Annotated in this window: 58 protein-coding genes and 1 tRNA gene (1 of these 59 cut by a window edge); 38 read left to right on the top strand and 21 right to left on the bottom strand. The window is 72.1% G+C overall.

The features are described from left to right. On the top strand, positions 1-686 hold the 3' portion of the coding sequence (rocD, locus tag BKA18_RS19770) for an ornithine--oxo-acid transaminase (RefSeq protein WP_366044045.1). 550 nt of this gene lie to the left of the window's left edge; 686 of the gene's 1,236 nt are visible here — the last part of the coding sequence; the start codon falls outside the window, past its left edge; it ends in the stop codon at positions 684-686. A gap of 367 nt (positions 687-1,053) precedes the next feature. After that, positions 1,054-1,791: a class I SAM-dependent methyltransferase gene (locus tag BKA18_RS19765; protein WP_366044044.1), complete on the top strand. Its 738-nt coding sequence runs from the start codon at positions 1,054-1,056 to the stop codon at positions 1,789-1,791. A 30-nt stretch (positions 1,792-1,821) separates the two neighbouring features. Here the strand turns inward: BKA18_RS19765 and BKA18_RS19760 are convergent, their stop codons facing one another. After that, entirely contained in the window at positions 1,822-2,421 is a 600-nt protein-coding gene (locus BKA18_RS19760; protein WP_366044043.1) for a TetR/AcrR family transcriptional regulator, read from the bottom strand. A 99-nt stretch (positions 2,422-2,520) separates the two neighbouring features. Between BKA18_RS19760 and BKA18_RS19755 the strand changes: the two genes are divergently transcribed. Further along, positions 2,521-2,979: a nuclear transport factor 2 family protein gene (locus BKA18_RS19755; protein WP_366044042.1), complete on the top strand. Its 459-nt coding sequence runs from the start codon at positions 2,521-2,523 to the stop codon at positions 2,977-2,979. A 16-nt stretch (positions 2,980-2,995) separates the two neighbouring features. Here BKA18_RS19755 and BKA18_RS19750 read toward each other — a convergent pair whose 3' ends face one another. Both BKA18_RS19750 and BKA18_RS19745 read right to left on the bottom strand, forming a co-directional pair. After that, the gene (locus BKA18_RS19750) at positions 2,996-3,226 is read right to left on the bottom strand and encodes a DUF397 domain-containing protein (protein ID WP_366044041.1); all 231 of its coding nucleotides are present in this window, start codon (positions 3,224-3,226) and stop codon (positions 2,996-2,998) included. Beyond that, positions 3,219-4,013, bottom strand: a complete 795-nt coding sequence (locus BKA18_RS19745) for a helix-turn-helix domain-containing protein (RefSeq protein ID WP_366044040.1) — start codon at positions 4,011-4,013, stop codon at positions 3,219-3,221. Before BKA18_RS19745 ends, BKA18_RS19750 begins: the two co-directional genes overlap by 8 nt. A 155-nt stretch (positions 4,014-4,168) precedes the next feature. On the opposite strand from BKA18_RS19745, the gene BKA18_RS19740 reads away from it, so the two are divergent. Further along, a complete protein-coding gene (locus tag BKA18_RS19740) occupies positions 4,169-4,561 on the top strand; it encodes a hypothetical protein (RefSeq protein WP_366044039.1) in 393 nt (130 codons plus the stop codon). Between the two features lie 163 nt (positions 4,562-4,724). Then, positions 4,725-5,804 (top strand): zinc-binding dehydrogenase, encoded by a 1,080-nt coding sequence (locus BKA18_RS19735; RefSeq protein WP_366044038.1) that lies wholly within the window; start codon positions 4,725-4,727, stop codon positions 5,802-5,804. Positions 5,805-5,890: 86 nt separating this feature from the next. Here the strand turns inward: BKA18_RS19735 and BKA18_RS19730 are convergent, their stop codons facing one another. Beyond that, positions 5,891-6,769 (bottom strand): helix-turn-helix transcriptional regulator, encoded by an 879-nt coding sequence (locus BKA18_RS19730; protein ID WP_366044037.1) that lies wholly within the window; start codon positions 6,767-6,769, stop codon positions 5,891-5,893. Between the two features lie 151 nt (positions 6,770-6,920). Between BKA18_RS19730 and BKA18_RS19725 the strand changes: the two genes are divergently transcribed. Next, entirely contained in the window at positions 6,921-8,474 is a 1,554-nt protein-coding gene (locus BKA18_RS19725; RefSeq protein ID WP_366044036.1) for an MFS transporter, read from the top strand. Positions 8,475-8,884: 410 nt separating this feature from the next. Then, the gene (locus tag BKA18_RS19720) at positions 8,885-10,114 is read left to right on the top strand and encodes a GDSL-type esterase/lipase family protein (protein WP_366044035.1); all 1,230 of its coding nucleotides are present in this window, start codon (positions 8,885-8,887) and stop codon (positions 10,112-10,114) included. A gap of 25 nt (positions 10,115-10,139) precedes the next feature. On the opposite strand, the gene BKA18_RS19715 is transcribed toward BKA18_RS19720, so the two are convergent. Continuing rightward, positions 10,140-10,484 carry a hypothetical protein gene (locus tag BKA18_RS19715; RefSeq protein WP_366044033.1) on the bottom strand — a complete coding sequence of 115 codons (345 nt, stop codon included), beginning with the start codon at positions 10,482-10,484 and terminating at the stop codon, positions 10,140-10,142. A gap of 653 nt (positions 10,485-11,137) precedes the next feature. Here BKA18_RS19715 and BKA18_RS19710 point away from each other — a divergent pair. Together BKA18_RS19710 and BKA18_RS19705 are read left to right on the top strand one after the other, a co-directional pair. Beyond that, positions 11,138-11,389, top strand: coding sequence for a hypothetical protein (locus BKA18_RS19710; protein WP_006604238.1), 252 nt, complete (start codon positions 11,138-11,140; stop codon positions 11,387-11,389). Between the two features lie 11 nt (positions 11,390-11,400). After that, the gene (locus BKA18_RS19705; protein ID WP_040898792.1) at positions 11,401-12,561 is read left to right on the top strand and encodes a flotillin family protein; all 1,161 of its coding nucleotides are present in this window, start codon (positions 11,401-11,403) and stop codon (positions 12,559-12,561) included. A gap of 64 nt (positions 12,562-12,625) precedes the next feature. On the opposite strand, the gene BKA18_RS19700 is transcribed toward BKA18_RS19705, so the two are convergent. Continuing rightward, a complete protein-coding gene (locus BKA18_RS19700) occupies positions 12,626-13,099 on the bottom strand; it encodes a MarR family winged helix-turn-helix transcriptional regulator (RefSeq protein ID WP_366044032.1) in 474 nt (157 codons plus the stop codon). 440 nt (positions 13,100-13,539) lie between these two features. Between BKA18_RS19700 and BKA18_RS19695 the strand changes: the two genes are divergently transcribed. Both BKA18_RS19695 and BKA18_RS19690 read left to right on the top strand, forming a co-directional pair. Next, positions 13,540-14,778 (top strand): cytochrome P450, encoded by a 1,239-nt coding sequence (locus BKA18_RS19695; protein WP_366044031.1) that lies wholly within the window; start codon positions 13,540-13,542, stop codon positions 14,776-14,778. Positions 14,779-14,878: 100 nt separating this feature from the next. Next, a complete protein-coding gene (locus BKA18_RS19690; protein WP_040898795.1) occupies positions 14,879-15,085 on the top strand; it encodes a ferredoxin in 207 nt (68 codons plus the stop codon). A gap of 217 nt (positions 15,086-15,302) precedes the next feature. Here BKA18_RS19690 and BKA18_RS19685 read toward each other — a convergent pair whose 3' ends face one another. Then, the gene (locus BKA18_RS19685) at positions 15,303-15,734 is read right to left on the bottom strand and encodes a nuclear transport factor 2 family protein (protein ID WP_366044029.1); all 432 of its coding nucleotides are present in this window, start codon (positions 15,732-15,734) and stop codon (positions 15,303-15,305) included. A 135-nt stretch (positions 15,735-15,869) separates the two neighbouring features. Here BKA18_RS19685 and BKA18_RS19680 point away from each other — a divergent pair, with 135 nt between their 5' ends. The 3 genes from BKA18_RS19680 (at position 15,870) to BKA18_RS19670 (ending at position 18,226) form a co-directional block, all read left to right on the top strand. After that, positions 15,870-16,439 carry a PadR family transcriptional regulator gene (locus BKA18_RS19680; RefSeq protein ID WP_366044028.1) on the top strand — a complete coding sequence of 190 codons (570 nt, stop codon included), beginning with the start codon at positions 15,870-15,872 and terminating at the stop codon, positions 16,437-16,439. Between the two features lie 181 nt (positions 16,440-16,620). Beyond that, positions 16,621-16,968: a hypothetical protein gene (locus BKA18_RS19675; RefSeq protein ID WP_366044027.1), complete on the top strand. Its 348-nt coding sequence runs from the start codon at positions 16,621-16,623 to the stop codon at positions 16,966-16,968. Positions 16,969-17,170: 202 nt separating this feature from the next. After that, positions 17,171-18,226 (top strand): NAD(P)-dependent alcohol dehydrogenase, encoded by a 1,056-nt coding sequence (locus BKA18_RS19670; RefSeq protein ID WP_093484308.1) that lies wholly within the window; start codon positions 17,171-17,173, stop codon positions 18,224-18,226. A 99-nt stretch (positions 18,227-18,325) separates the two neighbouring features. On the opposite strand, the gene BKA18_RS19665 is transcribed toward BKA18_RS19670, so the two are convergent. After that, positions 18,326-20,497, bottom strand: a complete 2,172-nt coding sequence (locus tag BKA18_RS19665) for an MMPL family transporter (RefSeq protein ID WP_366044026.1) — start codon at positions 20,495-20,497, stop codon at positions 18,326-18,328. A 258-nt stretch (positions 20,498-20,755) separates the two neighbouring features. Here BKA18_RS19665 and BKA18_RS19660 point away from each other — a divergent pair, with 258 nt between their 5' ends. The 8 genes from BKA18_RS19660 (at position 20,756) to BKA18_RS19625 (ending at position 25,535) form a co-directional block, all read left to right on the top strand. Beyond that, positions 20,756-21,142 carry an ArsR/SmtB family transcription factor gene (locus BKA18_RS19660; RefSeq protein WP_366044025.1) on the top strand — a complete coding sequence of 129 codons (387 nt, stop codon included), beginning with the start codon at positions 20,756-20,758 and terminating at the stop codon, positions 21,140-21,142. Continuing rightward, a complete protein-coding gene (locus BKA18_RS19655; protein WP_006604249.1) occupies positions 21,139-21,375 on the top strand; it encodes a hypothetical protein in 237 nt (78 codons plus the stop codon). The genes BKA18_RS19660 and BKA18_RS19655 overlap by 4 nt, the downstream gene beginning before the upstream one ends. 133 nt (positions 21,376-21,508) lie before the next feature. After that, positions 21,509-22,045, top strand: a complete 537-nt coding sequence (locus BKA18_RS19650; RefSeq protein ID WP_366044024.1) for an LPXTG cell wall anchor domain-containing protein — start codon at positions 21,509-21,511, stop codon at positions 22,043-22,045. Between the two features lie 34 nt (positions 22,046-22,079). Beyond that, on the top strand, positions 22,080-22,781 hold the full coding sequence (locus BKA18_RS19645) for an RNA polymerase sigma factor (RefSeq protein ID WP_366044022.1): 702 nt from the start codon (positions 22,080-22,082) through the stop codon (positions 22,779-22,781). After that, positions 22,778-23,494, top strand: a complete 717-nt coding sequence (locus BKA18_RS19640) for a hypothetical protein (RefSeq protein ID WP_366044021.1) — start codon at positions 22,778-22,780, stop codon at positions 23,492-23,494. The genes BKA18_RS19645 and BKA18_RS19640 overlap by 4 nt, the downstream gene beginning before the upstream one ends. Positions 23,495-23,650: 156 nt before the next feature. After that, positions 23,651-24,250: a DUF4232 domain-containing protein gene (locus tag BKA18_RS19635; protein WP_366044020.1), complete on the top strand. Its 600-nt coding sequence runs from the start codon at positions 23,651-23,653 to the stop codon at positions 24,248-24,250. 181 nt (positions 24,251-24,431) lie between these two features. After that, on the top strand, positions 24,432-24,728 hold the full coding sequence (locus BKA18_RS19630) for a type II toxin-antitoxin system VapB family antitoxin (protein WP_006604254.1): 297 nt from the start codon (positions 24,432-24,434) through the stop codon (positions 24,726-24,728). A gap of 180 nt (positions 24,729-24,908) precedes the next feature. Next, positions 24,909-25,535: a LytR C-terminal domain-containing protein gene (locus BKA18_RS19625; RefSeq protein WP_006604255.1), complete on the top strand. Its 627-nt coding sequence runs from the start codon at positions 24,909-24,911 to the stop codon at positions 25,533-25,535. Between the two features lie 78 nt (positions 25,536-25,613). On the opposite strand, the gene upp is transcribed toward BKA18_RS19625, so the two are convergent. Next, the gene (gene upp, locus BKA18_RS19620) at positions 25,614-26,249 is read right to left on the bottom strand and encodes a uracil phosphoribosyltransferase (protein WP_129283537.1); all 636 of its coding nucleotides are present in this window, start codon (positions 26,247-26,249) and stop codon (positions 25,614-25,616) included. A 175-nt stretch (positions 26,250-26,424) separates the two neighbouring features. Between upp and BKA18_RS19615 the strand changes: the two genes are divergently transcribed. The 4 genes from BKA18_RS19615 (at position 26,425) to BKA18_RS19600 (ending at position 28,192) form a co-directional block, all read left to right on the top strand. Further along, the gene (locus tag BKA18_RS19615; protein WP_366044234.1) at positions 26,425-26,643 is read left to right on the top strand and encodes a hypothetical protein; all 219 of its coding nucleotides are present in this window, start codon (positions 26,425-26,427) and stop codon (positions 26,641-26,643) included. A gap of 169 nt (positions 26,644-26,812) precedes the next feature. Continuing rightward, entirely contained in the window at positions 26,813-27,376 is a 564-nt protein-coding gene (locus BKA18_RS19610) for a tRNA adenosine deaminase-associated protein (RefSeq protein WP_366044019.1), read from the top strand. Positions 27,377-27,444: 68 nt separating this feature from the next. Next, positions 27,445-28,026: a nucleoside deaminase gene (locus BKA18_RS19605; RefSeq protein WP_366044018.1), complete on the top strand. Its 582-nt coding sequence runs from the start codon at positions 27,445-27,447 to the stop codon at positions 28,024-28,026. A 79-nt stretch (positions 28,027-28,105) separates the two neighbouring features. Beyond that, positions 28,106-28,192, top strand: a tRNA-Ser gene (locus BKA18_RS19600). A 117-nt stretch (positions 28,193-28,309) separates the two neighbouring features. Here the strand turns inward: BKA18_RS19600 and BKA18_RS19595 are convergent. Together BKA18_RS19595 and BKA18_RS19590 are read right to left on the bottom strand one after the other, a co-directional pair. Further along, positions 28,310-28,771: a hypothetical protein gene (locus tag BKA18_RS19595; protein ID WP_366044017.1), complete on the bottom strand. Its 462-nt coding sequence runs from the start codon at positions 28,769-28,771 to the stop codon at positions 28,310-28,312. 27 nt (positions 28,772-28,798) lie between these two features. Further along, positions 28,799-29,578 (bottom strand): DUF2127 domain-containing protein, encoded by a 780-nt coding sequence (locus BKA18_RS19590; protein WP_366044016.1) that lies wholly within the window; start codon positions 29,576-29,578, stop codon positions 28,799-28,801. A 709-nt stretch (positions 29,579-30,287) separates the two neighbouring features. On the opposite strand from BKA18_RS19590, the gene BKA18_RS19585 reads away from it, so the two are divergent. The 7 genes from BKA18_RS19585 (at position 30,288) to BKA18_RS19555 (ending at position 35,538) form a co-directional block, all read left to right on the top strand. Beyond that, complete coding sequence (locus tag BKA18_RS19585; RefSeq protein WP_006604262.1) at positions 30,288-30,452, top strand: hypothetical protein; 165 nt, start codon at positions 30,288-30,290, stop codon at positions 30,450-30,452. Positions 30,453-30,590: 138 nt separating this feature from the next. After that, on the top strand, positions 30,591-30,884 hold the full coding sequence (locus tag BKA18_RS19580) for a Dabb family protein (protein WP_006604263.1): 294 nt from the start codon (positions 30,591-30,593) through the stop codon (positions 30,882-30,884). A gap of 223 nt (positions 30,885-31,107) precedes the next feature. Then, the gene (locus tag BKA18_RS19575) at positions 31,108-31,917 is read left to right on the top strand and encodes an RNA polymerase sigma factor SigF (RefSeq protein WP_026169670.1); all 810 of its coding nucleotides are present in this window, start codon (positions 31,108-31,110) and stop codon (positions 31,915-31,917) included. 198 nt (positions 31,918-32,115) lie between these two features. Next, positions 32,116-32,952, top strand: a complete 837-nt coding sequence (locus BKA18_RS19570; protein WP_006604265.1) for an RNA polymerase sigma factor SigF — start codon at positions 32,116-32,118, stop codon at positions 32,950-32,952. 167 nt (positions 32,953-33,119) lie between these two features. After that, positions 33,120-33,920 (top strand): hypothetical protein, encoded by an 801-nt coding sequence (locus BKA18_RS19565; protein WP_366044015.1) that lies wholly within the window; start codon positions 33,120-33,122, stop codon positions 33,918-33,920. A gap of 213 nt (positions 33,921-34,133) precedes the next feature. Next, complete coding sequence (locus BKA18_RS19560) at positions 34,134-34,607, top strand: VOC family protein (protein WP_006604267.1); 474 nt, start codon at positions 34,134-34,136, stop codon at positions 34,605-34,607. 181 nt (positions 34,608-34,788) lie between these two features. After that, complete coding sequence (locus BKA18_RS19555) at positions 34,789-35,538, top strand: DUF4232 domain-containing protein (protein WP_366044014.1); 750 nt, start codon at positions 34,789-34,791, stop codon at positions 35,536-35,538. Positions 35,539-35,615: 77 nt separating this feature from the next. Here the strand turns inward: BKA18_RS19555 and BKA18_RS19550 are convergent, their stop codons facing one another. Beyond that, positions 35,616-36,167 carry a MarR family winged helix-turn-helix transcriptional regulator gene (locus BKA18_RS19550; RefSeq protein WP_366044013.1) on the bottom strand — a complete coding sequence of 184 codons (552 nt, stop codon included), beginning with the start codon at positions 36,165-36,167 and terminating at the stop codon, positions 35,616-35,618. 75 nt (positions 36,168-36,242) lie between these two features. On the opposite strand from BKA18_RS19550, the gene BKA18_RS19545 reads away from it, so the two are divergent. Beyond that, complete coding sequence (locus BKA18_RS19545; RefSeq protein WP_366044012.1) at positions 36,243-37,565, top strand: amidohydrolase family protein; 1,323 nt, start codon at positions 36,243-36,245, stop codon at positions 37,563-37,565. A 60-nt stretch (positions 37,566-37,625) separates the two neighbouring features. On the opposite strand, the gene BKA18_RS19540 is transcribed toward BKA18_RS19545, so the two are convergent. After that, a complete protein-coding gene (locus tag BKA18_RS19540; protein WP_006604271.1) occupies positions 37,626-37,844 on the bottom strand; it encodes a hypothetical protein in 219 nt (72 codons plus the stop codon). Positions 37,845-38,179: 335 nt separating this feature from the next. On the opposite strand from BKA18_RS19540, the gene BKA18_RS19535 reads away from it, so the two are divergent. The 3 genes from BKA18_RS19535 (at position 38,180) to BKA18_RS19525 (ending at position 42,295) form a co-directional block, all read left to right on the top strand. Further along, positions 38,180-38,650 (top strand): MarR family winged helix-turn-helix transcriptional regulator, encoded by a 471-nt coding sequence (locus tag BKA18_RS19535; RefSeq protein ID WP_366044011.1) that lies wholly within the window; start codon positions 38,180-38,182, stop codon positions 38,648-38,650. Between the two features lie 92 nt (positions 38,651-38,742). Further along, positions 38,743-41,268, top strand: coding sequence for an MFS transporter (locus BKA18_RS19530; RefSeq protein WP_488169142.1), 2,526 nt, complete (start codon positions 38,743-38,745; stop codon positions 41,266-41,268). 193 nt (positions 41,269-41,461) lie between these two features. Further along, a complete protein-coding gene (locus BKA18_RS19525; RefSeq protein WP_366044009.1) occupies positions 41,462-42,295 on the top strand; it encodes a YceI family protein in 834 nt (277 codons plus the stop codon). Between the two features lie 31 nt (positions 42,296-42,326). Here BKA18_RS19525 and BKA18_RS19520 read toward each other — a convergent pair whose 3' ends face one another. The 6 genes from BKA18_RS19520 to BKA18_RS19495 all read right to left on the bottom strand — a co-directional run bounded on the left by BKA18_RS19520 (position 42,327) and on the right by BKA18_RS19495 (position 51,262). Next, the gene (locus BKA18_RS19520; RefSeq protein ID WP_366044008.1) at positions 42,327-43,097 is read right to left on the bottom strand and encodes a TetR/AcrR family transcriptional regulator; all 771 of its coding nucleotides are present in this window, start codon (positions 43,095-43,097) and stop codon (positions 42,327-42,329) included. Between the two features lie 158 nt (positions 43,098-43,255). Next, positions 43,256-44,797, bottom strand: coding sequence for an MFS transporter (locus BKA18_RS19515; protein WP_366044007.1), 1,542 nt, complete (start codon positions 44,795-44,797; stop codon positions 43,256-43,258). A gap of 214 nt (positions 44,798-45,011) precedes the next feature. Then, positions 45,012-47,261 (bottom strand): ArnT family glycosyltransferase, encoded by a 2,250-nt coding sequence (locus tag BKA18_RS19510; RefSeq protein WP_366044006.1) that lies wholly within the window; start codon positions 47,259-47,261, stop codon positions 45,012-45,014. Beyond that, on the bottom strand, positions 47,258-48,580 hold the full coding sequence (locus BKA18_RS19505; protein WP_366044005.1) for a bifunctional glycosyltransferase family 2/GtrA family protein: 1,323 nt from the start codon (positions 48,578-48,580) through the stop codon (positions 47,258-47,260). The genes BKA18_RS19510 and BKA18_RS19505 overlap by 4 nt, the downstream gene beginning before the upstream one ends. A 56-nt stretch (positions 48,581-48,636) precedes the next feature. Beyond that, complete coding sequence (locus BKA18_RS19500) at positions 48,637-50,121, bottom strand: HAMP domain-containing sensor histidine kinase (protein WP_366044222.1); 1,485 nt, start codon at positions 50,119-50,121, stop codon at positions 48,637-48,639. Positions 50,122-50,560: 439 nt separating this feature from the next. Continuing rightward, positions 50,561-51,262, bottom strand: coding sequence for a response regulator transcription factor (locus BKA18_RS19495; RefSeq protein ID WP_006604280.1), 702 nt, complete (start codon positions 51,260-51,262; stop codon positions 50,561-50,563). Between the two features lie 730 nt (positions 51,263-51,992). On the opposite strand from BKA18_RS19495, the gene BKA18_RS19490 reads away from it, so the two are divergent. Next, a complete protein-coding gene (locus BKA18_RS19490; RefSeq protein WP_366044004.1) occupies positions 51,993-52,538 on the top strand; it encodes an NADPH-dependent FMN reductase in 546 nt (181 codons plus the stop codon). A 66-nt stretch (positions 52,539-52,604) separates the two neighbouring features. On the opposite strand, the gene BKA18_RS19485 is transcribed toward BKA18_RS19490, so the two are convergent. Both BKA18_RS19485 and BKA18_RS19480 read right to left on the bottom strand, forming a co-directional pair. Beyond that, positions 52,605-53,480: an amidohydrolase family protein gene (locus tag BKA18_RS19485; RefSeq protein WP_366044003.1), complete on the bottom strand. Its 876-nt coding sequence runs from the start codon at positions 53,478-53,480 to the stop codon at positions 52,605-52,607. A gap of 180 nt (positions 53,481-53,660) precedes the next feature. Beyond that, on the bottom strand, positions 53,661-54,601 hold a 941-nt coding region (locus BKA18_RS19480; RefSeq protein WP_429638441.1), incomplete at its 5' end, for a DUF2797 domain-containing protein.

Below are 54,601 nucleotides of genomic sequence, written 5' to 3'. Positions count from 1 at the left end.
CCTACAACGACCTGGCCGCGCTCGAAGCGGCCCTGGACGAGACCACGGCCGCGGTGCTGATCGAGCCCATCCAGGGCGAGGCCGGCGTCCTCATCCCCGACGACGGCTACCTCACCGGCGTCCGCGAACTGACCCGGCGCAACGGCTGCCTGTTCATCGCCGACGAGATCCAGTCCGGCCTGGGCCGCACCGGAAAGACCCTGGCCGTCGAGCACGAGTCCGTCGTCCCCGACGTGCTCCTCCTGGGCAAGGCCCTCGGCGGCGGCATCGTCCCGGTCTCCGCGGTCGTCGCCCGCCGCGAGGTGCTCGGCGTGCTCGGCCCCGGCCAGCACGGCTCGACCTTCGGCGGGAACCCCCTGGCGGCCGCCGTCGGTTCGGCCGTGATCGAACTGCTCGCCACCGGGGAGTTCCAGCGCCGCGCCACCGAGCTCGGCGCACAGCTGCGGAGCGGCCTGGCCGCACTGACCGGCAAGGGCATCACCGGCTTCCGCGCCCGCGGCCTGTGGGCGGGCGTGGACATCGACCCCGCCCTCGGCACCGGCCGGGAGATCAGCGAACGCCTGATGAAGGAAGGCATCCTGGTCAAGGACACCCACGGCTCGACGATCCGGCTGGCCCCGCCGCTGACCATCACGGCCGAAGAACTGGACGCGGCGCTCAACTCCCTGGCGCGGGTGCTGATCTAGGCGCCCCTGTCGTCCCTCTTCACTCCCGAGCCGCCGGGCTGCCCCGCACGACCGGGGCCCACCCGGCGGCTCGGCTCGGCTCGGCTCAGCACAGCTCGCTGAAAACCGTCCCCGGCGCGCCCGTAAACACCCCCGTGACGCCCCTGGAAGGCGCCCCGAACGGCTCCCCGCCCGGCCCATGGCGGGCTCCCTCCCCACCCTCCCGCACGCCCCTCACACGCCCGGCAACCGCCTCCCCTCCACCCCACCTGACCTGGTCTGATGCGGCGTTCCCGGCTACGCTCACCGCACCGGAAAGGCGGACCGGAAAGGCGGACCGCACGGACCGGCGAACGGGGACCACAGGGACCGGATTGAGGGGGACCACATGGACCGGAACATCCGCACCATCGAGGACGTACTCACCCTCCTGGACGGCTTGTTCGCCCCGGAGGCCGACCGCTGGAGCGCCGGCGGAGCCTCCTGGTGGGACGGCTTCTACGCGGACCGTTCGAAGCCGGTGCCGTTCTTCGTGGCGAAGCCCGACGAGAACCTGGTCTCCTGCCTGGACCGCGGAATGCTCACCCCGGGGCGCGCCCTCGACTTGGGCTGCGGCCCCGGCCGCAATGCGCTCCACCTCGCCGCCGCGGGCTTCGAGGTGGACGCGGTCGACCTCTCCCCGGCAGCCATCGCCTGGGCCCAGGACCGCGCCGCGGAAACGAAGGCCGAGGTCCGCTTCCTCTGCGGCGACGCCTTCACCCTCGCCGACACCGCACTCGCCGGCCCGTACGACCTGATCTACGACTCCGGCTGCTTCCACCATCTGCCACCGCACCGCCGCCTGAGCTACCTCGCCCTGCTCGACCGGTCCCTGGCCCTCGGCGGCCACCTCGCCCTCACCTGCTTCGCCGCCGGCGCGATGGGCTCCGAACTCGACGACCGCGAGTTCTACCGCCACTCCGGCCTCCAGGGCGGCCTCGCCTACACCCCGGACTCCCTGCGCGGCATCTTCTCCCACCTGACGGAGCTCGAACTCCGCCGCATGCACGACGAGCCCCCGCACTCCCCTCACTTCGGCGAGCCGTTCCTGTGGACCGCCGTCTTTCGGCGCGACGACGAGCGGTAGCTTTCCGCCGCCGTGCGCTCGACTCTCCGGTCACGGCTTGCGGCGGTTTCCTCCCGGTGCTGTTGCCGTCCGGGCAGCCGCCAGGAGGGCCTCAGCGGCGGTGCGGGCCTGTTGGGCGGCGGACGGGTTGCCGGTGATTGCGGCCGTGGTGATCGCACCGTCGACGAGGAGTGACAACTGGCCGCCCACGGCGGACGGTTCGGCGATCTCCGCGCCCCGGGCGAGGTCCGTCAGGTACGAGAGCAGGGCGCGCTTGTGGTCCCGGGCGGCGCGGGCGACGCCCTCCGAGGTCGCGCCCAGTTCGCCGAAGGAATTGATGAAGGCGCAGCCGCGGAAGTCCGGGGCGGTGAACCAGTCGTGCAGCCAGTCGAAGACCGCGAGCGGCCGGGCCTCAGGGGTGTCGGCGTGCTCGGTGACGTACGCGGCGAGGGCGGCGCGCCACCGGGTGTCGCGCCGGCGCAGATAGGCCTCGACGAGGTCGTGCTTGGCCGGGAAGCACTGGTAGAGGCGCTTGAGGGACACCCCGGCGGTGGTGCGGAGTTCGTCCATGCCGACGGACTGGATTCCGCGGTCGTAGAACAGCTTCTCCGCGGCGTCGAGTATCCGCGTACGGGCTTCGTCGTGATCCATGGCCCTTCCGGCACTTCCCAGGAGAACGGTCGTTCTCTATGCTAGCCGAACGAGAGAGAACGATCGTTCTCCGCAGGTTCGAGAGTAGGGAGATCCGCCATGGCGTCACGCCCCCCGTTCCCGCCGTTCGACGAGGCGAGCGCACGGCAGAAGGTGCAGGCCGCCGAGGACGCCTGGAACACGCGCGATCCCGAGCGGGTCGCCCTCGCGTACACCGAGGACTCGATCTGGCGGAACCGGGACACCTTCCTCGCCGGCCGCGCGGAGATCGTCGCCTTCCTCCGCCAGAAGTGGGCCCGCGAGCGGGACTACGCGCTGCGCAAGGAACTGTGGTCCTACAACGGCAACCGGATCGCGGTGCGCTTCCAGTACGAGTGCCATGACGCGGCCGGGCAGTGGTGGCGCAGCTACGGCAATGAGCTGTGGGAGTTCGACGAGGAGGGGCTGATGCGCCGCCGGGAAGCCGGCATCCACGATGTCGCGATCACGGAGGCGGAACGGCGGATCTTCGGACCACGACCGGAGGAGGAGAAGGGGCGGCCGCTTCCGTTCCGCTGAGCGCCTCCTCGGACGGTCATCCGGCCGAGGCGGGGAACTCCCGGTTCTTGAGGGCGGTGACGAACGGTATCCAGCTGTCGGCCGGGAAGAGGATTGCCGGGCCGTACGGGACCTTCGAGTCACGGACGGGGACGCCGGAGGGGTGGCCGTCCAGGACCTCCAGGCAGCTGGCTCCTTCGTTGTCGCTGTACGACGACTTGCGCCAGCCACGCAGCGTGGCGGAGTTCGGAATTGCGTGCTCAGTCATGGTGTCCGTATTCCTTCGCTGTCGCCCTCATCAGGGCCAGGGACTCCTTCAGCGGCAGTGCGTCGCTCAGGGCCAGATCGTAGGCGCCCTGCAGCCGTTGGACCACGGCCGGGGAGTCATGAACCTTGCTGACAGACAGCCCCTCCGAATAAGCCGCCGGGGGCTGATCCTCGAACCACATCAGCGTCACCATCCCCGGCATGAGCGGATGCGCCCCCAGCCCAAGTGGCAATACATGCACCCGCACTCGCTCATCCTCAACCAAGCGGACGATGTGCATGATCTGTGCCGCCATGGCGTCCTTTCCGCCAACCGGACGGCGAAACACCGCCTCGTCCAGGAGGGCCCACACTACGGGCGTCACCGGGTCAGCGAGGATCTTCGATCGCTCAAGCCGCGTGACGACGAACCTGTCACATTCCTCCTCACTCCACGGAGGAAAGGCCGTACGCATAACCGCGCGCGCGTACGTTTCCGTCTGAAAGATGCCGGGGACGAGGGATGACGCAAACTCGCGGATCATCGTGGCCTGTTGCTCAAGTTGCAGCGCGGCCGCAAAGCGTTCGGCAACCGTCGTATCGTCCTGCGGCAGAAAGCTGCTCAACACGTTCCCCGTGTTCAGCGCCTGGTCCAGCCGCCGCGCGTCCTCCTTCGACGGGATGCGGCGGCCCGCCTCGATGTGGGCGATGTGTGAGCGGGTCATCACCGCTGCGTCCGCCAGCTGTTGTTGTGTCATCCCGGCCGCTTCCCGCTGTTCGCGGAGCCAGTCACCGTATGCCGTGCCCATTTCGTCAACTCCCCTGTGACGAATGCGTTGTCACGCTCTGTGCACTGGCGAGCCTATCGCCGTGACACAACGCTAGGCGGGTGTACGCAGAAAAGACTCCCGCGACCGCTGGTTCGGGACACGGGTGTCGCCACCGCCCTTTGGAGGATGACGAGTTGAGGAACCTGACCGGCCGCTACGACCCCGACAACCCCCAGCGTCCTGGGTCCGGGCTGCGGCTGTTGCCGTGGCTGTCGCTCGCGGGGAATCCGTGCTTTCTGCGGAGCGACGACGCGGGGGGCTATCTCGCCCGGAAGGCGGACCTGATGGAGGCGGAGCAGATGCGGGAGGGGGCAGCCGTCATCGTCGATGCCGAGGAGGTGCTGGACGATCCGGGGGCAGGACCGCTCACCCTCCGGGTCACGCTTCTGCGGGCCACGGTGGCGCTCGACGATGTCCTGCGCGTCGCCGACAGCCGGGGCGGGCGGCTGCCCGTACCCGAGGACCACCACGACCACCTGCCGGACGGCGGGCCGGCTCCGTACGGGGGCGAGGCGAGGCCACGATGACATGAGCAGTAGTGCGGGGCTGTCGGCCGAACGGGCGGAAGATGACGTAACGGCCGTCTCCCGGCCTCGCCTGCGGGAAGGGCGATGGCATGAGCCACGCTGACGCACTCGATCTCCTCGTCATCCCGCGCCGGACGGCAGGTGAGCAGACGTGAGGGCTTTCGTGCTCCGGAAGGTCGGCGAGGTCGGCGTCGTCGAGAAGCCGGTCCCCGAGCCCGGTCCGAATGACGTGGTCGTGCGCACCACCGCGGCCTTGGTGTGCACGACCGATGTGCACGTCATGCGGGGCGTCATTCCGGTTGCTCCGGATGTGACGCTGGGGCATGAGGCGGTCGGTGTCGTCCATGCGCTCGGCTCGGCGGTCGAGGGACTGGTCGAAGGCCAGCGCGTCGCGGCTGCCGGGATCACGCCCTGCTTCCAGTGCGATTCCTGCCAGCGCGGGTTCTCCTCGCAATGCCACGGGCTGATGCTGGGCGGCGCCAAATTCACCAATCAGCGCGACGGGACCCTGGCCCAGTATTTTCTCGTCAACAATGCCGAGGCCAACCTCGCACCGATTCCGGAAGGGCTCTCCGACCACCAGGCGCTGTATGCGACCGACATGCTCTCCACCGGATTCGTCGCCGCCGAACACGCGGAACTCGAACTCGGCGAGACCGTGGCGATCTTCGCGCAGGGCGCGGTGGGGCTGTCGGCGACGATCGGCTGCCGGCTGCTCGGCGCCGGCCTCATCGTCGCCGTCGAGTCGATTCCCGCCCGTCAGGAACTCGCCCGCCGCTTCGGCGCCGATCTGATCGTCGACCACACACAGTGCGACCCGGTCGAGCGGATCCTGGAGCTGACGGACGGCCAGGGGGTCGACGCGGCCATCGAGGCGCTCGGCAGCCCCGAGACCTGGGAGGCGGCCTTCCGGGTCACGAAGCCGGGAGGGCGCATTTCCAACGTCGGGTATCACGGGGAGGTGCGAGAGCCGCTGAAGATCCCCCTGGAGCCCTTCGGATACGGCATGGCCGACAAGCAGGTCTACGGCGGGTTCAACCGCGGAGGCCGCGGGTGGCTTCGGCGGATCTTCCGGTTGATGGAGACGGGGAAGGTCGATCCCACGCCGATGACCACGCACGAATTCAGCTTCGGTGAGATTGAACGGGCCTTTCAGATGATGGCGGCGAAGGAGGGGGGCATTATCAAGCCGTTGATTCACTTCGATGGGAGCGGCGGGGAGAGCGGGGACGACGGGGCGTAGGGGTTGCCGGTGGTGGGAGAGCCGGTCCGGGTGGGTCAGGTCCAGTCGGTCCGTGCCTTGCCAAGCAGCGGCGTCGATTGCCGCGATCATGGCGTCGCGGCGGCGCCCGTGGCGGTGACGTCCACCCCGCCCCTCGCGCCCGCCGCGCACAGCTGGAGCGCGGGCAGCTTGGCCGCCGTCCCGGCATCCGCCGGCATACAGGCGAACAGCTTGATGCCGGGCGCGTCCAGCGCCGCCAGCTTCACATAGTCGAAGGTCAGCGCCCCGACCTGAGGATGCGCAAAGCGCCGGCGGCTGCTGCCGAAGTCGGCGATGTCATGCGCCGCCCACCAGGTCCGGAATTCCTCGCTCGCCTCCCGCAGCCCGTTCGTGAGCTGCTCGAAGCGCGGATCGCCCGAGCGCTGCCGGTCGTCCGCCCGGAACTGGGCGACCAGGTCCTGGGCCTGTGCGTGCCAGTCGGCAAGCAGCGAGCGCATCGCCGGATCCGTGAACACCAGCCACAGCAGATTGCGTTCGGCCGGCTCCAGCTGTCCGGGATCGCCGATCAGTCCGGCCTCGGCACGGTTCCAGCCGACCAGATCCCAGTTGGCGTCGAGGAGATAGGCGGGGTGTGGTTCGAGCGCCTCCACCAGCTTCTGCAGGGCGGGGCCGGGGCCGCCCTCCGCCGGGCGCTCCGGTAGCGGCAGTCCGGCCAGCGCGAACAGATACCGGCGCTCGACCGAGCTGAGCATCAGGGCCCGCGCCAGGCTCATTAGGACCTGCCGGCTGACGGTGATGTCGCGCGCCTGCTCCAGCCAGGTGTACCAGGTCACGCTGACACCGGAGAGCTGGGCGACCTCTTCGCGCCGCAGCCCCGGGGTGCGCCGCCGGGGCCCCGCGAGGATGCCCGCCTCCCGGGGCGTGAGCCGCTCCCGGCGCGAGCGCAGGAACTCCCCGAGGCTGCGGCGTCGTTGCTGGTCGTCCATCGGTACTCCCGTTCGCCGCGGCTCGCGGGGGGCGTCGGCCGCGTCGGGGCCGCCGCGCGGACGTGTGGGCGCAGCACGTAGAGGGGGGTGGTGGGGAAACCAGCATAATCGGTCTCTGTTCGCCTGGGCGGCGTCGTCCGACGCTGGCCGCATGAAGCAGACACCACTCCCGGCCGCCGACGGACCGCGCATCGCGTCGCCAGCGCCGGCCGGCGGCTCGTCCGATACGGCCGGGGGATCGGCAAATACGGGCGGAGGCCCGTCCTACACGGCCGACAGACCGCACGCCGTCGGCCCGAGGCCGGCAGCCCCCTGGCGCGCCCTGGCCATCGTGCTGGTCGGGGCCTTCATGGCGGTGCTCGACACCTTCATCGTGCTAGTCGCCGCGCCCGCCATCCAGGCCGACCTGCACGCCTCCGCGGCCGATATCCAGCTCATCCTGGCGGGCTATCAACTCACCTACGCCCTCGCCCTGATCACCGGCGCCCGGCTCGGCGACCGCTTCGGCCGCAAGCGGCTGTTCCTGCTGGGCATGGCGCTGTTCACGCTGTCCTCCGTGGGCTGTGCCCTCGCGCCCGGCGCCGGCAGCCTGATCGCGGCGCGACTGGTCCAGGGCCTCAGCGCGGCGGCGATGTTCCCGCAGGTCTTCGCGGTGATCCAGGTGCTGATCCCGGCGGCGAAGCGCCCGACGGCGTTCGGGGCGCTCGGCGCCGTCATCGGAATGGCCACGATGGCCGGGCAGTTGGTGGGCGGTGTATTGATCGCCGCCGATCTCTTCGGTTCCACTTGGCGGCCGGTGTTCTGGGTCAATGTGCCCATCGGTGTGGTGACGCTGCTGCTCGCCTGGCTCTTCGTGCCCGAGTCGCGGGCACCACAGGCCCGTCGGCTCGATCTGCCCGGTGCCGTGGTGCTGACCGTGGCGCTGTTTCTGCTCGTGGTGCCGCTGGTCGAGGGCCGCTCGTCCGGCTGGCCGCCGTGGACCTGGCTCAGCCTGGCCGCATGCGTGCCCGCGTTCGCCGCCTTCGGGCTGGTGGAACGGCGGGTGGACACGGCGGGCGGCGCCCCGCTCGTGCGGCTGGGGCTGCTACGGGAGCGTTCGTTCGCGGTCGGGATGGGCCTGGTCCTGCTCACCTACGCGGGCATCAACTCCTTCTTCCTGATCCTGTCGCTGACGTTGCAGGACGGGCTGGGGAGGGACGCGCTCGGGGCCGGCCTGGTCTACACACCGCTCGCCGTGGCCTTCTTCGCCGCCAGCCTCCTCGCCGGACGGCTGGCCCGCTACGGGCGGCGGGTGCTGCAACTCGGCGCACTGACCGGCCTCGTGGGTTTCCTCGGCACCGTCGCGCTCGCCGTCCACTCCGGAGCCGGACTGACCGCCTGGGAGCTGACGCCGGCCCTGGTCCTGGTGGGCGTGGGCAACGGCCTGCTGGTCACCCCGCTGCTGAACGCGGTGCTCGGCACCGTCGGCCCCGCGGAGGTGGGCATGGCTTCCGGGGTGCTCTCCACCGGCCAGCAGATCGGCGGCGCGGTGGGCGTGGCCGTCGTCGGGATCCTCTACTACGGCGCGCTCGGCGGCGCCGGGCACCACGACACCGCCGCGTACGGGCACGCCCTGGCGGCCGCAGTGGGCCTCAACGTCGTCCTGTCCGCCGCGGTCTCGGCCCTGCTGCCGTTGCTCTCGGGGGGTGGCGTGCGTAGGGCCTAGGCCGGCCGGGCGCGCGCCGCGTTGTCGGCTTTCCCGACGTGGTTGCTTCTCGCCGTTGCGCTTTGCGGCGCGCCGCACGTTTTCGGCTTTCCCGACGTGGTTGCTTCTCGCCGTTGCGCCTGCGGCGCGCCGCACGTTGTCGGCTTTCCCGACGTGGTTGCTTCTCGCCGTTGCGCCTGCGGCGGGCTGGGTGGGTGTCGGGTGCGGTGACGGGCCGGAGGGGCCTGGTGTGTGGACTGCTTCGCTTTACGTCCACACACCAGGCCCCTCCGGCCCGTCCCCTCCCGTTGGGGGATGAGGGAAGGCCGGTGGGGGTGGACGTAGCCGGTCGTCGTGCCGTCGCGCGGCTGGCAAGCCGGCAGGTCGGAAAAAGATGTGTGGATCAGGCACCCGGTTGACAGGCTGAGGTCATGACTTGCGAGCATGCCCCCGCCGCCGAACCCGGCTCCTCCGTCACGCCCCGGGCGGCGGACTGGCTCAGCACCCCCCTCACCGCGGACCTGCTGCGCGGCGCGCTCGATCTGGAGCGCACCGAGCACGGCCTGCTGCCGCACCGGCTGCCCGCCCGGGCCCGCGCGCAGTGCGCCGACGGGCAGCTGGCCATGGCGGAGGCCCAGCCCTCCGGCGTACGGCTGGTGTTCCGTACCCGGGCCACCGCCGTTGAGCTGGACACGCTCCGCACCAAGGTGGCCTACCAGGGCGCCCCGCCCCGACCGGACGGGCTGTACGACCTGGTCGTCGACGGGCGCCTGGCCGGGCAGGCCAGTGTGACCGGCGGCAACGTCCTGATGGTGGACCTGACGACCGGGTCCGCGGAGACCCGGCCCGGCCCGGTCGGCACCGTACGGTTCACCGGGCTGCCCGACCGGGTGAAGGACGTCGAGATCTGGCTGCCGTACAACGAGGCCACCGAGCTGGTCGCGCTGCGTACCGACGCCCCCGTCGAGGCCGTGCCGCACGGAGGCCGCAAGGTGTGGCTGCACCACGGGAGTTCGATCAGCCACGGCTCCAACGCGGCGAGCCCAACCACGACCTGGCCGGCGCTCGCGGCTTCCCTCGGCGGCGTGGAACTGATCAACCTCGGTCTGGGCGGCAGTGCCCTGCTCGATCCGTTCACCGCCCGCGCCCTGCGGGACACTCCCGCGGACCTGATCAGCGTCAAGATCGGCATCAACCTGGTCAATGCCGATCTGATGCGGCTGCGCGCCTTCACCCCGGCCGTGCACGGCTTCCTCGACACCATCCGCGAGGGGCACCCCGGCACGCCGCTGCTGGTCGTCTCGCCCCTCCACTGCCCCCTCCACGAGGACACCCCCGGCCCGTGCATCCCGGACTTCAGCCGGCTCAGCGCGGGGACGCTGCAGTTCACGGCCATGGGCGACCCCGCGGAGCGGGCCGCCGGGAAGCTGACGCTGGGTGTCATCCGTACGGAGCTCGCCCGCCTCGTGGAGCAGCGGGCGGCCGACGACCCCCATCTGCACTACCTCGACGGCCGCGCCCTCTACGGCGAGGCGGACTTCGCCGAGCTGCCGCTGCCCGATCAGCTCCACCCGGACGCCGCCACCCACCGCCGCCTCGGCGAACGCTTCGCCGAGGCGGCCTTCGGCACCGGCGGCCCGTTCGCCGCCCGGGGGGCCTGAGACGCCTGCGGCGCCTACGCGGTGGTCAGCGTGCCAGCCCGGCCTGGGTGAGCGCGCTGCCCACCAGGTCCGCGCAATGGTTCAGCTTGTTCCGGATCCGTACGGTGGCGGCCGGGGCTCCGGTGGCAGCGGCAAGCCCGAGGCCGTTGGACACGGCTTCCATGACGAGCCGCTGGTCCTGAACGGCCAGGCTCATGCGGAGTTTGCCGGTGAAGAGCTTGCTGCGGACCTCTTCGCATTCGTGCGCCTCTGCGCTGCTGTCGGTCTGCGGCACCCACTGGTAGCCGTGCCGCTCCAGCGCCGCGCGGGCGACGCCCAGCGCCTCCTGCGGCTCGGCTCCGGGCGTCAGTGATATCTCTCGATTGCGCACAAACCCTCCGTCTACTGGTCAGCTCCGCCTGCGAATTCGCTCATTCAGCGATTCGCACATTCGCTGATTCACTCGTATCGTGCGATGCCGCATTTCGTGCCGGGGCGTACATCCGACAGGTGTTCTGGCACGTCCGGCACGGCGGAGGTCCGGCGTCCGGGCTCCGATCCCGGCTGGGGACCGAGGGACGGAAGCTTGCTGTACGCCTTCCAGCTCCTTTTGAAGCCTACGGCGCGACCCTTAGGTGATTCCCTAAAGCGGGCCAGTGAATAATCCCGGCGAGTGCTGGTTGCCTGGATTGTGCATTTCAGGCTCCGGGCAGCGGTGGTCGCTCACGCTCGGGGTACGGCCGCCGCATTGTCGCCACGATCGCTGCGTAGTCGCCACGACCGCACCGCAGTTGACACTCCCCTAGCCACCCAGGCACTTCGCCGCCCTCACCCCGCGGTCCACCGAAAGCCACCACCCGACCCCCCATCCCGCTCACCCGGACACACCGAACCCACTCCCCGCCAGGCATTCGCCCCTCTCATAGCGGGATATTGACGCCCGCGAGCCGGGATCCCAACGCGCCGTGATCCCGCCATAGGCCATCGCCCGCCGGAGCGCTATGGTCGTTTTTCCAGGAACGTAACGGGGGAGGGCAGCCGCCGATGGCACAGGACGATGCCGTGATCGGCTGTACGGGAGTGCTGCTGATCGGCACTCGTGGAGCTGCCGGTCCCGGTGAGGTCCTGGTGCGGATCAGGGGCGGCACGGAGGCCTTTCTCGCCTGGTCCGCCGAGCCCCTTCCGGTAGGGGCGACCGTGCTCGTGATCGAGTCCCGTGGCAATCGCCAGGTCGACGTCATGGAGTGGGCGGATCCGTTGGACGCGTTGCCCGGCGATGCCGGCGACGCCGGTTGAGGAGACGAAGGATGTTCGGTTACCGCGTTCCTGCCCCCGATCAAGCAATGCTGATCTCGGGAGGCAGGCGTGGACAGGGGGGCGCGCCGTTCCGAGTGGTCACCGGGCACGGCAAATTCGTGCTGCCGGTCTTCCGCAAGGTCCGCTTTCTGACGCTGGCGATGTGCGAGGCGGAGGTCTCGGAGACCTGTGTGACCAAGCAGGGCATCGCGCTGACGGTGCGCGCCGTGATCGCGTTCAAGGTCGGCAACGACACCGAGAGCGTGGTCAACGCCGGCCAGCGGTTCCTGTCCGACCAGGACCAGATGTCGGTCCTGACCGGCCGGATCTTCGCCGGTCATCTGCGGTCCATCATCGGCTCGATGACGGTCGAGGAGATCGTCACCGAGCGGCAGAAGCTGGCCACCGAAGTCCTGGAGACCTCGAAGACGGAGATGGCGAAGATCGGCCTGATCGTCGACTCGCTGCAGATCCAGTCGATCGACGACGGCGACACCGGCTACATCGAGGCGATGTCCGCCCCGCACAAGGCGGCCATCCAGCGGCAGGCGCAGATCGCCCAGGCCCAGGCCACCCAGGCCTCGGCCGAGGCGGAGCAGGAGGCCGCCCGTAATCAGGCGGAGTACTCCCGGCAGACCGCCGTGGTCCAGGCCGAGTACTCCGCGGAGGTGGACCGCGCCAAGGCCCGGGCCGCCCAGGCCGGTCCGCTGGCGCAGGCACACGCCCAGCAGGAAGTCCTCGCCGCCCAGACCGAGCTCGCCGAGCGCGCGGCCCAACTGCGCCAGCAGGAGCTGGTGGCCGAGGTCGTCAAGCCCGCCGAGGCGGAGGCCGAGCGCATCCGGCTGCTGGCGATGGCCGAGGCCGAGCGGATGAAGATCCAGGCCGAGGCCGCCGCCTCGCACGACCGCGTGGCCCTGGACCGGATGCTCATCGACCAGCTCCCGCAGATCGTCAAGGAAGCCTCCGCGGGCCTGGCCAACGCCAACGTCAATGTCCTCAACGGCACCGACGGCCTCGGCGAGATCGCCGCGGGCCTGGTGGGCCAAGGCCTGACGATCCTGGACTCGGTCCGCCGCAACCTCGGCGCCCCCGAGTCGCCGGACCGGACCACCGACCGCAACGGCACCACCGGAGCGGGCAACGGCACCAACGGCCGCGTCGAGATCGAGTGACACCGGGCAGCGAGTGACACCGGACGGGGTGGGGCCCGGCCCCACCCCGTTCACGCCCGCCCGCTCACGCCCGCCCGTGCTTCTCCCGGGCGTAGGCCACCAGGTGGTTGAGCACGGCGACGGTGGTGGCGATGTCCGCATCGTCGAAGCCGGCGAGCGCCTCGTGCAGACCGGCCTGGCTGGTCTTCTGCAGACGGTTGAGGATGGCCTTGCCGTGCGGGGTGATCACCACTTTCCGGGCCCGGCGGTCGAGCGAGTCCGGGGTCCGGGCCACCAGGTCCTGGGATTCCAACTGGCTGATCTGGCGCGTGACATGAGGGGGTTCGACCATCAGCAGCGCGGCCAGGTCGCCGACCCTGCTGACGCCTCCGCTGTCCTCCAGGGCCATCAGCAGCCAGAGATCGGAACGTGCCGCCGTGACCCCCGCCTGGGCGGCCTGGCGTTCGTGCGCCCGGGAGCGGGTGAGCAGATAGGCCAGCGTGGCCAGCACTCTTTGCAGTGCGGCGGTGGGGTCCTGGTCGCTTCCGGGGTCCGGCATGCAGGCACTTTAGCCGTCCGCGAGGTGCCGGAAACCCTGCTGCGCCGACCCTGTCCGGTCCGGGCCCGCGCTTGATTTGAGCCAACCTCATGAGGCTCGCGATCTCCCCTTCCCTCCCCCGCCCGGGGTGAGTTAGCGTGCACTTAGTTGCTTACCTTAGGTAACTAGTTATCGGCCCGGCACGGTACGTTCCGGTCCCTGCGTCCGGTCCCTGTGTCCGGTCTCCATGTCCCGGTCTCGCGTCCCGACTACCGCCACGGCTACGGCCCCTGGCCATGTCCCCCGGTCATGACCCCGGCGGACAGGACCCCACTGGCCCGGCCGCCGGCCCGACCGCCGATCCGGCCGGTACCCGGTTCGTACGTGAACCGTCGAGGAGTGGCGCCACCCGCACCCTTCGCCACGGCAGTGCCGTGGCCGTTCGTGGAAGGACCAGCCGCATGACGACCGCAGAACGCATCGAGGCGGACCCCGGCACCGGGCCGGGCGCGAGCCTCCCCCCGCTCGACCTCCCGGCCGCACGGGCCGCCCGCTGCCCCTTCGATCCGGCACCCGGCGTCGAACGGGCCCGCCGGGAGGAGCCGGTCACCCGCGCGACCCTGTGGGACGGGTCCTCCTGCTGGCTGGTGACCCGGCATCAGGACGTCCGGGAGGTGCTCGGCGACCCGCGGTTCAGCGCGGATGTGACCCGCCCCGGGTTCCCCTTCCTCTCCGCCGGCGGGCGCGAGATCATCGGCACGAATCCCACCTTTCTCCGCATGGACGACCCCCAGCATGCGCGGCTGCGCCGGATGCTCACCGCCGACTTCATGGTGAAGAGGATGGAGGCGATGCGCCCGGAGGTGCAGCACCTCGCCGATGAGCTGCTCGACCGGATGACCGAGGGGCGCACATCGGCGGACCTGGTCGCGGAATTCGCGCTGCCGCTGCCGTCGTTGGTGATCTGCCTGCTGCTCGGTGTCCCGTACGAGGAGCATGAGTTCTTCCAGGAGCGCACCGGGATTCTGCTCAGCCTCCGGTCGACGCGCGAGGAGGTACGGACCGCACAGGACGAGCTGCTGAGGTACCTGGTCCGGCTCGCCGAGTCCAAGCGGCACCGGCCGGACGACGCCATCATCAGCCGGCTGGTCGCCCGCGGCGAACTCAGCTCCGTCGAAATCGCCACCATGGGACGGCTGTTGCTCATCGCCGGCCATGAGACCACCGCCAACATGACCTCGCTGTCCACACTCGCCCTGCTGCGCAACCCCGACCAGCTGGCCCGGCTGCGCCGCGACCCCTCGCTGATCAAGGGCGCCGTGGAGGAGCTGCTGCGCTATCTGACCATCGTGCACAACGGCCTGCCCCGGGTCGCCACCGAGGACGTCCGCATCGGCGGCGTCACCATCCGGGCCGGCGAGGGCGTGGTGTGCACCCTCAACTCCGCCAACCGCGACGAGGACGCCTTCCCCGGGGCCGACGGGCTCGATGTCGGCCGCGATGCCCGCCGCCATGTGGCGTTCGGCTTCGGCGTCCATCAGTGCCTGGGCCAGCCCCTCGCCCGCGTGGAGCTGCAGATCGCTCTGGAGACCCTGCTGCGCCGGCTGCCGGGCCTCCGGCTCGACATCCCCTTCGAGGACGTCCCGTTCCGGCACGACATGGGGATCTACGGGGTGCATGCGCTGCCCGTAGCGTGGTGACCCCGGCGCCCGGTCAGCGGGAACTCGCCCTTCCCGTACGCCCGTTATCGCTCATACGCCCCGGCCACAGGAAGCCGGGCGGCCCGATCTGGAGAGAACCATGCGTGTGCACATCGACCAGGACAAGTGCTGCGGCGCCGGAAGCTGTGTGCTGTCCGCGCCCGACGTCTTCGACCAGCGCGAGGAGGACGGCATCGTCGTCCTGCTGAACGCCGAACCGCCCGCGGAGCTGCAGGAAGCGGTCCAGGAGGCGGCGGCGATCTGCCCGGCCGCGGCGATCTCGGTGGAGCAGCCGGAGCGGGTCTGACGCTCCCGCCGGGCGCGCGGACCCGGACGCGGGCGAGCCGCCCGGCACACGATCACGGCAGGGGTGCACCGGTGTCCACGCCGAGTGGGCGCGGGCGCACCCCGGTCCGGCCGGCCGCGGGCGGGCCCCGGCCGGGCGGTGGCCGGCCCGCACCCCGCACCCCGATCCGCCGCCCACGCACCGGCCCGCGGTACCACCCGCGCCTTACGACCGCGCCCTACGGCTGCGGCACCAGCCCGTCCTCGACCAGCCCGTCCAGCACCGCCTCCCCCAGCGCCTGCACCGCGGACTGCGGCCGCACCATCACCGTGAACTCCTTGATCCGGCCCGCCTCGTCGAACTGCAGCAGATCGATGCCATGGATCTGCTTGCCGCGCACGGTGGCCCGGAAGATCAGGACCGCCGAGTCGACGGAGCCGCCGTCCGCCCCAGCCGCCGTCTGTGCGCTGCCCGTCAGCTCGCCGACGTAACGGAAGTCCTCGAAGGTCCGCAGCAGCACGCCGAACAGCCCGAGCACCATCGGCCGCCCCTCGAAGGGGGTGAACTTCACCGGGCTGTAGAGGCGGACGTCCTCGGTGAACAGCTCGTCCAGCACGCCCAGTTCACGTGCCTCCACCGCCGCCTTGAAGCGGTCCGCGGTCGTCCCCATGACTCTTCCTCCTCGCCTCGGCCGGGCAGCGAACCGTCCGGGCCCGGATCCGGGCCCGGCGCCTCGGCCCCGCGCTCCCATAGTCGCGACTATGATTAGTCATATTCTTGAGTATGGGAAGGGGTGGCCGGGGCCATGGCTCTCAAGCACGCGGTGCTGGCGGCGCTGCTGGACGGCGAGTACAGCGGCTATCAGCTGGCCAAGGCGTTCGACGTCGGCGTCGCCAACTTCTGGCACGCACTGCCGCAGCAGCTCTACGCGGAGCTGACCAGGCTGGAGGGGGAGGGGCTGGTCGCCGGACGTCAGGTGGTCCAGGAAACCCGGCCCAACAAGCGGCTGTTCCACGTCACCGACGAGGGCCTGGCCGAGCTGGAGCGGTTTGCGGCGGCCGCGTCCAGGCCGTCCTTCATCCGCGACGATCTGCTGGTCAAGGTGCAGGCCGTCGACCGGATCGACGCCGCGCCGGTGATCGCGCAGCTGACGGAGCGGGCCCGGATGGCCGCCGCCAAGGTCGAGATCTTCGAGCAGCTGCTGGTCCGGCTGCGCGGCGGCCTGGACGAGGCGGAGTTCCTGGCCCACGGCGCCCGGATCGGCCCGTATCTGACCTGCCTGCGCGGCCTGGGCTTCGAACGGGAGACCCGCGACTGGTGCGAGCGGATCACCGGCGTCCTGCGGAATCGCAGCAGCGCACCTCACCGCCCCTAGGGGGTGCCTCTACGCACAGGCTGATCCACGGAGATCGGAGAGGCACCCCCTAGGTCAGGCCGATCCGAACAACAACCGCGCGCCCGTCTCGCCGGAACTCCTTCGTGTGACAACGGACATCACGGGTCGTAGGGCTGGGCACCACACATTCCGCATGGAAACGGAATGAAAGGACCCTCGCATGCGTCTTCGTCACACCGCTGCCTCCGCCGTCAGCGCGCTCGCCCTGGCCCTGGCCCTGCCGGCCTCCCCCGCCGGCGCGTCCACGGGCCCCTTCACCTACGTGTACAACGACGAGGGCGGCACCCCGCACGTGAGCCTGCTGTCCGATCCGCCGGGCCGGGCGTGCCTGAACCTCCCCGAAGTGAACGAACCTACCGCCCAGCCCGCGCACTCCCCGAAGAACTACACCTCGTCCGTCGCCACCGTCTTCACCGGCCCGGACTGCACCGGGGACTACTACACGCTGCGGGCCAACGGCGGCCGCGCCTCGGAGCTGCTGAAGCTCCGCTCGGTGGTCTTCTCCTGAGCCGACGCCGGCAGCCGGAGCGCTTCGGCCGGCGCCCGCGGCCCCGGTTCGGCGTGGTGGATGACCGCCCGCCGGCCGGGGCCGCCCGCCGGCCGCTGGGCGACCGCCGGGCCGCTGGGGGGTTCTGGCAGTAATAGGCACGCCATGCATAGGTTGAAGGGGGCACTGGTTACGGCCATCGGGCCGACGCAAGCTCAATGGCATGACCCACACCTCTGTCTCCGCGTACGCCGCACCCGCCCCGAAGGCACCACTGGAGCGGATCACGATTCCGCGCCGCGAGCTGGGTGCCCACGACATCCTGATCGACATCAAGTACGCCGGAATCTGCCACTCCGACATCCACACCGTGCGCGCCGAGTGGGGCGACGGCGGGAACTTCCCGATCGTCCCCGGCCATGAGATCGCCGGTGTGGTCGCCGAGGTCGGCTCCGGGGTCACCCACTACAAGAAGGGCGACCGGGTCGGCGTCGGCTGCTTCGTCGACTCCTGCCGCGAGTGCGAGAACTGCCGCGCCGGGCTGCAGCAGTACTGCACCGGCGAGCTCGGCAACGTCGGCACGTACAACGCGACCGGCCGGGACGGCGAGCCCACCTACGGCGGCTACTCCACCCACCTGGTGGTCGACGAGAACTACGCACTGCGCATACCCGAGAGCATTCCGCTGGACGCCGCGGCCCCGCTGCTGTGCGCCGGCATCACCCTCTACTCCCCGCTCGCCCACTGGCAGGCCGGCCCCGGCAAGAAGGTCGCGGTCGTCGGTCTGGGCGGTCTCGGCCACATGGGCGTGAAGATCGCGCATGCGATGGGCGCGGAGGTGACCGTGCTGAGCCAGTCGCTGCGCAAGAAGGACGACGGGCTGCGGCTGGGCGCCGACCACTACTACGCGACGTCCGACCCGGCCACCTTCGAGCAGCTGGCGGGCACCTTCGACCTGATCGTCAACACCGTCTCGGCCAACCTGGACCTGAACGCCTACCTCGGGCTGCTGCGCACCGACGGCACCCTGGTCCAGGTCGGCGCCCCCGAAAGCCCGCTGCCGGTCGCGCCGTTCGCACTGATCCCGCAGCGCAAGTCGCTCGCCGGCTCGATGATCGGCGGCATCCCCGAGACCCAGGAGATGCTCGACTTCTGCGGCGAGCACGGGCTGACCGCCGATATCGAGGTGATCGGCGCGGACCGGATCAACGAGGCGTACGAGCGGGTGCTGGCGAGCGACGTCCGCTACCGCTTCGTGATCGACGCGTCCACGATCTGAGCCCCGCTCCCCCCCACGTACGACCCCGCCCGGGGCGGCCTGCGCGCCGCCCCGGGCGGGGTTTTCTCCGGCGACGCCTCCCGGGGGGGCGCCCGCAGCTCACCCGGCCGAAGGTGCCTGCTGCGCCCGCCGCATCGTCCGGGACGGCCACCAGCTCGCCCGCCCCAGCAGGATCAGCGCCGACGGCAGGATCACCACGCGGATGACGAAGGCGTCCAGCAGCACGGCCACCGCGAGGCTGAAGCCGATCTGCTTCATCTCGGCGAGATGCAGGAACATGAAGGCGGCGAAGACCGTCACCATGACCACGGCCGCGCTGGTGACGACCTTGGCGGAGGCGCCGACCCCGTCCAGCACCGCCTCCCGGGGCGGCCTGCCCAGCAGTGCCGCCTCCCGTATCCGGCTGACGACGAAGACCTGGTAGTCCATCGACAGCCCGAAGAGGATCACGAACAGGAACAGCGGTACGCGGGAGCCGATGGCGCTGGTCGCGGACGTATCGAAGCCGAACACCGTGCTGGCCAGGCCGTGTTGGAAGAAGACCACGACCAGGCCGAAGGCGGCCGCCGCGGAGAGCAGGTTCAGCGCGACGCCGAGCAGCCCGATGACCACGGAGCGGAAGACCAGGGTCGTCATGAGGAAGGTCAGCAGCAGCAGCGCCCCGACCACCAGGGGCAGCTTCTCGTCCTGGTGGGCAAGGTAGTCGGTGTCGTGCGCCACGTCCCCGCTGACCGCGAACTCCGCCCCGGGCACCGTGCCGACGGTGCCCGGCAGATAGTCGTGACGGAGGCGGGCGAGCGAGTCGGCGGCCTCCGGCGAGCTGACCTTGTACGGCGTCGACAGCTCCAGGGTCGTGGTGCGGCGGTCCCGGGAGGTGTGCAGGGGCGGTGTGCCGTCCTTGGCGTAGAGCCGGTCGGACTGCGTGCTCCTGGTCAACTCCCGTAGCGCCGACGCCACGTCGGCGGCGCGCTCGGCGTCCGCACGGACCACGATCTGGTGCTGGACGCGCAGCACGGGAAAGGCCGTGGTGAGCCGGTCGTAGGTCTGCAGGGCGGGAATCTCGCGGGAGTGGCTGTCCTTGTTGAGGACGCGCAGCTGCATCCCCAGCGCGGGTGCCGCGAGACCCAGCATGAGCAGGACGGACAGACACAGGGTGACGGCCGGGTGCGCGCCGGCCGGGCGCAGCAGGGTGTGCCAGAGACGGCCGGCGCCGGCCGTGCGGTCCTGCCGCGCGGGCCGGTCCCTGCCCCGTTCCGCGCGGCGGGCCGCCCGGCGTCCGGCGCGCCGGGCGATCGTGACCAGCAGGGCGGGCAGTGCGGTCAACGAGCTGAGGACCGCGGCCAGTACGACGATGACGGTGCTGGTCGCGAGCGAGGAGAAGACCACATCGGTGGCCAGGTAGAGGGTGGCCGTGGAGACGACGACCGCGAGGCCGGAGACGACGATCGCCCGGCCGGCGGTGGCGGCGGCCAACTCCACCAGCGCCTCGGGGCCGAGCCGGCCGCCCGCGCGAGCCCGTTCCTCCCGTTCGCGCTTGAGGTAGAAGAGCGTGTAGTCGACGCCGACCGCCATGCCGATCAGCAGGATGACGTTGTTGCCCACCCCCGCGTCCGGCTGGAGGTGGGAGATCACCATCGACAGGCCCATGGCGGCCGCGATCGAGGTCAGCGCGAGCAGCAGCGGCACCAGCGCCATCAGCGCGGACCCGAAGACCACCAGCAGCGTCAGCAGCGTGACGGGCAGCGCGATCGCTTCGGAGAGCGCCAGGTCCTGGCCGCGCTGGGCGTTGACGCCGACGGTCACCGACGGGCTGCCGGTCTCGGCCACCCGCAGCTGCGGATGGCTGCGCTGCACGGCCGCGGTCCGGGCGGCGAGCGGGGCGACATGGTCCTTGGCGTCCGCCTCCGCCCCCTTCATGGTCACCGAAACCCGCAGGGATCCACCGTCGGCCGAACGGACCGGGGCGGCCACCCGCGCCACCTCGGGCAGCATTTGCATCCCGGCGGTGACCTCGGCCGCGGCCGCCTGTGCCGCGGCCGGGTCCAGCGGGCCGGACCGGGCGGAGATCAGCACGTGTTCCACCGGCTCATGGCCCAGATGCGCCTCGGCCGCCAGGGTTTCGGCGCGGCCCGCCTCACCGACGCGGTAGTCCTCGGCGGTGGCGTTGTGGGTGCCCATCGCGAGGCCCACCCCCAGGCACAGCACCACGCACCCGAGCCAGCCGGCCAGCGCGCGCCACGGGTGCCGCGCGCTCCAGGCCGCCACCCGCACGGTTAACGGCCGTCTTCTCTCCCGCGGCGGATGCTCCACCGGCCGCCCCCGTCGCACCGTCACGTCCACGTGCCCCACTCCCTCGGCATTGCGTCGCGTCCCCCAACCGGTACGCATGTCAGTGGAGAATTACAGGTGTCTCCATGAACCGTCAACCGTAAGATTGTGGGCAGCGGAGGGCGGCGGGCGTGTTTGACAGCCCGTCACGCCATGCGAAAACCTCCGCCGACAGCGTCCGGAACAGCGAGAAGGTGGGCCATGAACAGCGAGGAGCTGCTGGCCCTGCTGTCCGCCGTGGGCCATGCGCAGCGCCTGCGGGTGATCGGCGAGCTGGCCGACGGACGGCTCTACGTCAGCGAACTGGCCCGCCGGCTGGGGATGTCCCGACCGCTGCTCTACATGCACCTGGACCGCCTGGAGAAGGCCGGTCTGGTGGCCGGCCGACTGGAGCTGTCCGAGGACGGCAAGGCGCTGAAGTACTTCGAACTCACGCCGTTCGAGCTGAAGCTGAACGTGGCCACCGTCCTCGCCGCCCTCCAGGAGGACCGGGCCGCGGCGCCGCCGGAGGCTGCCGAGGACGGGGGCGGCGCAGCCGAGCCGCCGGCCGCGAAGAGACCGAAAAACAGCAGGGGGACGCGCACATGAACGGCAGCACCATCATCCCGATCGCCATCCTGGTGATCATCTTTGCCTCGGTCACCACGATCGTGGCCTCGTACTTCAAGCTGCAGCGGCATCGTGCGGACGCCGCGGCGCTGGCCGAGTACCGCAAGCTCGCGGAACGGGTCACCGAGCAGCAGGGGGAGATGAGCGCGCAACTGGCGGAGCTGGGCGAGCGGGTCAAGGCCGTGGAGAAGCTGCTGCAGAGCGTGGGCTGACACAGCGGCGGGCGGGCCCGGCGGCCGCGCGGAAGTTTTTCCGCACCTCCGGCAACCCCCGCCCCGGCCGCACGTCGTGACGGGTGAGGGCGCCACCGGGCGCCACCCGCCGACGAACGTGGAGCAGCCGACCGTGAAGTCCACCCGTATCTCCCGCACCGCCGCCGTTTCCCGGCCGTACGCCGTCCGCCCCCTGCCACGCGGTGCGGCCGGCGCCGGACTGCTCGCGGCGCTCGCGCTGGCCACGCTGTCGGCGGTGGGCACCGCGCACGCCGACGACCGCGCACCGAAGCCGCAGCACACCGGCCAGGCCTCCTCGACGCCCGCCCCGCGGCCGACCGAGAGCAGTACGACGCCCGGGCCGTCCACCAGCGACGCCCCCACCGCCCCGCCCAGCGGCACTCCCACCGCGCTGCCCAGCGGCACTCCCACCGCGCCGCCCAGCAGCTCCCCCACCGCCCCGCCGAGCGCCTCCCCCCGCCCGAGCGTCACCACGACCCGCCCCGGCACACCCGCCGCCTCCGCCCCCGCCAAGGGACGCGGCAGCGACCGGGAACTCGCGCACACCGGGGCCTCGTCCACGGCCGCCATGGCGCTCGGCGGCAGTGCCGCCGCCCTGATCGCCGCGGGCGGCGGCACCGTCTATGCGGTCCGTCGCCGGCGCGGCTGAACCCCACGCCCGACCGCTGCGTCCCGAGGAAGCGATGGAGTACTCCGCCGGTCCGCACGCCCCGGTACGGTTCGCCGTGCCGGGGCTCCGGCCTGCCCTGTGGCGGTGGCTGCTACGCACCGCCCGCCCCGCGGCCGCCCACCGCGAGACCCCGCGCCCCGGCCGCCCGGCGGGGTATCCGGCGGACGGCCAACTGCCCGGCGGCAGCGCCCGGATGCCGGACGGCGGGGCCGGCGCGCCGCCCGACCCGCCGCCGACGATCAGCGAGCTGTACCACGCCCACCGGCTGAACATGGTCCGGCTGGCCGTGCTGCTCGTGGACGACCGGGCCACCGCGGAGGACGTCGTCCAGGACGCGTTCGCCGCGCTCTACAAGCGGCACGGCGAACAGCTCGGCGAGGTCGACAACGCCCTCGCCTATCTGCGCACCGCGGTCGTCAACGCCGCCCGCTCGGTGCTGCGTCGGCGCCGCACCGCGCGCGGCTACACCCCGCCCTACGAGGCGGACGCACCGTCCGCCGAGGAGCGCATCGTGCTGGACGAGGAGCACCGGGAGGTGTTCGCCGCGCTGAGCGGGCTGACCGCACGCCGCCGGGAGGTGCTCGTCCTGCGCTACTGGGGCGATCTGACCGAGGCGCAGATCGCGACGACGCTGGGCATCAGCCGCGGCTCGGTGAAGTCCCTCGCCAGCCGCGCCCTGGACTCGCTGGAGAAGATCTTGGAGGCGCGGTCATGAACGGTCCCGGCACGGGTACCGGCCGCCCCGGCGGCCCGCCCGGCGCGGGCGGCGGCGCGGGCGGCGGCGCGGGCGGCGACGGCGGCATGCTTCCCGGCGGTACGGGCCCCGGCCCCGGCGGTACGGGCGGCGGCGCAGACCCCGGTCCCGACGGCCCCGACGGCACCGGCCCGCACCGCCCCGTGGAGGAACGGCTGCGCCGGGCCCTCGCGGCCCGCGCCGAGAGCATCGGCGTCCGGGACCTGCAACCGGCCGCACCCCCCGGCCCGCACCTGCGCCGCGGCTGGCGCTCCGGTCTGCGGCGGCCCTGGCTGCGCCGGTTCGGGCTGCCGCTGGCCGCGGCCGCCGCGGCCGCCGCCGTCGCGGTGGGCTACTTGATGACCGCCCCCGGCGGCCCGCCGGACCGGCCGCTGCCCGCAAGGCCGCCGAGCCCCGTCGGCCCCGCCCCGTCCCCCACGTCCAGCGACTCCGCTCCCGGGCCCTCCCCGAGCGAGCCGTCGGCGGTACCGCCCCACGGCACCGCCCCCTCCACTGCGCCACCCCCGGGCACCGCACGCCCACCCCGTACGAGCACCCCCTCGGCCCCGCCGACCGAGCAGCCGGGCGGGGGCCGCACCGGCACCACCGCGCCGCCCCCGTCGGCCACCCCCAGCCCGTCGAGAAGCAGTACCTCGGCACCACCGACATCCTCCTCAACTCAGGCCGTACATTGAGAGATTGATGCCCCGTCCATCGATCCGGCCCCCGCCCCGTTGCCGGCCGCGACAGTCCGCGGCCCGCCGGGGCCGGCCCGCGTTAGCCACGCGTTAGCGAATCGCCAGCACCCGCGCCGAAGGTCGTGTTCACGCCACCGTCCCGGGGAGCCCCCTATGCCCTTCACCGCCACCCTCAGCCGGGTCGTCGTCGCAGGTCTCCTCGTCGCCGCCGCGCCGGCCCTGGCCACGGCCTGCCGCGGCTACGACGGCCGGGCCGACGGCCCCGTCCCCGCCGTCTCACCACCCCCTTCGGGAGACGGCCGGAATCCTCGCCCCGCGCCCGGCAGTCAGACCGCCTGCGCCCCGGACATGCTCAGATTCCACGCCGGCCCGCTGCCGCGACGGGACGACCGGATGCTGCTGACCGTCACCAACATCTCCAACCGAACCTGCGACTTCGCCACCATGCGCTACCCCCTGCTGCGGTTCGGCGACGGCCGGCAGGCCCCGCTCCGGGCGATCGGTGCCAGCCGGCCGCTCACCCCGGTCTTCCTGAAGCCCGACGCCACCGCCTACGCCACGGTCGTCACCGGTGCCGGCGGACGGGGCGGCACCGGCCACCGCCACCACCGCATCTCCCAGTTCGGCGTCGCGCTTGCCGCCCGCGCCGCCCCCATCCAGGTCGGCCTGGACGGCGCCCCCGTCCGCGTCGACCCGCACACCGCCACGGTCACGTACTGGCAACCGAGCCTGGCGGCCGCCCGCAAGTGGTGACCTACGGGCCGGCGCGGACCTGGTAGCCGCCGCACCGCGTGACGCCGTAGGCCGTTCGGGTCACTTCCGGCCATATCCTCCGGACCACCCCTGCCCAAAGATCCAAATTTGCCACCAATGATCCTTTTACGCTGCCGCGGCTTGGCTGCGCCCGGTGCCGCTCGCCCGGTAGGCTTTCCGTGTGATCTTCAAGCGCATCGGAAATGGGCGGCCGTACCCGGACCACGGCCGGGAGAGCACCCGCCAGTGGGCGGACGTCGCCCCGCGCCCGGTACGCCTCGACCAGTTGGTGACGACCAAGCAGCAGCTCGATCTCGAAACGCTGCTCGCCGAGGACTCGACGTTCTACGGCGACCTCTTCGCGCACGTCGTGAAGTGGGAGGGCGACCTCTATCTGGAGGACGGGCTGCACCGCGCGGTACGCGCCGCCCTGCAGCAGCGCCAGGTGCTGCACGCCCGCGTGCTCGAACTCGACTGACGCGCCGCGGCCACCTCGCCCAACAGGCCAAAACCCCCTCTTACCGCCCGACAGCGCCCAACTCCCCCTGTCCGTATTGACCCTTTTGGGTTGGGTCTCGCGCCACGCGTTGATCATCTAGTAGGCACGGACCGCCGCCCGCACTACGCTGCGCCCATGAGCATGCTGACGCCCCCGGGCATGGGCGGGAAGTACCGCATCACGGGCGACAGGTATCCGCGGATGCGCCGCCCCCGCCACCGTCGCCGGATCGCCCTCACCATCGTCGCCTCGGCCTGCGCCCTCGGCCTGGCCACCTGGGGCACCCTGCAGCTCATCGACGTGTTCGGCGGCCGGTCCAACACCGCCCATGCCGCCCAGGGCGAGCGGCACTGCCCCGACAGCGCCAAGTCGGAAGGGGCTCAGGCCAGGAACGCAGCCCGCCGGCTGCCTGCCCCCGGCACCCTCACCGTCAATGTCTTCAACGCCACCCCGCGCTCCGGGCTCGCCAAGCGCACCGCCGACGAGCTCGAAAAGCGCGGCTTCAAGATCGGCAAGGTGGGCAACGCCCCCGCCGCCTACGACAAGAAGGTCAAGGGCGCCGGGATACTGCTCGGCCCCGCGGCGGCGTCCGACGGCCCGATGAAGGTGCTGTCCACCCAGCTCGCCGGCGCACAGCGGAAGACCGACGCCCGCAAGGGCGCCGACCTCGACCTGATCATCGGCGACACCTTCAAGGCGCTGACCGCCCAGAAGGACGCCGCCAAGTCCCTGGCCCTGCTGAGCCGTCCGTCCCCGGCGGCCACCAAGGACGACGCCAAGTGCTGACCGTACGCGGACGGGCCCTGCACCACGCGTGGTGCAGGGCCCGGACAGTGATCGGGTGAGAAGGGGGGCGCGGTCCGCTCAGCCGGCCGTGCCGTACATGCGGTCGCCCGCGTCGCCGAGGCCCGGCACGATGTAGCGGGCCTCGTTGAGCCGCTCGTCGACCGCCGCGGTGACCACCGTCACCGGCGTGCCGGCCAACTCCTTCTCCATGACCTCCACGCCCTCCGGTGCGGCCAGCAGACAGATCGCGGTGACATCGTCCGCACCGCGCTCGATCAGCTCACGTATCGCCGCGACCAGCGTGCCGCCCGTGGCGAGCATCGGGTCGACGACGTACACCTGACGGCCCGAGAGGTCGTCGGGCATCCGCGTGGCGTAGGTCTGCGCCTCGTACGTCTCCTCGTTGCGGACCATGCCCATGAAGCCGACCTCGGCGGTGGGCAGCAGCCGGACCATGCCGTCCAGCATGCCCAGACCGGCCCGCAGGATCGGTACGACCAGGGGGCGCGGGTGCGACAGCCGCACACCGGTGGTCGCCGTCACCGGGGTCTCGATGTCGACCCGCTCGGTGCGCACATCACGGGTGGCCTCGTAGGCGAGCAGGGTGACCAGCTCGTCGGCGAGCCGCCGGAACGTGGGGGAGTCGGTGCGCTTGTCGCGCAGTGTGGTGAGTTTGTGCGCCACCAGCGGGTGGTCGACGACGTGGATCCGCATGCCCTCGACAGTAACCGAGCCGGAGGGCCCCGGCGCCCGGCCTGCAGTGCCCGGCCGACCGGCGCAACCGGCGCACGCGGCGGGCATCAAACCACCGAAAGGAGGGAAAGGGGGCACGTACGCCCGATTGGCTGTTCTGCCGGAGGGCGAGGATTCCGCCCGAGGTGGTGTGCGTGTGCTCGACCGCAATCGGACCGACGACTCGAACGACGCCGTCTCCAGCAGCCAGGACCTGGCCCCGGACGACGGGACGGAAGCGGCACGCCGACGGCGCCGTGCCCAATTTCTGCGGGAACTGCACGAGGCCAAGGAGCTGCGCAACCGCGTCCAGCCACGCCGCGCCCGGGCCGAACGCATGCGCCAGGCCATGCGGATGCGTACATTCCGCTGGTAGCGGAACACCCCCGCGCCCCCGTCTGCGCTGCGGCACGTGAGCGACATCTCTCACAACCTCCGCACGACGCAGCGCCGAAGACCCCGCGCGGCGGCGTTGTTTCTGCCACGATTCCGAAAGGGGCGGGACCAACGGCGTGCAGCGCCGCCCCGCCCGGCCCGGCACGCCTATGACCAGTGGGAGAGTCACGGTGTACTTCGCCGCACTACTCGCGCGCACCGAAGACGGGTGGGAAGCGAGCGATACGGAGCTCGACGATGTGGAGACGCTGACCGATCTGGCCGATCTGGCCCGAGAGGCGGCGGTCGACGACGACACGGTGGTGGCCTTCATCGAGCAGGAGGACGCCTGGTTCGGCGTCGTCCGGGTGGACGGTGAGGACGACCCACGGGTCTTCCTCTCCAACGCCGCCGCCGCCGCCAAAAGCTCGTACGGCGCAATGCTGACCGACGAGCTGCTCGGCCGCGAGGAGGACGATGCGGCCGACGACCTCGACAGCCTCGACCTGGACGGCACGGAGGACGGCGAACCCGACCCCGACGACAACGTGGACGACGACACCCTGGAGGCGGTGAACGGTTCGGACGGCCCGCCGCGCGGTCCGCTCGGCGACGCCGCCCTGCTGGCCGACCTGGGCGTCAGTGAGAAGGAGCTGCTGGCCCTCGACGCCGATGCGCTGAGCACCATCGCCGACTCGCTGGGCTGCACGGAGGTCCTCGAAGCCGTGCGCTGAGCGGCCCGGCCGGGCCCCCGCCCCCAGGGCTGGGGCCGGCCCCCGGTCACGTCCCCGACACTGGGGACATGACCGTCCCCCCTTCCGCCTCTCTTCCCTCCCCCGCGCCCGACCCGCTGCGCGATCCGTGGATCGCACCGATGCGGCAGGCGCTGGCCGAGGCCGCCCGCGCCACCGGGACCGGTGACGTCCCGGTGGGCGCCGTCGTGCTGTCCGCGGACGGCACGGTCCTCGGCACCGGCCACAACGCACGCGAGGCCACCGGCGACCCGACGGCGCACGCCGAAATCCTTGCGCTGCGCGCGGCGGCGCGGACCCTACGAGAGGAAGCCTCGCGAGCGGGGTCCCCCCAGACGGAGTCTGGGGGAGATTCCGGCCGGGGTGGTGGCGGGAGACGGGCGGGAGAATGGCGGCTGACCGACTGCACACTGGTCGTCACCCTCGAACCGTGCACGATGTGCGCGGGGGCGCTCGTGCTCGCCCGGGTCGACCGGGTCGTCTACGGCGCCCGCGACGCCAAGGCGGGCGCGGCCGGCTCCCTGTGGGACGTCGTCCGTGACCGCCGTCTCAACCATCGCCCCGAGGTCATCACCGGGGTCCTCGAAGCCGAGTGCGCGGAGCTGCTCACCGCCTTCTTCCGCGAGCGCTGACCGGCGCCGCGATCCCTCGGCCGCCCCTCCCCGGAATCCGATTTCGGCGCACGGCCACCCGTGGGCTAAGCTCTCTCTCGGTAGCGTGTCCGAGCGGCCGAAGGAGCGCGCCTCGAAAGCGCGTGAGGGGGCAACTCCTCCGTGGGTTCAAATCCCACCGCTACCGCTCAAGGGCAAAGGCCCCGATCCCACAACGGATCGGGGCCTTCGTCGTGTCCGGAGGCCGGCCGCCCCGGGCCGCCCGACGGCTGAGCGCGTCGCGGCGGCCGGGGCCGGAGCGCTCTTAGTCGTTGCGCCGGTTGCGGCCCGCGCGGCGGAAGAAGCGCACGATCAGCCAGATCACCAGGATCACGACGACGAGGAAGAGGATGAAGAGCACGACCAGGAAGATGCCGAGCTTCTTGAAGAAGCCGCCCTTCTTCTTGGCCTTCGACTTCCACTTCGACTTCTTGACCTTGAAGGCCGACGTGAGCTGAGTGGCGTGCCGGTGGGAGGCGGCGGACTGCGCGGGGGCGGCCGCGGCCCGTACCGAGGCGCCGTGACCCGGGGCGCTCGCGGTGGTCACCACCCGTGCGGTGTCCGGCACGGCGCGGCCCGCCGCCGCTGCCGGGGCGATGGCCGCGGCCAGCAGGCCGGCCAGCAGCGCCAGGACGACGGCAGGCCGCCGCCGCAGCGTGCGCGAGAGGGCCGGCCGGGCGTTCGCGCGGGACGAATCGGGCCGGGACAGTGCGGAGTTCATGGACATGGTGCGGTTCCCCCTAGGGTCGAGCGTTCAGCCATTATGGGCGGCGGCAGGTACTCCGGCCGAGGTCTCGACCTCCAGCAGGGAGGCGCTGTGCCGCTCCGCTTCGAAGGCCGCGCGGCCGCCGCGCAGCCCGAACAGCCGCTTGGTGACCGCGATGTAGAGCACGGCGAGGATGTTGATCACGAGCGTGGCGATCTTGAGCCAGCTGACCTTCTCGGTCAGCTCATAGATCTCCAGCGGCAGGAAGGCGGCCGTCGCGACCACCGTCAGATACTCCGCCCACCGCTTGGCGCGCCACAGGCCGACGCCCTCGATGATCTCCACCAGGGCGTAGGCCAGCAGCAGCCCGGCCACCAGCAGCAGGGTGGAGTGCTGGTAGCCGAAGGTCTTCTGGATGGTGCCGACGACCGGCGAGTGGTCCAGGTCGTAGTGGAAGTGCCGGGCCACCGGGCGGAGCACGGCGATGTACTCGTCGAAGAACCGGCGGACCGCGTCCTTCTGGTTGCTGAACTGCCATACGCCGACCGCGGCCAGCACGATGAACACCCCGCGCACCGCCCGCTCGACCGCCAGGAAGCGCAGGATGAACAGATCACGCAGGACCTTGCCGCGCGGGACCAGCGGGGCGTCGGCGGCCGGACCGGAGCCGTGTGGGTCGCCGAGGACGAAATCGCCGCAGCGCAGACAGCGCCAGGCCTCGCCGAGGGCGGTGGCGGCGTGCAGCCTCTCCCGGAGGTGCTCCTCGTGCGGGAGGTAGGTGATGTGCCCGCGCCGCGCGCAGGTACGCCGGTCCCAGTCGATCTTCATCGTCGGAGCCCGTGTTCCTTTCTGGTCCCACGCGGCCCCACGCCGCGGCGCGGCGCGCTGCCGCGCTCCGTTGTGTCGCGTACATGATGCATGCCGACCCGTCCGGACCCGGCGAGGCGGAGCGCCCGGGGACATCCGAGCCGTACGGGGTGAAGGACGCGGGGGCGCTTCCGCTTGGTTGCGGCCACGGGAGACGAGCACGTCACACCGGCCGCGTACGAGCCGGCGCACCGCCGCCGGCCGCCGGGCGCGCACGACGGAGCCCCGCCTCGGGGGGCGTCCAGAGCCCCCGGTGGTCTACGGGGGCGGCTCCGAGGCGGGGCTGGAGTAGGGCGGGGGAAGCGGCGTCGAAAGACGACCGCTCCCCCCGATGCGGACGAACCCCCAAGTCCGCGCCGCCGTCCGGGGACGGTCGGCGTGGACCCCGCAGTGAGGTCCCTCCCGGCCCCCTGGATTCCTGCCAGATCCAGCGGGCCACGCTCCCCATGGTGCCGCCGCGCGCCGCCTCAACAGGCAGGCAAAGGGCCCCCTTTGGTGGGCCTTTGGTCCATAAAATCAGGATCAGTGACAGATGCCGGATCGCGCGGGCGGACCGGCGCCCGCCCCGCCGGCCCGGCTCCCGCGATCGAACACGTGTGGTTACACTCGCCCGACTGCAGACGGGAACTGCAGGCACTGCCGCAAGGGACTGCGTAGGGGAGTCGGGCTGATGGCGCAGGCCAAGAAGATCGCGTTGTACATCGTCATCGTCTTCGTGCTGTACACGATCATCACCTCCCCCAAGCGGGCCGCCGACCTGGTCCAGATAGGCTTCGAGGGCATCTCGTCCGCCGCTCAGGGCGTGGGCGAGTTCATGACCCAGCTGATCAGCTAGGGCGGAGACGCTCCAGGGCCGGACGATCCGACCGGCGCCGGAGCCGTCCGAAGACCCGCCCCGCGATCGGCCGGCGCCCGCCCCGGCCCAGCCGGCCGACCCGGTCCGGCTGCGCCTCGCCCGCCCTCGGAGGCCTCTGTGATCCGCCACCTGGTCCTGTTCAAGCTCAATGACGGCGTCTCCCGCGACGAGGAACGCGTACAGGCCGGTGCGCGGGCGTTCGCGGCGCTGGAGAGCGAGATTCCGGAGCTGACGTCCTGGGAGTCCGGCTGGAACGTCACCGACCGCCCGATCGCCTACGACTTCGCGATCAACTCGGCCGTGGCCGACACGGACGCCCTCACGCGCTACCTCGAGCATCCGGCCCATCAGGCGGCCGCCGCACAGTGGCGTGAATTCGCCACCTGGGTGATCGCCGACTACGAATTCTGAGCCGCGGCACCCCCGCCTCCGGCACCGCCGAGCCCCTCGCCCCTCCCGGGCGGGGGGCTTCGCCGTACCCACGGGCCCCTACCGCCACCCACCGGCCCCCCGAACGCCCCGCACCCACCCCAACTCTCTGTTCAACACGGCGTTATGGGGTGCTTGCACACAGTGCACATGTCTTGTGATGCTATGACCGCTTTTGCCGGATACATGCACTGTGAAGGGTGGCGTGACCGTGACGGCCCGTACTGCGCCCAAGGCTCCATCCCGCGAGAGCCGAAGCGCGGACACGCGGGCACTCACACAGGTGCTGTTCGCCGAGCTGACGGACCTCGAACCCGGCACCCCGGAGCACACCCGGGTCCGTGCCGCGCTGATCGAGGCCAATCTGCCGCTGGTCCGCTATGCCGCGGCCCGCTTCCGCAGCCGCAACGAGCCGATGGAAGACGTCATCCAGGTCGGCACCATCGGCCTGATCAATGCGATCGACCGCTTCGATCCGGACCGGGGCGTCCAGTTCCCCACCTTCGCGATGCCCACCGTCGTCGGCGAGATCAAACGCTACTTTCGAGACAATGTCCGCACGGTCCATGTGCCGCGCCGCCTCCACGAGCTGTGGGTGCAGGTCAACGGGGCGACCGAGGATCTGACGGTGCTGCACGGCCGCTCCCCCACCACCGCCGAGATCGCCGAGCGCCTCAAGATCGGCGAGGACGAGGTCCTGGCCTGCCTGGAGGCCGGCCGCTCGTATCACGCCACCTCACTGGAGGCCGCCCAGGAGGGCGACGGCCTGCCCGGACTGCTCGACCGCCTCGGCTACGAGGACCCGGAGCTGGCCGGCGTCGAGCACCGCGACCTCGTACGGCACCTCCTCGTGCAGCTGCCCGAGCGCGAGCAGCGGATTCTTCTGCTGCGTTACTACAGCAATCTGACGCAGTCCCAGATCAGTGCGGAGCTGGGGGTGTCGCAGATGCATGTCTCACGGCTACTGTCGCGGAGCTTCGCCCGGCTGCGATCCGCAAACAGGATCGACGCCTAACCGGGACGGGCGACCCGTCCCCGCTCAACTGCGCAGATATGTCGACATGGCGCTACAGCGTGTTGCCGACATGTGACATTCTGCAGGAACCGCGTTTGCCGTAGCGCTGCCTCCGGTATTCAGGTGGAGGTATCACTCCCCGGTCCGCCCCGGCCCGGGGACGCCGCAGCGACCCGTCCGCGACCTCAAGGGGGTGGCATGTCCGTAGAACTGGGCAGCTCAAAGGTGCTTTCCGCGATTCCCGCGCCCGCACCGCACGTGCATGACGACGACGCCATCAACACCCGCACGCTCTCCCGCTCCCTGTTCCTGCGGCTCGCCTCGCTCGACAAGGACTGCGCGGAGCGCACCTACGTCCGCGACACGCTCATCGAGCTCAATCTCCCGCTCGTGCGGTACGCGGCCGCCCGCTTCCGCAGCCGCAACGAGCCGATGGAGGACATCGTCCAGGTCGGCACGATCGGCCTGATCAAGGCGATCGATCGTTTCGACTGCGAACGCGGCGTGGAATTCCCGACGTTCGCGATGCCGACGGTGGTCGGTGAGATCAAGCGGTTCTTCCGCGACACCTCGTGGTCGGTACGGGTCCCGCGCCGCCTCCAGGAGCTCCGGCTCGCCCTCACCAAGGCCAGCGACGAGCTGTCCCAGAAGCTGGACCGCTCCCCGACCGTCCCCGAACTCGCCCTGTGCCTGGGGGTGTCGGAGGAGGACGTCGTCGACGGCCTGGCCGTCGGCAACGCCTACACCGCCTCCTCGCTCGACTCCCCCTCCCCCGAGGACGACGGCGGCGAGGGCTCCCTCGCGGACCGCCTCGGCTACGAGGACAGCGCGCTGGAGGGCGTGGAGTACCGCGAGTCGCTCAAGCCCCTGCTGGCCAAACTCCCGGCCCGCGAGCGCCAGATCATCATGCTGCGCTTCTTCGCCAATATGACGCAGTCCCAGATCGGCGAGGAGGTCGGCATCTCCCAGATGCACGTCTCCCGGCTGCTGACCCGCACCCTGGCGCAGCTGCGCGAGGGCCTGATCTCCGACTGAGGAACGGTCCGCCGAGGGGCGTACGGCGCTTGGTGCCGCTCGGCGGACAGTTGCAGAGGACCGGAGGCTGCGGGGCGTGGCGCATACGGCGCGCACGCCCGCCCGTACGAGAGCCGCCTGCCGTCCCCCCTCTGTACACCTGACACCCTGTCAGCAACACTGGCCCGATGCGACGGACGACTGCTGCCCGTGCCTCTGCGGCCGTGCTGTGTCTGGGTGTTCTGCTCACCGGCTGCGGGAACGCGGCCGAGCAGGGCTATGCCGCGGTGGGCGCGGCGGGCCCCGCCGACGGCCGCACGCCGACCGGTGCCGTACCGCCCCAGGACGGTGTCGAGCTGACGCCGCTGGACGGCGGCGGACACGACGACAGCGCGGACGGCAGCGACGGCACCACGAGCTCCGGACGGCCCGCGGCGAGGGCCTCTTCCCGCCCCGGTTCCCGCACGAGCGACCCGGCCCGCGGCGCCGCTTCCCCCGACGGTCCTGGCGCCCGCACCACGCCATCCCCGGGGACGCCCGCCGGCCAAGGCGGCGGCAGTACGCCGACCCCCGCACCGTCTTCGTCCAACTCCCCGGCTCCATCGGGCGGTTCCACTCCCCCGCCGCACGGTTCGCCCTCTCCCGAGCCGCCCTCGCCGACCCTCCCGCCCGGCCCGGGCGCCCCCGCCGGCCTCCTGATCGGCGTGCCGCGGCTCGCCGACACCGACGTCCGCTGGTGCGAGAAGGTCAGCCTCGACTTCCTCAATACCGGCGACCGGCCCGTCACCGCCGGGACCGTCACCTTCGGCACCCACATCATCGGCGCCCTCGGCATCGACTGGGCCACGGTCACCTCCACCCACAAGCTGCCGCTGCCGCTCGCCCCGGACCGGAAGAAGTCCGGCAGCTGGCGGGTGTGCGTGGACGGCTGGCGGGTGCCGGCGGGCATGCACCTCGACACCAGGGACGTGGGCTTCAGCTGGAAGTAGGAGTCCCGGCCGGCCGTGCGGCGCCGGGGGCCGCCGTCCGCGCCCGGACGGGAGCCGGGGCCGGGGTGCCTGCCGTGCCCCGCTGCGCCTGCCCTCGAAGGCCCCTGAGGCCCCCGAAATCCTTTCCTGGATAGCGATGAGTTCCGAGGGGTGCGACGGTCTAAAGAGGCACAGACGCAGCCACCGGCAGCGAACCGTCCCAGGGAGAAGACCATGCCCAAGATCACGCCCAACCTGTGGTTCGACACCAAGGGCAAGGAGGCCGCCGAGTTCTACTGCTCGGTGTTCCCGAACTCGCGGATCAAGAACGTCACCTATTTCAACGAGGCCGGTCCGCGCCCGGCGGGCACCGTGCTGACGGTCGAGTTCGAGCTCGACGGCCAGGAGTACGTGGCGCTCAACGGCGGCCCGGAGTTCACCTTCACCGAGGCGATCTCGCTGATGATCACCTGCGCCGACCAGGACGAGATCGACTACTACTGGTCCAAGCTCTCCGAGGGCGGCGAGGAGGGCCCCTGTGGCTGGCTGAAGGACAAGTACGGGCTGTCCTGGCAGGTGGCGCCGGGCGGGATGGCGGAGATGCTCAACGACCCGGACCAGGAGCGGGCGACCCGCGCCATGAAGGCCATGCTCGGCATGAAGAAGATCGACATCGCCGCGCTCCAGGCGGCGGCCGACGCGGCGTAGGGGGCGGGTCCGGAGGGTCGGGGCAGGTCCGCAAGATCCTGCCCGTCGACCGGACGGGGCCGCCCGCTGCCCCCAACAGCGGTTCGTTAGCGGGGTGTTAGCTGTTCAACAGCGGGGCCGGTCAGTGTGGTGATCAGCGCACCGGACGACGGGACGCACCGACACCACCAGGGGGACACCGATGTCGCACCACACCACGCTTCACCGCGGACGCAAGACCGTCGCCGCCACCGTGATCGCCGCCGCCGCGCTGACGCTCACCGCGTGCCAGGGCGGCAAGTCCGACGCTGCGGGGACGCCGTCCGCCGCCGCGTCGGCCGCCGCGTCCGGCGGTGGTTCGTCCGACAGCGGTGCGTCCAACGGCGGCTCGTCCGCGGCCCAGGGGTCCTCCGGTGCGGGCGCCGGTCAGGGCGCCTCGGCGCAGGGTGGCGGCCGGGGCTCGGCCTCGCAGCACACCGGTAGTGGTGCGAAGGCCGGCCCCGCGTCCGCCCGGCACGGCGCCACCGCCCGCTGCACCACCGCAGGCCTGCAGGCCGGCTGGGGCTCCTCGGGCGGCGGCGTCCCGGACATGCACGGCGACGCGCAGCAGACCGCCGCCGTGTGGCTGAAAAACACCAGCAGCAGCAGCTGCACCCTCAGCGGCTTCCCGGGCGTCCAGATCAAGGGGACCGACGGCCGGTCCCTCGACCTGCCGCGCTCCGCCCAGAAGCCGGCCCGCGTCACGCTCAAGCCGGGCGGCACCGCGTCCTTCACGATCCGCCTGCTGCCGTCGGTCCGCGACGGGGACAGGAAGATCGAGCCCGGCATGGTGCTGATCACCCCGCCGAACCAGACGCAGCACTTCCAGCTGAAGTGGCCGTACGGCGGCGCCATCCTGGACCAGTCCGGCGCCACGCACCCGGGCACCTTCGTCAACCCGATCCACGGCTGACCGGTCACCCACCGCTCCGTCCGGCGCGCCGGCTGCCTCCGCAGCCGGCGCGCCGGCGTATCGGCGGGCGGCACCGCTCACGAGCGGCTGCGATTCCGCCCGGTGCGGAGCGGTCGCAGGGCGGGGCGGGGCCGTATGCCCACCTCGCGCAGCGCCCGGGCGGCCGCCTGCACGGCCGTGGGGGAGGCCTCGGCGAAGACGGCCTCGTGGGCGTCGGCGTGGGCACGGACGGCGTGCTCGGCGGTGTGCACCCCGTCCGGGGTCAGCCGGATCATGGTGGCGCGGCCGTCGTCCGGGGAGGACTCGCGGCGTACGAGACCGCGGCCGGTGAGGTGGTTGACCACGTTGCTGAGGCCGCCGGAGGACAGCAGCAGGGAGCGGGCCAGTTCGTTCGGCTGCATCCGGTACGGCTCACCGGCCCGGCGCAGTGCGATCAGGATGTCGAACTCGGCGACCGTGAGGCCGAGTTCGGGCAGTAGCCCGCGGGTGGCCTCGTCCAGCGCGCCGGCCAGCTGCGTTATCCGTTTCGACAGCTCCGTCGTGGGGCGCAGCACGTCCGGAAGCTCGGTGCGCCAAGCGTCCATCAGCGCATCTACGGGGTCGGGTCCTGTTCCGGGCGCTGCGGTCACGTCCGGCAGGATAGTTCAGCACCATGATAGCTTTCTACAAAGCTTTCTTCCGAGCGTGTAGAGGTGTGATCCGCCATGGGAAGCGATAGCCGCCGCACCCCGCGCCTGCTGCTGCGCGGCGGTCTGGTCATCGACACCGACCCCCACCCCACCGTCCACCCGCACACCGATGTCCTCGTCGAGGAGGGCCGGATCGCCGCCGTGGGCGCCGGACTGCCGCTCGACGACACCGAGCCCGGGCTCGAGGTGATCGACGCCCGTGCGCTGATCGTGCTGCCCGGCTTTGTCGACACCCACCGGCATCTGTGGCAGGCGGTGCTGCGCTCGGCCGCGGTCGACGAGAGCCTCGACGGCTACCTCAGCCGGATCCTCGGCGACCTCGCCGGCCGCTTCACCCCCGCCGACGTCTACACCGGCAATCTCCTCGGCGCGCTGGAGTGCCTGGACGCGGGGATCACCACCGTGCAGGACTTCTCGCACGTCCAGTACTCACCGGAGCACGGCGCGGCCGCCGTCGAGGCGCTGCGGGAAGCGGGCATCCGCGCCGTGTTCGGCTACGGCTACCCGGTCTTCGACGAGAGCGCCCGGCGGGCCGACTGGGTGCGGCGGGTGCGCGCCGAGCACTTCCCGTCGCGCGAGGCGCTGGTCACGATGGCCCTGGCTCCCGTCGGCCCGTCCTTCGGCACGCCGGAGACGGTGCGCGAGGACTGGCTGCTCGCCCGTGAGCTGGGGCTGCCCGTCGTCGTCCATGTGTCGGCCGGGCCGGTGGCACAGGAACCGGTCGCCGCGCTCCGGGAGCAGGGGCTGCTCGCCCCCGGCACCCTCTACGTGCACGGCAATTCGCTGGCCGACTCCGAGCTGCGGCTGATCGCCGAGTCCGGCGGCGCGGTGGCGATCACCCCGGCGATCGAGGCCTCGATGCGGTTCGGTGCGCCGATGGCACCGCGACTGCGCCGGGCGGGCATCACCACGGGGCTGGGCGCGGACGCGGTCACCTCGGCGCCGGGCGATATGTTCTCGCAGATGCGCGCCGCGCTGACGAGCAGTCACTTCGACGGCGCGGGCGACGGAGAGACGTCCACGGTCCGGGCGGCGGATGTACTGCGCATGGCCACCGCCGAGGGGGCCGCGGCGCTCGGCCTGGGCGACGAGGTGGGGTCGCTGGGGGTCGGCAAGAGCGCCGACCTCGTACTCCTGCGCGCCGATGCGGTCAATCTCGCCCCGGTGGGCCACGATCCGATCGGGGCGGTGGTGACCGCCGCGCACCCCGGGAACGTCGACACGGTCCTGGTGGCCGGGCGCGCGGTCAAGCGCGCGGGGCGGCTGGTCCACGGCGAGCTGACCGGCGTACTGGAGGCGGCGCACCGGTCGGCGGAACGGATTGCGGCCCCGAACTGAGCCGCGGGCCGCGGTCGGGAGCCCGGAGCGCCGGGCCCCCGTACAGGGACGTGCGGGCCGTTACGCCAGCGCCAGCCAGGCCGCGCCGGCGACGACCAGGATCGCGACGATCACGCCGACGATCACGCCCACGCGGGGGCCGGACGACTGCTGCGGGGCCGGCGCACGGCGGCTGCCGGCCTGCGGGGTGCCGCCCTCGTCCACGAAGGCGCGGAACATCTGCGTGCTGCCGGCCGGGTCGTTGTTGCCGCCGGCCTGGTTCTGCGGGTTGGTCGCCATGGGCAAGGACCCTAGCGAACCGGGGGCGGACGGGCACCCCTGGGGCGCGCAGCGAGCGCCTACGGAGCGGGGACGGACCGCGTACGGGGCGTGGGCGGGGTTGCGGGCAGGTCGTCTGGGGGTGTCCCGCTACCGACCGGAATCGGCCAGTCGCCTCACCCTCGCCCGTGACCTGCGCCTTGGCGGGTCGCGTCACAGCCGTTGACCACCGACCGCCGGAGAGTTTCCGTTTCCTTTACTTCAATCCCGAACCAATTCGTTTGCCTTCAGCAACCAACAGGCTTATGGTTGCCTAAAGCAACAAAGGTCCAAGTCGGGAATGGATGGGGGAGCCGGTGGCCGCTCACCGCCAGTTCGAGGAGCTGGCCAGGCAGCTCAGCGCCATCGGCGCCGTCAAGCGCGAGATGGGCCGGGCCCTGCCGCCGGACTGCCCGCCCGCCTCGGCGGCCGTGCTCACCGCGCTCGAACGGCACGGCGAGATGCGGATGAGCCAGCTCGCCGAGCTGCTCGCCATCGATACGTCGGTGACCAGCCGGCACGTCGCCCATGTCGCCGAGCGCGGCTGGATCGAGCGGGAGCCCGATCCGGCGGACAAGCGGTCCCGGCTGCTGCGGCTGACGCCCAGCGGCAGGGAGCTCCTGGAGGACATCGCCATGTGCTGCACGGCCGCGCTCGCCCGGTATCTGCACGACTGGACCGACACCGACGTCGGACACCTCAACGACCTGCTCGCCAGGCTCCGTACGAGCTTCGGCGACTGCCGCCCCCGGGCGCACCACGACTCCACCCGTACACCCGCAGGATGAAAAGGAACCACATGGCTACGACCACACCAGCCGGTGTGCGGGGCGGCCACGCCAGGCACGGGGGCGGACACCACGCCTCCGACGGGGCCCCCATGACCCACCGTCAGATCATGGAGGCGCTGTCCGGGCTGCTGCTCGGCATGTTCGTCGCCATTCTGTCGTCGACGATCGTCTCCAACGCGCTGCCCGAGATCATTCATGACCTCGACGGCGGGCAGAGCGCCTACACCTGGGTCGTCACCGCCTCGCTGCTGGCGATGACCGCGACCACCCCGCTGTGGGGCAAGCTCTCCGACCTGTTCAGCAAGAAGCTGCTGGTGCAGTTCGCGCTGGTCATCTATGTCGCCGGGTCGGTCGTCGCCGGGCTCTCGCAGAACACCGGCATGCTGATCGCCTGCCGTGTGGTGCAGGGCATAGGCGTGGGCGGGCTGTCCGCCCTGGCCCAGATCGTGATGGCCGCGATGATCTCCCCGCGGGAGCGCGGCCGTTACAGCGGCTACCTCGGCGCCACCTTCGCCGTGGCCACCGTCGGTGGCCCGCTGCTCGGCGGGGTCATCACCGACACCAGCTGGCTCGGCTGGCGCTGGTGCTTCTACGTCGGTGTGCCGTTCGCGATCATCGCGCTGATCGTGCTGCAGAAGACCCTGAAGCTTCCGGTCGTCCGGCGCGAGGGCGTCAAGGTCGACTGGGCGGGCGCCTTCTTCATCAGCGCGGCGGTCTCGCTGCTGCTGGTGTGGGTGACGCTGGCCGGCGACAAGTACGACTGGATGTCGTGGCAGACCGCCGCGATGGTCGGCGGGGCGGTGGTGCTCGGCGCGGTGTTCGTCCTGGTCGAGGCCAAGGCCAAGGAGCCGATCATCCCGCTGCGGCTGTTCCGCAACAAGACGATCACCCTGGCCTCGGTGGCCTCGCTGTTCGTCGGTGTCGCGATGTTCACCGGCACCGTCTTCTTCAGCCAGTACTTCCAGCTGGCGCGCGGCAAGTCGCCGACGATGTCCGGCATCATGACGATCCCGATGATCGGCGGCCTGTTCCTCTCGTCGACCGTCTCGGGCCAGATCATCACCAAGACCGGCCGCTGGAAGGCCTGGCTGGTCGCCGGTGGCGCGCTGCTGACCGCGGGCCTCGGCCTGCTGGGCACCCTCCGCTACGACACCGAGTACTGGCACCTCGCGCTGTTCATGGCGCTGATGGGGCTCGGCATCGGCATGATGATGCAGAACCTGGTGCTCGCCACGCAGAACCAGGTGGCCCCCGAGGACCTCGGCTCCGCCTCGTCCGTCGTGACCTTCTTCCGCTCCCTCGGCGGTGCGGTGGGCGTCTCGGCGCTCGGTGCGGTGCTCGCGAACCGCGTCACCCACTACGTCAAGGACGGCCTGGCCGAGCTCGGCCCCAAGGCCGCCAAGGCCGCCTCGCACGCCGCCGGCAACAGCGGCGGCGGCATCCCGGACCTGGACGCCCTCCCGGCGCCGCTGCGCACCGTCATGCAGAGCGCCTACGGCCACGGGGTCGGCGACGTGTTCCTGTACGCGGCGCCCTGTGCGCTGCTCGCCTTCCTCGTCACCCTGTTCATCAAGGAGGTCGCGTTGAAGACGCGGGGCGGACTGCAGCAGAGATCCGAGGGCGAGGAGGCGGCGGCCACCGCGCCGGCCGCCCCGTCACTCACCGGCATCCCGGCTCAGGCCGCCGCTGCGGCGCCGGCCGAGGAGCGGGAGCCCGCCCTGGTGGGCGCCCCTTCGGTGGCCCCCGACGACGACGCGCACATCCCCTCCTGGGCCCAGCCGGCCGCCGCGACGGCCACCCGGCCGCCGGCCGCGTACGCCTCCGCCGGCGGCGGGGACGCCACCCCCACCGGCTCCGCGGTCCACGGCTTCGTCCGCACCGCGGACGGCGCACCCGTGCCGCGGTCCGCGGTGACGCTGATCTCGCTCGGCGGGCGGCAGCTGGGCCGCGCGGTCGCCCAGGCCAACGGCTCGTACGTGCTGAACGCCCCCGGCGCCGGCTCGTACGTGCTGATCGCCGCGGCCGACGGCCACCAGCCGCAGGCCTCCACGGTCGTCGTCGGCGAGGCGCCGCACAGCTACGACATCCTGCTCAGCGGCGTCAGCGGCCTCGGCGGCCAGGTCCGCAGCGCGGCCACCGGGGAGCCGGTCGAGGGCGCGATGGTCGTCGTCACCGATGTCCGCGGCGAGGTGCTGGCCACCGGAAGGACCGGCGCCGAGGGCCACTTCGGCTTCGACGAGCTGGCACCGGGGACCTTCACCGTCGCCGTGAACGCCGCGCACCACCGCCCGGCCGCGCTGCCGGTCGAGGTCGGCGGCCAGGGCACGACCCGGATCGAGGTCGAGCTGCTGGCCGGCGCGCGGGTCTCGGGCACCGTCCGCGCGGGCGGCACCGGCCGGCCGCTGGCCGAGGCGCGGGTGACGCTGGTGGACGCGGCGGGCAACGTCGTGGCCACCTCGACGACCGGGGAGGACGGCGCCTACGCCTTCACCGACCTGGACGCCGGCGACTACACGGTCATCGCGAGCGGCTACCCCCCGGTCGCCACCGGCCTTGCGGTCGATGCACGCGGGGTCGACGGATACGACGTCGCCCTCGCACACCCCGGGGACTGACCCACCGGGCCCCGGGGCATCTCCGGGGAGGCAAGACCCCGGGCAGGAGCGCGCGTTGAGCGGAGGCGCGCCCCGGCCCGGACCCCAGGGCTCCGGCGGCGGCGTGCCGCACAGGCAGGGGACGGCCTGCACGCCGCCTCCGGAGCCCCCTCAGCACGGGGCAACCCCCACCAGGCAACAAACGGGAGAGGCAATGACTTCGACGGGCGCGGGACTGCGGGCCCAGATCCGCACGCGGGACGGCTGGGCCGTCCAGCACGCCGTACTGACCGTCACCGACATGACGGGCGCGCAGGTGCTGCGCGAGGCTGCGGACGAGGAAGGCGCCGTCCGCAGCGCACAGCCGCTGGCCCCCGGCCCGTACACGGTCATCGTGACGGCCGTCGGCTATGCGCCGGCCGCCGCCACGGCGATCGTGACGGCAAGCGGCCGGATGGACGTGGGCAGCGTCGTCCTGGCGCGGCAGGGCGGGGCCGAGCTGCCGCCGCCCGGCGCATGGACCATCGACCCGATGCACTCGACGGTGGCCGCGGTCGCCCAGCACCTGGGGATCTCCAGCGTGCACGGCCGGTTCACCGACTTCGGCGGCCGGATCGAGATCGCTGAGGACCTGGCGGCGTCGCGGGTCGAGGCGGACATCAAGGCCGCCTCCATCGACACCGGCAACGGGATGCGCGACGGCCATCTGCGCTCCGAGGACTTCCTGAACGTCGAGGAGTACCCGGAACTCACCTACCGCAGCTCGGGTCTGACACCGGCCGGCCCGGACCGCTGGACGGTGCACGGGGAGCTGTCGCTGCACGGCGTCGTACGGCCCGTGGACCTCGAACTGAGCTACCTCGGCACCGGCCCCGACCCCTGGGGCGGGGTGCGCGCCGCCTTCCGCGCCACCGCCGAACTGCGCCGCGAGGACTTCAAGATGAACTACAACCAGGTCGTGGCGGCCGGTATCGCGGCGATCGGGACGACGCTCAAGGTCGAGCTGGACATCCAGGCGGTGCAGGGCGAGAGCCTGCCGATGGGGTGAGCGCCTCCGCTCTCCCCCGGCCCCGCGCCCGTCAGTCGCCCGGCCGGTCGCGCATCGCCTCGATGCCCGCGATCTGCAGATCGAGCGCGAAGGCGAAGTCGCGGTCGCGCATCTCCCATACGGTGCTGCCGCCGCGGGCCGCCATGATCTTGGTGGAGTTCTCCAGCGTCTCCGCGAACTCCGGGCGGCCCTGGACGGCGGTCATCACCTGCTGGAAGTACTCGTCGACGGGCACCCCCGCCTCCGCGCAACGGGCGTTGAACAGGCCCTCGATGGTGGCGAAGCCGTAGACGAACTGGAACACGGCGGACAGCCCGCCGGTGATCTGCTCCAGCGACAGCCCGCTCTCCTTCATCACCCGCATACTGGCGTCGGAGAAGGCGGTGGAGTGCGGGCCGATGTTGATGTACGTGCCCACCAGCCGGGCCACCCAGGGGTGGCCGGTCAGCAGGGCGCGGTATTCGCCGGCCAGGGAGCGCAGATGGTCCCGCCAGTCCCGGTCGGGCTCGGCCTCGTCGGGCAGCCGCATCTCGCCCATGACGCTGTCCAGGGCGAGTTCCAGCAGGTCGTCCTTGGTGTCGACGTACCAGTAGACGGACATCGCGGTGACGCCGAGCTCGGCGGCGAGCCGGCGCATCGAGAACTTGGCCAGGCCGTCGGCGTCCAGCAGCCGGACCGTCGCCGCGACGATCTTGTCGAGGCCGAGTCCGGCCGGCTGGTCCGCCTTCCGTTTGAGCGGGGGGCGTTCGGTCAGCCAGACGCTGTTCGGCCGCTTTCCGGCGGGGCCGTCCGTCGCTGCCATGGCGCCTCCCTGTCCCTGAGCATCGTCGGGTCCGTCTCGTACGGGTCGTCCCGTACGGGTCCGTCCCGTACGGGTGCGGTACGGACGGCCCCGACGTGCCGTTCACGATGCTGTGCTGTTCACGATCACTTGCACTGCCGATGCTATTCCGCCGCGGCTCAGGCCGGTTCCGGGCCGGACGGCGCGGCCGCCGTCTCCTGCTCCCGGCCCGCGCGCTCGGCCCGGCTCAGGAGGAGGGCGGCGAGCAGCCCGCCGAGGAGGACGGCGGCCGCGCCGGCCAGCTGGCTGACGCCGATGCCGGCGGCGAAGGCGTCCTGGACGGCGGCCCGTTCGGCACCCGTACGGGTCCTGGCGAGCGCCGCGGGCAGCGAGCCGGCACCCGCCGCGACCAGCGGAAGCAGCGCCACGAAGCGGGAGTTGAGGACCGCGCCGAGGACAGCGACGCCCAGGCCCTGGCCGAACTCCATCAGAGTGCCGTTGACGCCGGCGCCCACCCCGGCCTTGGCCGGCGGGATCGCGGACATGATCGCGTTGGCCATCGTCGGCATGGCGAGCGCGATGCCGATGCCCATCACGATCAGGCCGGTCAGCAGGCCCGGGTAGCTGTGCCCGCCGAGCAGCGCTATGGCGGCGAGACCGGCCGCGAGCAGCGACATCCCCGAAATGATCATTCCCGGCGTGCCGACCCTGGGCATCAGCCGGGCGCCGAGCCCGGTGAAGTTGATCAGTATGACGGTGACGGCGAGCGGCGCCATCCGCAGCCCCGCGTCCAACGGACCATAGCCGAGGACCAGTTGGAGGTGCTGGGTGAGCAGGAACAGCGAGCCGCCCATCCCGAAGGCGACGAGAATGCCGCCGGAGACCGCGCCGATGAACCGGCGGTTGCGGAAGAAGTGCATGTCCAGCATGGGGTACGGGACATACAGCTCCCACCGTACGAAGGCCGCGAGCCCGACGGCCCCGACGGCGGCGGAGACCAGCACCCGGCCGGACAGCCAGCCGGCCTGCGGCCCGGAGATGATCGCGAAGACCACCCCACCCATGCCGATCATGGACAGCAGGGCACCCGGCAGATCCGGTCGCTCACCACCGCGGCTGCCGGACTCAGGGACGAGGGCGACGACGGCCGCCAGCGCCATGACGGCGACCGGCAGATTGACCAGGAACAGCGCGCCCCACCAGAAGTGGTCCAGCAGCGAGCCGCCGATCAGCGGCCCGGCGACGAAGGCGAGGGAGTTGACCGAGCTCCAGATGCCGATGGCCTTGGGCCGCTCCGCGTCGTCGAAGATCTGCATGACGACGGCGAGGGTGGTGGTGACCAGCAGCGCACCGCCGACGCCCATGCCGGCGCGGGCGGCGATCAGCTGGCCGGGCGACTGGGCGAGGGCCGCGCCGAGCGAGGCGAGACCGAACAGCACCAGACCGGCGGCGAGCATCTTCTTGCGGCCGTAGCGGTCGGCGGCATTGCCGGCGGTGAGCAGCAGACCGGACTGGACCAGCGAGTAGGCGTTGATCATCCACTGGACGTCGGCGGTGGTCGCGTCCAGCTCCCCGGTGAGCGAGGGGATGGCGACGTTGAGGACGGTGTTGTCGAGGATCACGGTCAGCTGCACGAGGCAGATGACGGCGAGGATCAGCCAACGGGCGGCGTGCCGGCCCGTCGGCTGAAGCGTGGTGGCTTCGGAGGCCACGGCGGACATACAGGCTCCCTGTACGGCGTATGGTGCGGGCAGAGGCTTTACACCGTACAGGGAGAGTTATACGCCGTACATTTCATTTTCCGTGCGTGCCGGGGGAGGGGAGGCGGGCGCCTTGGCACCGGCCCGTCGGCTCGTCCGCGCGGATCGACCCTTACGGGTCATGCCTTACGGGTCATGCCTTACGGGTTGCGCCTTACGGGTTGCGCCTTACGGGTCAGGCCTTTCGCGTCAGGTCGTAGAAGGTGGCGCCGCCGACGGTGACCTTCTTGAAGGTCTTCTCCACCCAGGAGGTGATCTTCGAGGAGTCGCCGCTGCCGCCGCCTTGGCCGCCCCGGCCGCCGCCGGGACCGCCCTGCCCACCGCCGGGACCGCCCTTGCCGCCTCCGGGCCCACCCCGCCCGCCCGCGATGAAGTAGTGGATCTTCCCGTCCGTGACCCACCGCGTGAACTGGGCGAGGGTCGGCGAGGGGTCGCTCCCGTTGAACCCGCCGATCGCCATCACCGGCTTCTGGGTGGCGAGTTGATAGCTCGCGGCGTTCTGGGAGCCGATGGCCGCGGCGGCCCAGGTGTAGTGCTCCGCGCCCTTCTCCACCAGTGCTTTGGCCTGGTCGCTCACCTTGCTGCCGTTGAGCAGACCACCCGTCCCGCGGCGCCGGCCGAAGCCGCCCGGGAGGCCCTGCCACTTCCCCTGCTTGCCGCCGCGGACCGGGCCGCCGGCGCCCGGCGGCAGGCCCGGACCCCCCTGGCCCGCGCCCGGTGCACCACCCGGCGCACCACCATGGTTGCCACGCCACATCCCGGCCCGCCGGCCGCCCGGGAAGCCGCCGCCGGGCCCGCCCATGGCACCCCGTACCGCGGGCCCGGCCGTGATGATCGACCCGCCCTTGGGGGTGTTGACCGTATCGAGGGTGTACGCCACCGGTCCGGCCAGCGCCGTCACCACCGCGAGCCCGGCCGCGAGCACCGCGATCCGCCGGTCCGCGATACCCCGCGGCGCTCCGTCCCGTCCCGCGGCCTCCCCGCCGTCCGCTGCCGCCGCCTCGGCCGCCCCCACCCGGGCCGTCGCCGGCAGGCCGGCCGCCGCGAGCAGACCGAGCGCCAGCACCGTCCAGCGCAGCCACGGCAGCCACTCCGGCGACCGGTTCAGCAGCACGAACGACCAGCCGGCGGTCACCGCGACCGTCCCGGCCAGCACCAGCGGAGCGAGCCGCCCGCCGCGCCGCCACAACAGCGCCGCGCCCATCCCGACCAGCGCCGCGATATACGGGGCCAGCGCGATGTTGTAGTACTGGTGGAAGATCCCGGACATGAAGCTGAAGATCGTGAAGGTCATCAGCAGCGCGCCGCCCCAGACCAGGAACTCCGCGCGCTGAGCGGCCTGTTCGGCGGCCACCGCGCGCCGGGCCCGCCACAGCACGCACACCGCCGCGACCAGCAGGATCAGCGCCGCGGGCAGCAGCCACGAGATCTGCCCGCCCATGTCGGCCGAGAACAGCCGGGTGATCCCGGTCTGCCCCCATCCGCCACCGCCGCCACCGGGGCGGCCGCCACCGCCGACGCTGCCGGTCTCGTTGCCGCTGATCCGCCCGAGGCCGTTGTAGCCGAAGGTCAGCTCCAGGAAGCTGTTGTGCTGCGACCCGCCGATGTACGGGCGCGAGGACGCCGGCCACAGCTCGACGACCGCCACCCACCAGCCGCCGGACACCACCATCGCCAGCCCGGCGAGCAGCAGCTGGCCGAACCGCCTGCGCAGCGCGACCGGTGCACAGCAGGCGTAGACCGCGGCGAGTGCCGGCAGGATCAGCCACGCCTGGAGCGTCTTGGTGAGAAACCCGAGCCCGAAGCAGACCCCGGCCAGCACCAGCCACCTCGTACGGCCGTCCGCAAGGGCGCGCAGTACGGCGGCGATGGCGCACACCATCAGCAGGCACAGCAGCGCATCGGGGTTGTTGAACCGGAACATCAGCGCCGCGACCGGCGTCACCGCCAGCGCGCCGCCCGCGAGCAGCCCGGCGCCCGCCCCGAACCGCCGCCGCACGGCCGCGTACAGCACCCCGACCGTGGCCACGCCCATCAGCGCCTCGGGCACCAGGATCGCCCACGAGCCGAGCCCGAAGAACCGTACCGACAGCGCCATCGGCCACAGCGCGGCCGGCGGCTTGTCGACGGTGATGGCGTTCGCCGCGTCGGAGGAGCCGAAGAAGAAGGCCTTCCAGCTCTCGCTGCCGGCCTGCACGGCGGCCGAGTAGAACTGGTTGGCATAGCCGGAGGAGGACAGGCTCCAGAGGTAGAGCACCGCCGTGACCAGCAACAACGCCAGCAGCGCAGGTCGCGCCCAGCGGGGGTCGGCCACCGGCGGCGCGGCGGACGGCTCCCGGGACGCCGCCGGCCGCGCTCCCTCCGGTGACGTCTCGGGGGTCGGATACGGCGGCCGGGCCGGCGTACCGGGTGGGTGCGGGGTCATCGGGCGCTCCTGGAGAGGTCGTTGCGGTCGTGCGGGACGGGCGGTGGCACCGCGGCGGTCTCGTCCGCTCGCGCACGGTCCGGAAAGACCCAGGCGCGGAAGAGCAGGAACCGCAGCACGGTCGCCGCGAGGTTGGCGGCCACCAGCACCGCGAGTTCGGTGCCGTGCGCCGGGGTGGCGCCGGCGGCGTCGAGAGCGGCGAGGGAACCGCTGGTCAGGGCAAGCCCGATGGCGAAGACCAGCAGCCCCTGGGCCTGGTGACGGACCGCCCGGCCCCGGCCCCGTACGCCGAAGGTCAGCCGCCGGTTGGCGGCCGTATTGCCGAGCGCCGAGACCAACAGGGCGGCCGCATTGGCCGGTTGCGGCCCCACCCCGAGCCGGAAGAGGGAGTACAGGCCGAGATAGCACAGGGTGCTCAGCGCGCCGACGACACAGAAGCCGACGAGCTGACGGGCCAGCCCGCCCGGCACCCCGGACAGCTCGCGGTCGCGCGGATCGTCCCCGAACGGACGGACGAGCCGGTCCAGCGGCAGCGCACCGGTCGCCAGCGCCCGCCCCACCCGCCACACGCCCTTGAGGTCGTCGGCGGCCGTCCGCACGAGGTGCACGGTGCTGTCGGGGTCGTCGATCCAGTCCACCGGCACCTCGTGGATCCGCAGCCCGGCCCGCTCCGCGAGGACCAGCAGCTCGGTGTCGAAGAACCAGCCGGTGTCCTCGACCATCGGCAGCAGTCGCGCGGCGACGTCACCCCGGACGGCCTTGAACCCGCACTGCGCATCGGAGAAGCGGGCGGCGAGCGAGCCGCGCAGAATGAGGTTGTAGACGCGCGAGAGGAACTCCCGCTTCGGCCCGCGCACGACGCGGGCGCCGCGGTTGAGCCGGGAGCCGATCGCCAGATCCGAGTGCCCGGAGATCAGCGGCGCCACCAGCGGCAGCAGCGCGTTGAGGTCGGTGGACAGATCGACGTCCATATACGCCAGCACCGGCGCCTCGGACAGCGACCACACCGTGCGCAGCGCCCGCCCGCGCCCCTTCTCCTCCAGCCGCACCGCCGTGACCTCGTCGATCGCCTCGTCGAGCCGGGCGGCGACCTCCGGCGTACGGTCCGTGCTCGCGTTGTCGGCGATGGTGATCCGGAAGGTGTACGGGAAGGTGCGGACGAGGTGCGCGTGCAGGCGCCGCACACAGGGTTCGAGGTCGCGCTCCTCGTTGTGGACGGGGACCACCACATCCAGCACGGTCCTGATCTGGCCGGGCCGCAGAGGCTCGCGGGGCGGCAGGGAGCCCAGCGGTTGGCCGGGCGGCTGTGTCGTCGTCATGCTCGCGACACTCGCCAACCCCGCTGTCACGGCGGTGTGCTGAGGCTGTGGCTGGGCTATGAGCGGGGGGCTGGGGGTGTGGGTGGGGGTGGGATTGCGGGGGGCGCGGGCGGTTCGCCCGGCGGCCCGGCGGCGTCCGACGCGGCCGCCGGCAGCGTCACCGTGAAGACGGTCCGTCCCGGCACACTCTCCACCCCGACCGTGCCCCCGTGCGCGGCGACCACCGCCTGCACGATGGCGAGGCCGAGCCCCGTGCTCCCGGCGGTCCGCGAGCGCGAGGCATCGCCCCGCGCAAAGCGCTCGAAGACATGCGGGAGCAGCCCGGCCGGAATGCCGGGGCCGTCGTCCTGCACGTCCAGCCGCACCGCGCCGCACCGGCCTGCCGCGCGCACCCGGGCGGTCACCGTGGTCCCCTCCGGCGTATGGGTACGGGCGTTGGCCAGCAGATTCACCAGGACCTGGTGCAGCCGCCCGCCGTCGCCGTACACCAGCGCCGGCTCGTCGGGCAGCTCCAGCCGCCACCGGTGACCGGGTCCCGCCACCCGCGCATCGCTCACCGCATCGACCACCAGCGGCGACAGATCAGTGCCCGCATACGAGAGCGGCCGCCCGGAGTCGAGCCGGGCGAGCAGCAGCAGGTCCTCCACCAGCCCCGTCATCCGCTCCGCCTCCGACTCGATCCGCCCCAGCGCGTGCCGGGTCTCCGGTCCCGGCTGCTCCCGGCCGCGCCGGGTCAGCTCGGCGTAGCCTCGGATCGACGCGAGCGGCGTGCGCAGCTCATGGCTGGCGTCGGCGACGAACCGCCGGACCCGCATCTCGCTCTCCTGACGGACCGAGAGCGCCGCACCGACATGCCCCAGCATCCGGTTCAGCGCCGCACCGACCTGCCCCACTTCCGTCCGCCCGTCCGACTCGGACGCCGGCACCCGCACATGCAGCGCCACCTCGCCCCGGTGGAGCGGGAGTTCGGAGACGCGGGTGGCGGTCGCGGCGACCCTGCGCAGCGGCCGCAGCGCGATACCGACCATCGCGGACCCCGCGATCCCGGCCGCGATCAGCCCGGCGAGCGTCACACACCCTTCGATGAGGACGAGCCGGCCGACCGTGTCCTGGACATAGCCCAGCGGCAGGCCGAGCACCAGCGAGCCGTGCTTGCCGGACTGCACCCGGTAGTCACCGAGCCCGGGCACCTCGGCGGTGTGCGGCCTGCCGTCCCGCGGGACCGCGTTCAGCGCGGCGAGCTGCTTCCCGTCCAACGACGCCAGCCGGTCCTCCGGCAGCCGCTTGGTCGCGTTGCTCAGCTGCGCCCCGTCCTGGACCGTCCCGTCGGGTCCGATCCGCGCCCCCACCGTCCCCAGGGGCTGCCCCCCGAGCGCCACGAAGTCCAGGTCCTTGCCCTGCGGCCGCATCGGATCGTGCGGCCGCGGAGCCTCCACCCGGTGCACGGAGTCCTTGACCTGCCGGTCCAACTGCCCCTGCAGATAGGCGTGCAGGGCAATGGTCGTCACCGTCCCGATGACCGCCCCGACGGCGGCGATCATGACCACGGCCGACACGACGAGCCGGGTACGGAGGGACCAGCGGCGACGGGGGGCGGGGGCGGAGGGGGCTGTCGGGAGGGGCTGGGGCGGTGGGGCCGTGGGGAGCGGCGGGGTGGTGGGGGTGGGCGGGTCGGGGGGCTCGGAAGGCCGGTCTTCCTGGTGGTCTGGGCGTTCAGCCCGCCGGTCTGGGCGATTGGCCCGCTGGGCTGGGCGGTTGGCCCGCTGGTCTGGGCAGTTGGCCGGCTCGGCCGGCTCGGCCCGCTTGTCCCGCTCGGCCCACTTGTCCCGCTCGGCCCGCTCGGCCCGCTCGGCCCGCTCGGCCCGCTCGGCCGGCTGCTGCGGCTCCAGCGTCTCGTCCGGTTCGCTCGGCTCACGCCGCCCGGATGTCGTGGCAGGCTTCCCGCTCCCCGTCCGGCCGGCCGCCCGCCCGGTCGCTCCTCTACCCACCGGGCTTGATCAGATAGCCCGCGCCCCGGCGGGTGTGAATCATCGGCGCCCGCCCCGCGTCGATCTTCCGCCGCAGATACGAGATGTAGAGCTCCACGACGTTGGCCTGGCCGCCGAAGTCATAGCTCCAGACCCGGTCGAGGATCTGCGTCTTGCTCAGCACCCGCCGCGGATTGCGCATCAGATAGCGCAGCAGCTCGAACTCGGTGGCCGTCAGATGGATCTCCTGGCCGTCCCGCCACACCTCATGGCTGTCCTCGTCGAGCACGAGATCGCCCACCGTCAGCCGCGATTCGCTCCGCGCGGCGGCCGCTCCGGCCCGGCGCAGCAGCCCCCGCAGCCGGGCCACGACCTCTTCCAGGCTGAACGGCTTGGTGACGTAGTCGTCGCCGCCCGCCGTGAGCCCGGCGATCCGGTCCTCGACCGCGTCCTTGGCGGTCAGGAACAGCACCGGTACGTCCGGCAGTTCACGCCGCAGCCGTCCGAGCACCGTCAGCCCGTTCATGTCCGGCAGCATCACATCGAGCAGGACCGCATCCGGCCGCCAACTCCGGGCGCAGCGCAACGCGCTCGCGCCATCCCCCTCCGCCCGGATGTCCCAGCCCTCGTAACGCAGCGCGAGCGACAGCAGATCGGCGAGCGACGACTCGTCGTCCACGACCAGGACCCGTACGGGACTGCCGTCGGCCCGCAACAGCTCCGGCTGCTTCGCGGGCGCGCCCCTGGAGGACGAGGCCGAAGCCGGCGTACGAAACGACGCTGAGGACGACGAAGTCACGGTCATGTCCGCGAGCTTGGGACGCCGCCGTGAAAGCTTCCTTGCGCCTTTCTGTGAATTTCCTGAGAATCCCCCTTGCGTCGCTTCCCCCTCCCCCCGGGGGCCCCGCCCCACCCCACCCCGCTCCAGCCCTCGCACCGACCCAAGAGCGGCAGCCCACCAGGGGCAGCCCGCCAGCGGCAGCCCGCCAGCGACAACCCCCGGCTGAACCACCAACGGCCTGCCAGAGCCTGCCCGTCGGGGCTGGCTCGCCGGGTGCGATCGGGCCGTCCCACCCCGGCCGTGCGCGTCCTCGACCGACCTGGGCCGCCCCCCGCGCGGTCCAGGTCGATCACCACATGCAAAGCATCGCACCAGCCACTGACAATCGCCCTGACCAGCACATTCGCTCCGTACGCAGCCCCACCCGGCACCCCGCCGACACCACCTCGGCTCCCACACCGACACCTCCACGGACTTCCACCGACACCCCCGCGGACGCCCGCCGACACCACCACGGACCCCCACCGCAACACCCCACACAGCCCGTCCCGTCGCCGGTCCCGTGGCCCCGTCCCCTCGCTGGTCCCGTGGCCCCGTCCCCCCGCCGTCCCGTCCGCCCGTCCCCTGCCCGCTCCCCCTCCCGAGTGCCGCGTACCGTCACACCATGAGACTCCTCGCCCTCTCCGGCAGTCTGCGGGCACGCTCCTCCAACGGCGCGGTGCTGCGCTCCGCCCTCGCCCTCTGGGACGGCCCGACCGCCCTCGCGGACATCGGCGCGCTCCCGCACTTCAATCCCGACCTGGACGGCGAGGACGTCACGCCCCCCGCCCCCGTCGCCGCCCTGCGCACCGCGGTCGCCGCCGCCGACGCCCTGCTCCTCGTCAGCCCCGAGTACGCACACGGTGTCCCCGGCGTCCTCAAGAACGCGCTCGACTGGTTGGTCAGCAGCGGCGAATGCGTCAACAAGCCCGTCGCGGTGGTCACCGCGTCACCGTTCCCCACCGGCGGCGACCACGCCAACGCCCAGCTCCGCGAGACCCTGCGCATGATGACCGGCGAGGTCGTGACTGCCGCGTGCCGTGAAATCCCCGCCATCGGCCCGAAGATCGACCCGGCCACCGAACGCGTGGCGGACGAGGAGACCCTCGCCGATCTGGGCGTGGCCATGGCTCACCTGGCCGCGGCCGCCGCCACCCCGCTCACGCCCTGACCCCGCCCCGGCACGCCCGGCAGCCCCGGCACGCACCCCACCGCTCGCCGTCCCGACCCGCCCCGCTCACACGCCGAACAACCGCGCCGCGTTCCCGTAACAGACCCCCCGCAGCCACTCCTCGCCCAGCTCCAGCCGGGTGAGTGCCTCCAGCGCATGCGCGTATCCGTAGGGGATGTTGGGGAAGTCGCTGCCGAACAGCACCCGTTCGCCGAGGTCCTTCAGCCGAGCGCGCTCCTCCCGTGGGAACGGCGCGGCCCGCTCGGAGAAGTCGGTGAAGGCCATCGTCGTATCGAGGTGCACACCGGGATAGCGCTGTGCGAGGTCCAGGAAGTCGGCGTACTCCGGCATCCCCATGTGGGCGATGATCAACCGCAGCCGGGGATGGCGGGCCAGCAGCCGCGCGATCGGGGCGGGCCCGGTGTGCTTACCGGGAGCCGGTCCCGAGCCGCAGTGGATGACCACCGGCACGCCTGCCTCCGCAAGCGCACCCCACACCGGTTCGAGCTGCGCATCGGCCGGGTCGTACCCGCCCACCTGCACATGCGCCTTGAAGACCCGTGCCCCGCCCGCGATTTCGTCGCATACGTACCGGGCGGCACCGTCCTCCGGAAAGAACGTCGCGGTCCGCAGACAGCCGGGCGTACGGGCCGCGAAGCCGGCCGCCCAGCCGTTGAGCCACTGCGCCATCCCCGGCTTGTGCGGATAGATCATCGAGGTGAAGGCCCGTACCCCGAAGCCGCGCAGCACCGCCAGCCGCTCGTCCTCCTCGAACCGGTAGGCGATCGGCCATGCCTTGCCCACCAGCGGACCGGCCGCGTCGAAGTACGCCCAGACCTTCGCCATCACCCGCTCGGGCATGAAGTGCGTGTGCACATCGATCAGCCCCGGCAGCCCCAACTCCCGCCAGAATGCGCCGACCCGCTCATCACCGTCCGCCACGCCGGGCCCCTCCCCTTACGTTTGCGCCCCTACGGACCCCGCCCGGCACGGGCTACCTGCACCATGCACCAGCTACCTGCACCATGCATCTAACGCCCCCACCAGCCCCCGGAACAACCCCCATCAGCCACTTTCCACCCCCGGCCAACACTCCCCGCCGGGCCCCCACCCGGCCCCCGCTCAGAACAACCCCTCCTGCCCACCCCCCTCCCGCTCCCCCACCCCAGCCACCGCGGCCCGCACCGGAACCGTCGTCACCCGCCCCCCAGCCGCCCCCAACACCCACCCCGACAACACCCGCGCATCCATCACCGCAACCACCCCACCAACCCCACCGACGCCCTGCCCCGGCCCCTCTCCCTGCCCCCGCCCCCACTCCCCCGCCAACCGCAGATACACATCCGCCCCCACCCCGGCCAGCACCTCCGCCACCACTTCCGCCCCCGCCGTCATCCCGCCCAGCTCCGCCACCTCACCCGGAATCCGATCGAGCCCGAACAGCTCCGTATGGTCCGTACACGCGAACTCCACCGGCTCCAGCGTCTCCGGCCAGAGCGCCGGCTCCTGTGCCCTGGCGTGCAGTCGGGCAAGCTCGGCCACCCGGTCCGCCACCGGGGGCAGCGCCCCGCGCGCCGCCCGCTTCGCCGACTTCGTGAACCTGTCGGGCACCGCCAGCGCGCTCCCCAGCACCGCCTCCGCCCGCCGCGCCGCCATCAAGGGCCCGCGCCCCAGCCGTGCGTACGCCACCGCGCCCTGCTCCACCAGCCGGGCCGCCCCCCGCTCGGCAGCCGTGATCCCCACCTTCAGCAGGCCGGGCCCGAAGTACGCGAGATAGACGCCGTACGGACGCGGATCGTCGGCCATGGTGTCCGCGGCCACCGAACGCGACCGGTCCAGCTGGACGCAGCGCGCGCACTGGTCCTTGGCGCCCGCACCGTCGAGCACCGCGTCGTACGGGCACACGATCCAGCGGCCGGACCGCCGCACCCCCAGACAGCGCCGCTCCCCCTGCGCGGCGAAGGCGAGCGTCCTGCCCGCGGGGAGCAGGCTCGTCCGCTCCTCACCGCGCTCGGCGCAGTACCAACCGAGCCGCTGGCCGAACCGCCCCTCCGGCTCCGGCC

The organism is Streptomyces auratus, assembly GCF_050433025.1.
In the GTDB taxonomy this organism is placed as follows: Bacteria; Actinomycetota; Actinomycetes; order Streptomycetales; family Streptomycetaceae; genus Streptomyces; species Streptomyces sioyaensis.
Note: the sequence above shows the minus strand (reverse complement) of the source record. Positions and strands in the feature narration are given on the sequence as shown.

What these genes read in the sequence shown, in the direction of transcription:
- BKA18_RS19765 (WP_366044044.1), top strand. Translation starts at nt 1,054, where the DNA reads ATGGACCGGAACATCCGCACCATCGAGGACGTACTCACCCTCCTGGAC.
- BKA18_RS19760 (WP_366044043.1), bottom strand. Translation starts at nt 2,421, where the DNA reads ATGGATCACGACGAAGCCCGTACGCGGATACTCGACGCCGCGGAGAAG.
- BKA18_RS19755 (WP_366044042.1), top strand. Translation starts at nt 2,521, where the DNA reads ATGGCGTCACGCCCCCCGTTCCCGCCGTTCGACGAGGCGAGCGCACGG.
- BKA18_RS19750 (WP_366044041.1), bottom strand. Translation starts at nt 3,226, where the DNA reads ATGACTGAGCACGCAATTCCGAACTCCGCCACGCTGCGTGGCTGGCGC.
- BKA18_RS19745 (WP_366044040.1), bottom strand. Translation starts at nt 4,013, where the DNA reads ATGGGCACGGCATACGGTGACTGGCTCCGCGAACAGCGGGAAGCGGCC.
- BKA18_RS19730 (WP_366044037.1), bottom strand. Translation starts at nt 6,769, where the DNA reads ATGGACGACCAGCAACGACGCCGCAGCCTCGGGGAGTTCCTGCGCTCG.
- BKA18_RS19725 (WP_366044036.1), top strand. Translation starts at nt 6,921, where the DNA reads ATGAAGCAGACACCACTCCCGGCCGCCGACGGACCGCGCATCGCGTCG.
- BKA18_RS19720 (WP_366044035.1), top strand. Translation starts at nt 8,885, where the DNA reads ATGACTTGCGAGCATGCCCCCGCCGCCGAACCCGGCTCCTCCGTCACG.
- BKA18_RS19710 (WP_006604238.1), top strand. Translation starts at nt 11,138, where the DNA reads ATGGCACAGGACGATGCCGTGATCGGCTGTACGGGAGTGCTGCTGATC.
- BKA18_RS19705 (WP_040898792.1), top strand. Translation starts at nt 11,401, where the DNA reads ATGTTCGGTTACCGCGTTCCTGCCCCCGATCAAGCAATGCTGATCTCG.
- BKA18_RS19700 (WP_366044032.1), bottom strand. Translation starts at nt 13,099, where the DNA reads ATGCCGGACCCCGGAAGCGACCAGGACCCCACCGCCGCACTGCAAAGA.
- BKA18_RS19695 (WP_366044031.1), top strand. Translation starts at nt 13,540, where the DNA reads ATGACGACCGCAGAACGCATCGAGGCGGACCCCGGCACCGGGCCGGGC.
- BKA18_RS19690 (WP_040898795.1), top strand. Translation starts at nt 14,879, where the DNA reads ATGCGTGTGCACATCGACCAGGACAAGTGCTGCGGCGCCGGAAGCTGT.
- BKA18_RS19685 (WP_366044029.1), bottom strand. Translation starts at nt 15,734, where the DNA reads ATGGGGACGACCGCGGACCGCTTCAAGGCGGCGGTGGAGGCACGTGAA.
- BKA18_RS19680 (WP_366044028.1), top strand. Translation starts at nt 15,870, where the DNA reads ATGGCTCTCAAGCACGCGGTGCTGGCGGCGCTGCTGGACGGCGAGTAC.
- BKA18_RS19675 (WP_366044027.1), top strand. Translation starts at nt 16,621, where the DNA reads ATGCGTCTTCGTCACACCGCTGCCTCCGCCGTCAGCGCGCTCGCCCTG.
- BKA18_RS19670 (WP_093484308.1), top strand. Translation starts at nt 17,171, where the DNA reads ATGACCCACACCTCTGTCTCCGCGTACGCCGCACCCGCCCCGAAGGCA.
- BKA18_RS19660 (WP_366044025.1), top strand. Translation starts at nt 20,756, where the DNA reads ATGAACAGCGAGGAGCTGCTGGCCCTGCTGTCCGCCGTGGGCCATGCG.
- BKA18_RS19655 (WP_006604249.1), top strand. Translation starts at nt 21,139, where the DNA reads ATGAACGGCAGCACCATCATCCCGATCGCCATCCTGGTGATCATCTTT.
- BKA18_RS19645 (WP_366044022.1), top strand. Translation starts at nt 22,080, where the DNA reads ATGGAGTACTCCGCCGGTCCGCACGCCCCGGTACGGTTCGCCGTGCCG.
- BKA18_RS19640 (WP_366044021.1), top strand. Translation starts at nt 22,778, where the DNA reads ATGAACGGTCCCGGCACGGGTACCGGCCGCCCCGGCGGCCCGCCCGGC.
- BKA18_RS19635 (WP_366044020.1), top strand. Translation starts at nt 23,651, where the DNA reads ATGCCCTTCACCGCCACCCTCAGCCGGGTCGTCGTCGCAGGTCTCCTC.
- BKA18_RS19625 (WP_006604255.1), top strand. Translation starts at nt 24,909, where the DNA reads ATGGGCGGGAAGTACCGCATCACGGGCGACAGGTATCCGCGGATGCGC.
- upp (WP_129283537.1), bottom strand. Translation starts at nt 26,249, where the DNA reads ATGCGGATCCACGTCGTCGACCACCCGCTGGTGGCGCACAAACTCACC.
- BKA18_RS19610 (WP_366044019.1), top strand. Translation starts at nt 26,813, where the DNA reads ATGACCAGTGGGAGAGTCACGGTGTACTTCGCCGCACTACTCGCGCGC.
- BKA18_RS19605 (WP_366044018.1), top strand. Translation starts at nt 27,445, where the DNA reads ATGACCGTCCCCCCTTCCGCCTCTCTTCCCTCCCCCGCGCCCGACCCG.
- BKA18_RS19595 (WP_366044017.1), bottom strand. Translation starts at nt 28,771, where the DNA reads ATGTCCATGAACTCCGCACTGTCCCGGCCCGATTCGTCCCGCGCGAAC.
- BKA18_RS19590 (WP_366044016.1), bottom strand. Translation starts at nt 29,578, where the DNA reads ATGAAGATCGACTGGGACCGGCGTACCTGCGCGCGGCGCGGGCACATC.
- BKA18_RS19585 (WP_006604262.1), top strand. Translation starts at nt 30,288, where the DNA reads ATGGCGCAGGCCAAGAAGATCGCGTTGTACATCGTCATCGTCTTCGTG.
- BKA18_RS19570 (WP_006604265.1), top strand. Translation starts at nt 32,116, where the DNA reads ATGTCCGTAGAACTGGGCAGCTCAAAGGTGCTTTCCGCGATTCCCGCG.
- BKA18_RS19565 (WP_366044015.1), top strand. Translation starts at nt 33,120, where the DNA reads ATGCGACGGACGACTGCTGCCCGTGCCTCTGCGGCCGTGCTGTGTCTG.
- BKA18_RS19560 (WP_006604267.1), top strand. Translation starts at nt 34,134, where the DNA reads ATGCCCAAGATCACGCCCAACCTGTGGTTCGACACCAAGGGCAAGGAG.
- BKA18_RS19555 (WP_366044014.1), top strand. Translation starts at nt 34,789, where the DNA reads ATGTCGCACCACACCACGCTTCACCGCGGACGCAAGACCGTCGCCGCC.
- BKA18_RS19545 (WP_366044012.1), top strand. Translation starts at nt 36,243, where the DNA reads ATGGGAAGCGATAGCCGCCGCACCCCGCGCCTGCTGCTGCGCGGCGGT.
- BKA18_RS19540 (WP_006604271.1), bottom strand. Translation starts at nt 37,844, where the DNA reads ATGGCGACCAACCCGCAGAACCAGGCCGGCGGCAACAACGACCCGGCC.
- BKA18_RS19530 (WP_488169142.1), top strand. Translation starts at nt 38,743, where the DNA reads ATGACCCACCGTCAGATCATGGAGGCGCTGTCCGGGCTGCTGCTCGGC.
- BKA18_RS19525 (WP_366044009.1), top strand. Translation starts at nt 41,462, where the DNA reads ATGACTTCGACGGGCGCGGGACTGCGGGCCCAGATCCGCACGCGGGAC.
- BKA18_RS19520 (WP_366044008.1), bottom strand. Translation starts at nt 43,097, where the DNA reads ATGGCAGCGACGGACGGCCCCGCCGGAAAGCGGCCGAACAGCGTCTGG.
- BKA18_RS19515 (WP_366044007.1), bottom strand. Translation starts at nt 44,797, where the DNA reads ATGTCCGCCGTGGCCTCCGAAGCCACCACGCTTCAGCCGACGGGCCGG.
- BKA18_RS19510 (WP_366044006.1), bottom strand. Translation starts at nt 47,261, where the DNA reads ATGACCCCGCACCCACCCGGTACGCCGGCCCGGCCGCCGTATCCGACC.
- BKA18_RS19505 (WP_366044005.1), bottom strand. Translation starts at nt 48,580, where the DNA reads ATGACGACGACACAGCCGCCCGGCCAACCGCTGGGCTCCCTGCCGCCC.
- BKA18_RS19500 (WP_366044222.1), bottom strand. Translation starts at nt 50,121, where the DNA reads ATGATCGCCGCCGTCGGGGCGGTCATCGGGACGGTGACGACCATTGCC.
- BKA18_RS19490 (WP_366044004.1), top strand. Translation starts at nt 51,993, where the DNA reads ATGAGACTCCTCGCCCTCTCCGGCAGTCTGCGGGCACGCTCCTCCAAC.